47 protein-coding genes, 1 tRNA gene and 1 pseudogene (1 of these 49 running past the window's edge) are annotated in these 57,082 nt (G+C 73.8%); 27 read left to right on the top strand and 22 right to left on the bottom strand.

All coding sequences use genetic code 11. The features are described from left to right. Nucleotides 1-214, bottom strand: the 5' end (the start) of a protein-coding gene (locus AB0H53_RS09655) for a GntR family transcriptional regulator (protein ID WP_362109329.1). The gene continues 536 nt to the left of window position 1, outside the view; the window shows 214 of its 750 coding nt (coding positions 1-214); the start codon lies at nt 212-214; its stop codon lies beyond the left edge, outside the window. Between the two features lie 12 nt (nt 215-226). Continuing rightward, entirely contained in the window at nt 227-1,552 is a 1,326-nt protein-coding gene (hmgA, locus tag AB0H53_RS09650; RefSeq protein ID WP_362109327.1) for a homogentisate 1,2-dioxygenase, read from the bottom strand. 382 nt (nt 1,553-1,934) lie between these two features. On the opposite strand from hmgA, the gene AB0H53_RS09645 reads away from it, so the two are divergent. The 11 genes from AB0H53_RS09645 (at nt 1,935) to AB0H53_RS09595 (ending at nt 20,017) form a co-directional block, all read left to right on the top strand. Next, on the top strand, nt 1,935-4,136 hold the full coding sequence (locus AB0H53_RS09645; protein WP_362109325.1) for a molybdopterin oxidoreductase family protein: 2,202 nt from the start codon (nt 1,935-1,937) through the stop codon (nt 4,134-4,136). A gap of 130 nt (nt 4,137-4,266) precedes the next feature. Then, on the top strand, nt 4,267-5,646 hold the full coding sequence (locus AB0H53_RS09640; RefSeq protein WP_362109323.1) for a citrate:proton symporter: 1,380 nt from the start codon (nt 4,267-4,269) through the stop codon (nt 5,644-5,646). 512 nt (nt 5,647-6,158) lie between these two features. Further along, nucleotides 6,159-7,697, top strand: a complete 1,539-nt coding sequence (locus AB0H53_RS09635) for an AbfB domain-containing protein (RefSeq protein ID WP_362109321.1) — start codon at nt 6,159-6,161, stop codon at nt 7,695-7,697. A gap of 41 nt (nt 7,698-7,738) precedes the next feature. Continuing rightward, nucleotides 7,739-8,293: an RICIN domain-containing protein gene (locus AB0H53_RS09630; protein WP_362109319.1), complete on the top strand. Its 555-nt coding sequence runs from the start codon at nt 7,739-7,741 to the stop codon at nt 8,291-8,293. Nucleotides 8,294-8,576: 283 nt separating this feature from the next. Beyond that, complete coding sequence (locus AB0H53_RS09625) at nt 8,577-9,680, top strand: hypothetical protein (protein ID WP_362109317.1); 1,104 nt, start codon at nt 8,577-8,579, stop codon at nt 9,678-9,680. A 134-nt stretch (nt 9,681-9,814) separates the two neighbouring features. Next, complete coding sequence (locus tag AB0H53_RS09620; protein ID WP_362109315.1) at nt 9,815-14,131, top strand: polymorphic toxin-type HINT domain-containing protein; 4,317 nt, start codon at nt 9,815-9,817, stop codon at nt 14,129-14,131. After that, nucleotides 14,132-14,671: a hypothetical protein gene (locus AB0H53_RS09615; protein ID WP_362109313.1), complete on the top strand. Its 540-nt coding sequence runs from the start codon at nt 14,132-14,134 to the stop codon at nt 14,669-14,671. Between the two features lie 233 nt (nt 14,672-14,904). Continuing rightward, on the top strand, nt 14,905-15,408 hold the full coding sequence (locus AB0H53_RS09610) for a DUF3574 domain-containing protein (protein WP_362109312.1): 504 nt from the start codon (nt 14,905-14,907) through the stop codon (nt 15,406-15,408). 98 nt (nt 15,409-15,506) lie between these two features. Then, nucleotides 15,507-16,907, top strand: a complete 1,401-nt coding sequence (locus AB0H53_RS09605; RefSeq protein ID WP_362109310.1) for an aldehyde dehydrogenase family protein — start codon at nt 15,507-15,509, stop codon at nt 16,905-16,907. Nucleotides 16,908-16,924: 17 nt separating this feature from the next. After that, nucleotides 16,925-18,004, top strand: a complete 1,080-nt coding sequence (locus AB0H53_RS09600) for a zinc-binding dehydrogenase (protein ID WP_362109308.1) — start codon at nt 16,925-16,927, stop codon at nt 18,002-18,004. 639 nt (nt 18,005-18,643) lie between these two features. After that, nucleotides 18,644-20,017: an MFS transporter gene (locus AB0H53_RS09595; protein ID WP_362109306.1), complete on the top strand. Its 1,374-nt coding sequence runs from the start codon at nt 18,644-18,646 to the stop codon at nt 20,015-20,017. A 111-nt stretch (nt 20,018-20,128) separates the two neighbouring features. Here AB0H53_RS09595 and AB0H53_RS09590 read toward each other — a convergent pair whose 3' ends face one another. Beyond that, complete coding sequence (locus AB0H53_RS09590; RefSeq protein WP_362109304.1) at nt 20,129-20,809, bottom strand: TetR/AcrR family transcriptional regulator; 681 nt, start codon at nt 20,807-20,809, stop codon at nt 20,129-20,131. Nucleotides 20,810-20,869: 60 nt separating this feature from the next. Here AB0H53_RS09590 and AB0H53_RS09585 point away from each other — a divergent pair, with 60 nt between their 5' ends. From AB0H53_RS09585 to AB0H53_RS09575, 3 genes are all read left to right on the top strand, one after another. Next, complete coding sequence (locus tag AB0H53_RS09585; protein ID WP_362109302.1) at nt 20,870-22,021, top strand: acyl-CoA dehydrogenase family protein; 1,152 nt, start codon at nt 20,870-20,872, stop codon at nt 22,019-22,021. A 58-nt stretch (nt 22,022-22,079) separates the two neighbouring features. Further along, complete coding sequence (locus AB0H53_RS09580; protein WP_362109300.1) at nt 22,080-22,367, top strand: YiaA/YiaB family inner membrane protein; 288 nt, start codon at nt 22,080-22,082, stop codon at nt 22,365-22,367. Between the two features lie 70 nt (nt 22,368-22,437). Continuing rightward, a complete protein-coding gene (locus AB0H53_RS09575) occupies nt 22,438-23,082 on the top strand; it encodes a TetR/AcrR family transcriptional regulator (protein ID WP_362109298.1) in 645 nt (214 codons plus the stop codon). Here the strand turns inward: AB0H53_RS09575 and AB0H53_RS09570 are convergent. Next, nucleotides 23,070-23,531: a MaoC family dehydratase gene (locus AB0H53_RS09570; RefSeq protein WP_362109296.1), complete on the bottom strand. Its 462-nt coding sequence runs from the start codon at nt 23,529-23,531 to the stop codon at nt 23,070-23,072. The genes AB0H53_RS09575 and AB0H53_RS09570 overlap by 13 nt on opposite strands. Nucleotides 23,532-23,667: 136 nt before the next feature. Between AB0H53_RS09570 and soxR the strand changes: the two genes are divergently transcribed. Beyond that, on the top strand, nt 23,668-24,192 hold the full coding sequence (gene soxR, locus AB0H53_RS09565; protein ID WP_362109294.1) for a redox-sensitive transcriptional activator SoxR: 525 nt from the start codon (nt 23,668-23,670) through the stop codon (nt 24,190-24,192). A gap of 159 nt (nt 24,193-24,351) precedes the next feature. Here the strand turns inward: soxR and AB0H53_RS09560 are convergent, their stop codons facing one another. From AB0H53_RS09560 to AB0H53_RS09545, 4 genes are all read right to left on the bottom strand, one after another. Next, nucleotides 24,352-24,747: a DUF2267 domain-containing protein gene (locus AB0H53_RS09560; RefSeq protein ID WP_362109292.1), complete on the bottom strand. Its 396-nt coding sequence runs from the start codon at nt 24,745-24,747 to the stop codon at nt 24,352-24,354. Between the two features lie 111 nt (nt 24,748-24,858). Continuing rightward, entirely contained in the window at nt 24,859-25,284 is a 426-nt protein-coding gene (locus AB0H53_RS09555) for an Hsp20/alpha crystallin family protein (protein WP_362109290.1), read from the bottom strand. Between the two features lie 128 nt (nt 25,285-25,412). Further along, on the bottom strand, nt 25,413-26,144 hold the full coding sequence (locus tag AB0H53_RS09550; RefSeq protein WP_362109288.1) for a 3-keto-5-aminohexanoate cleavage protein: 732 nt from the start codon (nt 26,142-26,144) through the stop codon (nt 25,413-25,415). Nucleotides 26,145-26,148: 4 nt separating this feature from the next. Further along, nucleotides 26,149-26,760, bottom strand: coding sequence for a hypothetical protein (locus AB0H53_RS09545; RefSeq protein WP_362109286.1), 612 nt, complete (start codon nt 26,758-26,760; stop codon nt 26,149-26,151). A 224-nt stretch (nt 26,761-26,984) separates the two neighbouring features. On the opposite strand from AB0H53_RS09545, the gene AB0H53_RS09540 reads away from it, so the two are divergent. Beyond that, nucleotides 26,985-29,789, top strand: a complete 2,805-nt coding sequence (locus tag AB0H53_RS09540; RefSeq protein WP_362109284.1) for a penicillin acylase family protein — start codon at nt 26,985-26,987, stop codon at nt 29,787-29,789. A 61-nt stretch (nt 29,790-29,850) separates the two neighbouring features. Here the strand turns inward: AB0H53_RS09540 and AB0H53_RS09535 are convergent, their stop codons facing one another. From AB0H53_RS09535 to AB0H53_RS09525, 3 genes are all read right to left on the bottom strand, one after another. Further along, nucleotides 29,851-31,146 carry a serine-threonine protein kinase gene (locus tag AB0H53_RS09535; RefSeq protein WP_362109282.1) on the bottom strand — a complete coding sequence of 432 codons (1,296 nt, stop codon included), beginning with the start codon at nt 31,144-31,146 and terminating at the stop codon, nt 29,851-29,853. Between the two features lie 78 nt (nt 31,147-31,224). Further along, nucleotides 31,225-32,556, bottom strand: a complete 1,332-nt coding sequence (locus AB0H53_RS09530) for an erythromycin esterase family protein (RefSeq protein WP_362109280.1) — start codon at nt 32,554-32,556, stop codon at nt 31,225-31,227. A 130-nt stretch (nt 32,557-32,686) separates the two neighbouring features. After that, complete coding sequence (locus AB0H53_RS09525) at nt 32,687-33,973, bottom strand: DUF1343 domain-containing protein (RefSeq protein WP_362109278.1); 1,287 nt, start codon at nt 33,971-33,973, stop codon at nt 32,687-32,689. Between the two features lie 171 nt (nt 33,974-34,144). Between AB0H53_RS09525 and AB0H53_RS09520 the strand changes: the two genes are divergently transcribed. From AB0H53_RS09520 to AB0H53_RS09510, 3 genes are read left to right on the top strand one after another with little or no spacing between them, the layout of a single operon-like run. Then, the gene (locus AB0H53_RS09520; protein ID WP_362109276.1) at nt 34,145-34,909 is read left to right on the top strand and encodes an SDR family oxidoreductase; all 765 of its coding nucleotides are present in this window, start codon (nt 34,145-34,147) and stop codon (nt 34,907-34,909) included. After that, nucleotides 34,906-36,579: an AMP-binding protein gene (locus tag AB0H53_RS09515; protein WP_362109274.1), complete on the top strand. Its 1,674-nt coding sequence runs from the start codon at nt 34,906-34,908 to the stop codon at nt 36,577-36,579. Before AB0H53_RS09520 ends, AB0H53_RS09515 begins: the two co-directional genes overlap by 4 nt. A gap of 31 nt (nt 36,580-36,610) precedes the next feature. Continuing rightward, nucleotides 36,611-37,204, top strand: coding sequence for a TetR/AcrR family transcriptional regulator (locus tag AB0H53_RS09510; protein WP_362109272.1), 594 nt, complete (start codon nt 36,611-36,613; stop codon nt 37,202-37,204). Between the two features lie 11 nt (nt 37,205-37,215). On the opposite strand, the gene AB0H53_RS09505 is transcribed toward AB0H53_RS09510, so the two are convergent. Together AB0H53_RS09505 and AB0H53_RS09500 are read right to left on the bottom strand one after the other, a co-directional pair. Further along, nucleotides 37,216-38,430: an acyl-CoA dehydrogenase family protein gene (locus AB0H53_RS09505; protein ID WP_362109270.1), complete on the bottom strand. Its 1,215-nt coding sequence runs from the start codon at nt 38,428-38,430 to the stop codon at nt 37,216-37,218. A 9-nt stretch (nt 38,431-38,439) separates the two neighbouring features. Next, a complete protein-coding gene (locus AB0H53_RS09500) occupies nt 38,440-39,462 on the bottom strand; it encodes a phosphotransferase family protein (RefSeq protein ID WP_362109268.1) in 1,023 nt (340 codons plus the stop codon). A 177-nt stretch (nt 39,463-39,639) separates the two neighbouring features. On the opposite strand from AB0H53_RS09500, the gene AB0H53_RS09495 reads away from it, so the two are divergent. After that, on the top strand, nt 39,640-40,575 hold the full coding sequence (locus AB0H53_RS09495) for an NADP-dependent oxidoreductase (protein WP_362109266.1): 936 nt from the start codon (nt 39,640-39,642) through the stop codon (nt 40,573-40,575). 11 nt (nt 40,576-40,586) lie between these two features. Here the strand turns inward: AB0H53_RS09495 and AB0H53_RS09490 are convergent, their stop codons facing one another. From AB0H53_RS09490 to AB0H53_RS09480, 3 genes are all read right to left on the bottom strand, one after another. Further along, the gene (locus AB0H53_RS09490) at nt 40,587-40,904 is read right to left on the bottom strand and encodes a DUF202 domain-containing protein (protein WP_362109264.1); all 318 of its coding nucleotides are present in this window, start codon (nt 40,902-40,904) and stop codon (nt 40,587-40,589) included. Next, entirely contained in the window at nt 40,904-41,296 is a 393-nt protein-coding gene (locus AB0H53_RS09485; RefSeq protein WP_362109262.1) for a DUF202 domain-containing protein, read from the bottom strand. Before AB0H53_RS09485 ends, AB0H53_RS09490 begins: the two co-directional genes overlap by 1 nt. Before the next feature lie 173 nt (nt 41,297-41,469). Beyond that, complete coding sequence (locus AB0H53_RS09480; RefSeq protein WP_362109260.1) at nt 41,470-41,985, bottom strand: NUDIX domain-containing protein; 516 nt, start codon at nt 41,983-41,985, stop codon at nt 41,470-41,472. A 98-nt stretch (nt 41,986-42,083) separates the two neighbouring features. On the opposite strand from AB0H53_RS09480, the gene AB0H53_RS09475 reads away from it, so the two are divergent. After that, nucleotides 42,084-43,739 carry an FAD-binding dehydrogenase gene (locus AB0H53_RS09475; RefSeq protein WP_362109258.1) on the top strand — a complete coding sequence of 552 codons (1,656 nt, stop codon included), beginning with the start codon at nt 42,084-42,086 and terminating at the stop codon, nt 43,737-43,739. A gap of 132 nt (nt 43,740-43,871) precedes the next feature. Here the strand turns inward: AB0H53_RS09475 and AB0H53_RS09470 are convergent, their stop codons facing one another. After that, complete coding sequence (locus AB0H53_RS09470; protein ID WP_362109458.1) at nt 43,872-45,248, bottom strand: gluconate:H+ symporter; 1,377 nt, start codon at nt 45,246-45,248, stop codon at nt 43,872-43,874. 23 nt (nt 45,249-45,271) lie between these two features. Then, nucleotides 45,272-45,793 carry a gluconokinase gene (locus AB0H53_RS09465; RefSeq protein ID WP_362109256.1) on the bottom strand — a complete coding sequence of 174 codons (522 nt, stop codon included), beginning with the start codon at nt 45,791-45,793 and terminating at the stop codon, nt 45,272-45,274. A 175-nt stretch (nt 45,794-45,968) separates the two neighbouring features. On the opposite strand from AB0H53_RS09465, the gene AB0H53_RS09460 reads away from it, so the two are divergent. The 4 genes from AB0H53_RS09460 (at nt 45,969) to AB0H53_RS09445 (ending at nt 50,201) form a co-directional block, all read left to right on the top strand. Then, nucleotides 45,969-46,670, top strand: a complete 702-nt coding sequence (locus tag AB0H53_RS09460) for an FCD domain-containing protein (RefSeq protein WP_362109254.1) — start codon at nt 45,969-45,971, stop codon at nt 46,668-46,670. A 169-nt stretch (nt 46,671-46,839) separates the two neighbouring features. Further along, nucleotides 46,840-48,306, top strand: coding sequence for an amino acid permease (locus tag AB0H53_RS09455; protein ID WP_362109252.1), 1,467 nt, complete (start codon nt 46,840-46,842; stop codon nt 48,304-48,306). A 180-nt stretch (nt 48,307-48,486) separates the two neighbouring features. Then, nucleotides 48,487-49,572: an S-(hydroxymethyl)mycothiol dehydrogenase gene (locus tag AB0H53_RS09450; RefSeq protein WP_362109250.1), complete on the top strand. Its 1,086-nt coding sequence runs from the start codon at nt 48,487-48,489 to the stop codon at nt 49,570-49,572. Continuing rightward, the gene (locus tag AB0H53_RS09445) at nt 49,569-50,201 is read left to right on the top strand and encodes an MBL fold metallo-hydrolase (protein ID WP_362109248.1); all 633 of its coding nucleotides are present in this window, start codon (nt 49,569-49,571) and stop codon (nt 50,199-50,201) included. Before AB0H53_RS09450 ends, AB0H53_RS09445 begins: the two co-directional genes overlap by 4 nt. Here the strand turns inward: AB0H53_RS09445 and AB0H53_RS09440 are convergent. After that, the gene (locus AB0H53_RS09440; RefSeq protein WP_362109246.1) at nt 50,185-51,114 is read right to left on the bottom strand and encodes a pseudouridine synthase; all 930 of its coding nucleotides are present in this window, start codon (nt 51,112-51,114) and stop codon (nt 50,185-50,187) included. The genes AB0H53_RS09445 and AB0H53_RS09440 overlap by 17 nt on opposite strands. Continuing rightward, on the bottom strand, nt 51,111-52,577 hold the full coding sequence (gene xylB / locus AB0H53_RS09435) for a xylulokinase (protein WP_362109244.1): 1,467 nt from the start codon (nt 52,575-52,577) through the stop codon (nt 51,111-51,113). Before xylB ends, AB0H53_RS09440 begins: the two co-directional genes overlap by 4 nt. 84 nt (nt 52,578-52,661) lie before the next feature. Between xylB and xylA the strand changes: the two are divergent. Further along, nucleotides 52,662-53,831: pseudogene (gene xylA, locus AB0H53_RS09430) on the top strand (xylose isomerase). Nucleotides 53,832-54,019: 188 nt separating this feature from the next. On the opposite strand, the gene AB0H53_RS09425 reads toward xylA, so the two are convergent. Together AB0H53_RS09425 and AB0H53_RS09420 are read right to left on the bottom strand one after the other, a co-directional pair. Further along, nucleotides 54,020-55,267 carry an ROK family protein gene (locus AB0H53_RS09425; protein ID WP_362109242.1) on the bottom strand — a complete coding sequence of 416 codons (1,248 nt, stop codon included), beginning with the start codon at nt 55,265-55,267 and terminating at the stop codon, nt 54,020-54,022. A gap of 78 nt (nt 55,268-55,345) precedes the next feature. Then, nucleotides 55,346-55,430 (bottom strand) — tRNA-Leu (locus AB0H53_RS09420). 162 nt (nt 55,431-55,592) lie between these two features. Here AB0H53_RS09420 and AB0H53_RS09415 point away from each other — a divergent pair. Beyond that, nucleotides 55,593-56,924, top strand: a complete 1,332-nt coding sequence (locus AB0H53_RS09415) for a M20/M25/M40 family metallo-hydrolase (protein ID WP_362109240.1) — start codon at nt 55,593-55,595, stop codon at nt 56,922-56,924. Nucleotides 56,925-57,082 lie beyond the last annotated feature (158 nt).

Raw genomic sequence — 57,082 nt, 5'->3', positions numbered from 1 at the left:
GGCTGATCAGGCCCTCCGCCTCCAGCTCCTTCAGCGCCTGGCGCATGGTCAGCACACTGACGCCGTAGTGCGCGGCGAGCTGCTCCTCGGTGGGCAGGCGCAGTGAGGCGTCCGGCGCGCGGCCCAGTATCGAGGCGCGCAGGGACTGCGAGACCTGGTACCACAGCGGGAGCTTGCGGTTCAGCACCAGGGAGTCGGGGGCGAAGGCGGTCACCGTGTCTCCGTACTAGGGCCGGAAGTGGCGCTCAAGACCCTGCCACACGTCGTCGTAGCCCCGCTGGAGCTGGTCGGCGCCGGCCGCCTGGGGGGTGAGCGTCACGGGCCAGCGCGTCTCGAACATGAAGGCGAGCCCGTCGTCGATCTTCTGTGGTTTCAGCTCGGCGGCGCTCGCCCGGTCGAAGGTCTCCCGGTCGGGGCCGTGCGCGGACATCATGTTGTGCAGCGAACCGCCGCCCGGCACGAAACCCTCCGCCTTGGCGTCGTACGCGCCCTCGATCAGGCCCATGTACTCGCTCATCACATTGCGGTGGAAGTAGGGCGGGCGGAAGGTGTCCTCGCCGACCAGCCAGCGCGGTGCGAAGACGACGAAGTCGACGCCCGCGAGGCCGGGCGTGTCGGACGGCGAGGTGAGGACGGTGAAGATCGACGGGTCGGGGTGGTCGTAGCTGATGGTCCCCATCACGTTGAAGGTCCGCAGGTCGTAGACGTACGGCACGTAGTTGCCGTGCCAGGCCAGGACATCCAGCGGGGAGTGGCCGTAGGTGGCGGTCCACAGGTTCCCGCAGTACTTGTTGACCACCTCCACCGGACCCTCGGCGTCCTCGTAGGCGGCCAGGGGCGCCCGGAAGTCCCGCGCGTTGGCGAGGCCGTTGGCGCCGATCGGACCGAGGTCGGGAAGCTGGAACGGCTGGCCGTAGTTCTCGCACACGTAACCGCGTGCCGTCCCGTCGAGCAGCTCCACCCGGAAGCGCACCCCGCGCGGGATCAGCGCCACCTCGCCGGGGCGGGCGGCGAGCAGGCCCAGCTCGGTGCGGAGCAGCAGCCCGCCGTGCTCGGGGACGATCAGCAGCTCGCCGTCGGCGTCGCTGAAGACCCGCTCCATGGCGGCGTTGGCGTGGTAGAGGTGCACGGCCATGCCGGTGCGCTGGGTGACGTCACCGTTGCCGCCCAGGGTCCACAGGCCGGCCAGCCAGTCCGTGCCCGGCGCCGGGTCCGGCAGCGGGTTCCAGCGCAGCCGGTTGGGGTCGGGCACGGTCTCGGTGAACGGCGCGGTACGGACGCCGCCGTTGCCGGTGCGGGTGAAGCGCGGATGCGCGGCGGACGGGCGGATCCGGTAGAGCCACGAGCGCCGGTTGTGCGCGCGCGGCTCGGTGAACGCGCTGCCGCTGAGCTGCTCGGCGTACAGGCCGAGCGGGGCGCGCTGGGGTGAGTTCCGGCCGAGCGGGAGCGCGCCGGGCACCGCCTCGGAGCTGTGCTCGTTGCCGAAACCGGTGGAGTACGCCAGTGCCTCCGCCGTCTTCCTCGCCTCTTCGGTGGTGCTGCCTCTGGTCATCGCCCGCTCCTGCCGCTCAAAGGAATCCTATGCAAGACCGTAGGATTCCGCGCCCGCCCCGTCAACGGGGGCACGGCTTCGACGGACGCGCCACCCGAGGGGTTCCGGGCCCGGCGGGCCGCTCCGGGCGCCCGCCGTATGGCGCCAGGCGGGATGGCCGGGCACCCTCCCGCCCGGGCCCGCCGCCGCCCGGTGCGGCCGGCCGGGGGGCGCGGGCGGGCGGCAGGCTCCTCGGCCCCCGGGCCGGTTCCTCGGGCGTCGAACCCCGGGGTCGGCACCTCGGGCGTCGGCCCCGTCCGCGCCGGAGCCTCGCCAGCGTGCGTACCGGTCGGTATGCTCGGCCTGCCCGAGCCGCCACCGCCGCCGCCCCCGGGAGGCCACCATGCCCACCGCCCCGCGCATCTGCCCGCTCTGCGAAGCCACCTGCGGGCTGACCCTCACCGTGGACGGCACCCGGGTCACCGGCGCCCGCGGCGACCGGGACGACGTCTTCAGCCGGGGGTTCATCTGCCCCAAAGGAGCCTCCTTCGGCGAGGTCGACGCCGACCCGGACCGGCTGCGGACGCCGCTCGTCCGCAAGGACGGCGTCCTCCAGGAGGCCACCTGGGAGGAGGCGTTCGCCCTCGTGGCCCGCCGCCTGCCGCCGCTCGTCGCCGAGCACGGGCCGAACGCCGTCGGGGTCGTCCTCGGCAACCCCAACGTGCACACCATGGCCGGCGCCCTCTACCCGCCCGTCCTGCTCGGCGCGCTGCGCACCCGCAACCTGTTCACCGCCTCCACCCTCGACCAGATGCCCAAGCACGTCTCCAGCGGGCTGCTCTTCGGCGACCCGTTCGCCATACCCGTGCCCGACCTGGACCGCACCGCCCACCTGCTGATGATCGGTGCCAACCCGCTGGAGTCCAACGGCAGCCTGTGCACCGCCCCGGACTTCCCCGGCCGGCTCAAGGCGCTGCGCGGGCGCGGCGGCACCCTCACCGTCGTCGACCCGCGCCGCACCCGAACCGCTCGCCTGGCCGACCGGCACGTGGCCGTCCGCCCGGGCACCGACGCGCTCCTGCTCGCCGCCCTGGCGCAGGTGCTCTTCGCCGAGGACCTCACCGACCTCGGGGCACTGGCCGGCCAGGTCGAGGGCGTCGAGGAGGTCGGGACGGCGCTCGCCGGGTTCACCCCCGAGGCCGTCGCCGCCGCCTGCGACGTGGACGCCGGCACCATCCGGGCCATGGCCCGCGAGCTCGCGGCGGCGCCCACCGCCGCCGTGTACGGGCGGATCGGCGGCAGCGCCGTCGCGTACGGCACCCTCACCAACTGGCTGGTCGACGTCCTCAACGTCCTCACCGGCAACCTCGACCGCCCCGGCGGCGCCCTGTTCCCGCTCTCCGCCACCGCCCCCGCGCCCCGCCCGGCGGGCCCCGGCAAGGGCTTCGCCCTCGGCCGCTGGACCAGCCGCGTCTCCGGCCACCCCGAGGTCAAGGGCGAACTGCCCATGGCCGCGCTGGCGGAGGAGATCGACACCCCGGGCGAGGGCCGGGTGCGCGCGCTGGTCTCCATCGCCGCCAACCCCGTGCTCTCCGCACCCGACGGCGACCGCCTCGACCGCGCCCTGGCCTCCCTGGACTTCATGGTCTGCGTCGACCCGTACGTCAACGAGACCTCCCGGCACGCCGATGTGGTCCTGCCCCCGCCGCCGCCCGCCCAGAGCGCCCACTTCGACTTCGCGCTCAACGGCCTGGCGGTGCACAACCAGGTCCGCTTCAGTCCCCCCGCCGTCCCCCTGGAGGCGGGACGGATGGACGAGTGCGAGATCCACGCCCGGCTGATCCTCGCCGTGGGGCAGGGGATGGACGGTGCCGCGCCGGACGCGGTCGACGCCATGGTCATCGAACGGACCCTCGCCAAGGCCGTCACCGAGCCGCACTCGCCCGTACACGGCCGAGACCCCCAGGAGTACGCGGCGGGCCTCACCGGCCGCACCGGGGCCGAACGGCGCCTGGACCTGATGCTGCGGCTGGGCCCCTACGGACTCACCCTGGACGAGCTGCGGGCCCGGCCGCACGGCATCGACCTCGGCCCGCTCACGTCCCGCCTCCCGGGCCTGCTGAAGACCCGCAGCGGCCGCGTCGAGCTCCTGCCCGCCCCCATCGCGGGCGACCTGCCCCGGCTGCGCCGCGCCCTCGACGAGCGGCCCGGTGACCGCCTCGTCCTGGTCGGCCGCCGCCATCTGCGCTCCAACAACAGCTGGTTGCACAACATCACCGCGCTGCGGGGCGGCAGCAACACCTGCACCCTCCACATCCACCCCGACGACGCGGCCCGCCTGGGACTGGCGGACGGCGCCCTCGCCCGTGTCCGGGGCGAGGGCGGTGAGCTGGAGGCCCCGGTGGAGGTCACCGACACGGTACGCAGGGGAGTGGTGAGCCTCCCGCACGGCTGGGGACACGACCGCCCCGGCACCCGCACGGCCGTGGCCGTCACCGGCCCCGGAGTCAACGTCAACCAGCTCCTCGACGGAACCCGGCTCGACCCGCTGTCCGGCAACGCCGTGCTCAACGGCTTCCCCGTCGAGCTGGCACCGTCCGCCTGACCCCTTCCTGAGCAGGGCTTTTGCTCGTATTGCTCACGCGCTGACACCTTGCTGACCGCCGAACGGGACACCTAACGTCATCCGGACCGCCGCCCCGGTGGAGTTCAAGGGTGAACGTTAGGTGTCCTCCATGCTGACAGTCCTCGGCTTCGCCATGATCGCGACCTTCCTGGTCCTGATCATGATGAAGAAGATGTCGCCCATCGCGGCGCTCGTACTGATCCCCGCGCTCTTCTGCGTCCTCGTCGGACAGGGCGCACGACTGGGCGACTACGTCCTCGAAGGCGTCGGCAACCTCGCGCCCACCGCCGCGATGCTGATGTTCGCCATCGTCTACTTCGGCGTGATGATCGACGTCGGCCTCTTCGACCCGGTCGTCCGGGCCATCCTGCGCTTCTGCAAGGCCGACCCGCTGCGGGTGGTCGTCGGTACGGCGGTGCTCGCCGCGATCGTCTCGCTGGACGGCGACGGCTCGACCACCTTCATGATCACCGTCTCGGCGATGTACCCGCTCTACAAGCGCCTGAAGATGAGCACGGTGGTGCTGACCGGTGTCGCCGCCACCGCCAACGGCGTGATGAACACCCTGCCGTGGGGCGGCCCCACCGCCCGCGCGGCCACCGCGCTCAAGCTCGACGCCGGCGACATCTTCGTCCCGATGATCCCGGCGCTCGGCGCCGGCCTCGTCTTCGTCCTCGCCCTGGCGTACGTGCTCGGGCGCCGGGAGCGCGGGCGCGTCGGCCACCTCACCCTGGACGAGGCCCAGGAACCGCGGAGCGAGACCGTCCTGGTCGCGGCGGGCGGCGGTGGCGAGGAGCGCCCCGCGGCCGCCGGCCACGGCGCCACGGCGCCCGGCGGCGACCAGGGCTTCCAGGTCCTGGACCCCGACCGCCCCACCCTCCGGCCCCGGCTGTACTGGTTCAACGCCGCCCTGACGCTGGCCCTGCTCACCGCCATGATCATGGAGGTGCTGCCCATCCCGGTGCTCTTCCTGATCGGGGCCGCCCTCGCCCTCACGGTCAACTTCCCCCGCGTGGCCGACCAGAAGGCCCGGATCGCCGCCCACGCCGACAACGTCCTCAACGTCACCGGCATGGTCTTCGCCGCCGCCGTCTTCACCGGTGTCCTCACCGGCACCGGCATGGTCGCGCACATGGCCGACTGGCTGGTGGACGCCATCCCCGAGGCGATGGGCCCGCACATGGCGCTCGTCACCGGCCTGCTGAGCCTGCCGCTCACCTACTTCATGTCCAACGACGGCTTCTACTTCGGCGTCCTGCCGGTCCTCGCCGAGGCCGGCGCCGCGCACGGCGTCCCGCCGCTGGAGATCGCCCGCGCCTCGCTCGCCGGCCAGGCCCTGCACATGTCCAGCCCGCTGGTGCCGGCCGTGTACGTCCTGGTCGGCATGGCCAAGGTGGAGTTCGGCGACCACACCCGGTTCACGGTGAAGTGGGCGGCGCTCACCTCGCTGGTCGTGCTGGGCACCGGCGTACTCCTCGGCATCGTCTGACACGCCGGTCGTGACCGCTGTACCCGGTCGCCACCTCCGCCTCGTGCTCGGCGCCCAGCCGATCGTCGCCCGCCGTACGGTCCGGCCCCGACCGGACGGCGGCTCCGGCCCTTCGCCACCGGCGCCTCGCCCGGCCGGTGCGCGGTTCACCTGACCGGCCTCGGCCGGAGGGCTCCGGGCCGCTCCCGGGGAGGCGCGCCGGGCGTCCCGGCCGCGGCGGCCGGACCCGCCGGTCCGGCGCCGGCCCGGGCGGCGCGGGCACCCCGACCTGGCCCGGCCGGTGCCGGACACGCGCGGGGCGGAGGGCGCACCGGCCGGCTGACCAGGGCGGACGCGCGAAACGCCCGATCCGGACGGAACGTGCGCTTCCGATTTGACTCTTATTCAGTGATCTTTGAGACTTCGCCTCGACCACCCCGCACACATCGTGTCTTTCGTGTGGGGACGCTAGAGGGGGAACTGAAAACAGAATGCACACCAGTCACACAACCTCCGCACATCTGCGGAGGGCCTTGACGCGTGGAATCGTCACCGCCACCGCGCTGGCCGCCGTCACCGCGGTCGCGGCCCCGGTCGTCGCCGTCGCCGCGCCGTCCGACGCGGTCGCCCTGGCGTCCGGTATCGCCACCACCGACGCCCAGCGGGTCGACGCGGCGGCCGTCGTCCGTCTCGACCCGAGCCCCGAGGTGCTGCTGCTCAGCGACCATGACTTCATCCACGCGCTGTGGCAGAAGGCCAGGGACGCCGGCGAGGCCCTGGACGCGGTACGCACGGCCGCCGAGGACGCCATGGTCAGCAGCGCCGCCGAGGACCACGCGCGCTTCGTCACCACGGGCGTCCACGAGGCGTACGCGATCGACAAGCAGCGGGAGAAGGACCGGGCCGACGCCGACCGGGCCGGCCGGCTGGCCAAGTCCCAGGCACTGATCGCGGTGGGCATCCCGAACAGCCCGGACCTGCTCGCGCTCAGCGACGACAACTTCATCCGCGCGGTCATGAAGCACACCGCCGCCGGACCCGAGGTCCGGGCCGCCGCCGCGAGCGCGCTGGCCGGTGACTCCGCCGCCTGGCAGGAGTTCATCACCAACGGCGTCCGTGAGGCCCACCGGCGCGACGTGGCCAACGAGCTCAAGGAGCTGGAGGAGAGCAACCGCGAGGAGGCCGAGCGCCGCAGGGAGCTCGCCGCCCGCACGAACGCCGCGGCGCTGTTCCGCGTCACGCCCTCCGAGGCCATGCTCGGCCTGAGCGACGACAACTTCATCCGCGAGCTGCTGCGCATGACCACCGCCGACGCCCAGGGCACCGAGCTCCACGCCGCGGCGCAGCGAGCGGTGCTCAGCCCGGCCCCGGCGGACTGGAAGCAGTTCATCCACACCGGGGCCGAGCAGGCCTACAAGCTCGACGACGAGGCCCGCCGCAAGAAGATCGCCGACGCCAACCGCAGGCTCGCGCTGAAGAGCCAGGCCGCCGCCGAGAAGACCGGCGTCAATCCACAGCTGGTCGCCGCGGCGAAGAAGGCCCTGGCCGGCACCGACGCGGACGTGGCCCTGTTCCTCAAGGAGGAGAGCCAGTACCAGGCGAAGCGGCAGTCCCTCCAGCCCGTCAACTCCAAGCTGGCGGGCTGGTACATCCGCCAGTCGAGCGTGGACGGCGGAGAGGGCTTCGTGACCCCGGTCAGCCCCAAGGGCAAGCCGGCCGACCGTGCCGACGCCACCTGGGTCGTCACCCCCGCCCTCGCCGGCCAGCCCGGCTGCTACTCCTTCGAGTCGGTCCGCAAGCGGGGCCACTACCTGATGGAGAAGGAGTTCCGGGTACGGGCGGCCGCCGACGACGGCAGTACCAAGTTCCGGAAGAGCGCGAGCTGGTGCGCCCGCAAGGGGCTCGCCGGTTCCGGGGTGTCCTTCGAGTCGCTGAGCCTGCCGGGGCGCTGGCTGCGGCAGTACACGGGCGACCTCTACGCGGCCGACAAGAGCGGCAAGAACCGCTTCGACGCCGCCAAGGACTTCGCCCAGGACGCCACCTGGAAGGTCTCCTTCCCCCTGGCGCCCTGACCGCCCCCGCCGAGCTCACCCCTGAACAGAACGGAACAACGATGTCTCGGACCATCCGGGCCGCGCTCACCATCGCCGCGAGCGTCGCCGCGATCTCCGGCGGCACGACCGCCGCACACGCCGCCGGGGCCGGCCCGTCGGCCGCCACCGCCGCGCCGTCCGTCGCGCAGTTGCAGGCCGCGCACAGCGGTCAGTGCCTGACCATCCCCAAGGCCAGCCTCCGCAACGGCGTCAACGCGGTGCAGTCGAAGTGCGTCGACGGCGAGGACTCCCAGCTCTTCGACCTGGTCCCGGCCGGCGGCGCGACCTTCGAGGTACGGCCCAGGCACAGCGGCAAGTGCCTCGACGTGACCAGCAGCGCCACCACCCCCGGTGCCGAGGTGCAGCAGTGGTGGTGCGTCGGCGGACCGCAGCAGCGCTGGCAGGTGATCCTCGTCGACGTACCCAAGAAGCTGTACGAACTGCGCCCCACGCACACCAAGGACCGTTGCCTGGACATCAAGAGCGCCAGCCTCACCGACGGCGCGGCCGCACAGCAGTACACCTGCAACAGCACTCCGGCCCAGCGGTGGCGCCTCCAGGCGCCCACGGCCTGACAACCCCGCCCGAACCGTCGGACCGATCGCCCCACGCGGTGGTCGGCCCGACGCCGCCGGGGCACGGGCGGCGGGCCCGTGCACCCGGCGCGGGGCAAACCACACGCCGTGGGCGGTGGCCCGGACACCGACCACTCCGGGACGACCGCGTGCCGCTGGCACCGCGCACGCGCCACGGCGTGATCGCACACAGCTCTTCTCACCGGACAGGCCGCGCGCGGCCGCGCTGGGCGCGGCCCCGCGCGCTCTGTCCGCCGTTTCTTTTTCCCAGGGGGGACAAGCAGTGAGTCGTCAATGGTGGGTCGCACACGTCCTGGCAGCCGGCGTACTGGCCGGCGGGGGCGTTCTCGCGGGAGGGGCACCGGCGTGGGCCGGCGCTCCGGTGCCGGCCGAGGTCCCGGCCGGCCGGCCGGCCGATCAGCTCTCCGGCACGAGGGCGGCGGCGGCCGAGGACGCCCGCAGGCGTGTCACGATCCTGGCGAAGACGCACCCGGCCGCCGAGGTGCGCGTGTCGGCGTGGAACGCGCTGCGCCACTCGCGCGGGGACGAGGCGGTCGCCGAGTGGCTGGCACCGGGCGGCGGTTTCGACTACGCCAAGCAGCGCGCCCGCGACGCCCGTTCCCGCAACAAGGCGTTCTGCGAACGGGTGCTCCGCACCCACACCGAGGAGTTCTCCCCCGAGGTGCGGGTGGCGGCCGGCCGCGCCCTGAAGGGCACGGCCGCCGACCAGGCCGCGTTCGTCACGTCCGGATACGCCGAGGCCCAGCGCCGCGACCGGCTGGCCAGGGAGACGGCCGCCCGGCACGAGCAGGGTGACACCGCCGGGGCCCGGGACTTCGTACGCACCGTCGCGGAGCACGACCCGGGCGAACAGGTACGGGTAGCCGCCCGGTGGGCGCTGCGGGCCGGCGCCGGCGAGGCGGACGTCGCGGAGTTCTTCGGCTACGGCTGGCTGAACGGCGCCTCCCTGGACCTGGAGAGCCACCGCACCCGCAACGCCGACGCCGAGACGCTGCGGCACCACGCCCTGTCCCGCCTGATCGGGGAGGCTGTCGCGGCCGAACAGGCGCTGAGGGGCGCGACCGACGCGGCGCAGGCCAGGGCCGAGGCCGAGCGGGCCTGGAAGGCGGTGGCCGACCACGCCGGTGCCGCGCGCACGGCGTGGCTGGCCGAGCAGGCCGCCGCGACGGCGCAGGCGGAGAACTGGAAGCACATCGCCGAAACCGCCGGGCAGAGCGCGGACAGCCTCTGGAAGCACATGGCCGAGCCCGCCGGGGCCCAGCACGAGACCTGGGCCACGGAGCGGGCCGGAGCGGCCGAAGCGGCCATGTTCTGGCAGGACATGGCCGACCGGGCGCGGGACGGCGAGAACCGGGCGCGGGGCTGACCACCCCGCGCTCGCTCCCGCTCCGCCCATGGACGGCGGGGCGGGCATCTTTGTTCGATCGACTGGGGGGATTTCCCGTGATGGGTGTATTCCGGCCAAGGGCCGGACGACAACGTGGTGATGTGGCCGGACGAGTGGGGAAGGCAGTGTCCACGGCGCTGGCCCTGGCCGTTCTGAGCGGTGTGACGGGGGGAACCGCCGCCGCGACACCGGTTCGGGCGAGCGGGTTCGCCCAGGCGCTGTCGGAGCTGGACCGGGCGGCGGCCGCACTGCCGAAACCGGCCACCGCGGCGACGGCCGCCCCGCGCTCGGAGCTGGACCGGCTCAGCGCGGAGCAGGACCGGCAACTGGTGGAGGACTTCGCGGAGTTCGACGAGGAGGACGAGGTCCGCGAGGCCGCGAAGAAGGCCCTGGCGAGCAGCGACCCGAACGCGCTGCGGGAGTTCCTGGAACGCGGCGAGGCCGAGGCCCGCCAGCGCGCCAAGGACCGGAAGAACGACACCGACGTCAAGAACCGCCGGCAGATCGAGGCGATGCGCGGCACCGGTGGCCCGTACTTCAACGCCGAGGTCGAGCGGGTCCTCAAGGGAAGTCCCAAGGACCGGGACGACTTCCTGGCCTTCGGCGCCGACATAGCCCGGCAGCGGGACAAGGGCACCGAGCAGAACGCCCAGAAGCGTGCCGAGGAGAACCGCAAGCGGGTCGAGATGCTCGCCGGCATCGGCGGCCCCGAGGTGAAGAGGGCAGCCCAGGCCGCGCTGGCGACCAACGACGACGCCGCGATCGAGCAGTTCCTGGAGAAGGGCTACCAGGAGGCCGCGGGCAAGGACGCCGCCGACCAGGCGGCCCACGAGAAGGCCCAGCGGGAAGCCCTGGAGGCCGTCGAGAGGCTGCGGGACCTGGCCAGGAAGGCCGCTCGCGCGGCCGAGGCCCGTACCAAGCTGATCGCCGTCCACGGGGACGCGGTCAAGGCGCTGAAGAACGCGGCCAACGCGATGTCCTCGGCCGCCGCCGCCTCCCGTGAGGCCGACCGGATGCTGGCGGCCGACCGGGCCGGCAAGCGCCTGTCGTCCTACGAGCAGGTCAAGGCCGAGGTGGCCAGGCAGGTCGGCTACGCCGACCAGGCCGCCAAGCAGGCCCAGGTCGCGGCGGCACAGGCCAAGGTGCAGGCCGATGTGCTGGTGGAGACCGGCCTGACCCACGGCGCGCAGTGGGCGGAGGTCGCCTCGGGCATCGCGGCGTCGGCGGAGGCGGCGGTCAAGGCCACCCAGACCGCCCAGCACGCCGTTGCCGCCACCGCGGCCGACGCCGCGGGCCTGAACGCCAAGAACCAGGCGGAGCTGCACGAGCAGCAGGCGAAGAAGTGGCGCGCCAACGCCGAGGAGCACGCCAGGGCGGGCGCCAAGCTCGCCGAGGCCGCCGCCAGGCAGGCCAGGATCGCCGCGGACGCGGCGGCCAGGACCAAGCAGGCCCGTATCGAGGCCGAGAAGGCCGAGCAGGAGGCCTGGGAGCACGCCAGGAAGACCCGCGAGGCCCGTGTCGAGGCCCAGCGGCAGGCCAGGATCGCCGCGGAGCAGCGCCAGATCGCCGAGCGCGAACGCGACCTGGCCGCCCAGGCGCGGGCCAGGGCCGAGCGCGAGCGGGACGTCGCCGCCGCGGCACGGGCACGCGCGGAGGCCGAGGCCCGCACCGCGTCGGCGGCCCGGGCGCAGGCCCAGGCGGCCGCGGCCACCGCGGCCTCGGCACGCGCGCGTGCCGCGGAGCACGAGGGCGTCGCCGCCAAGGCCGACGACAACGCCCGCGGCGAGGAGACCAGGGCCCGCGAGGCCCGGAACAGGGCGTTCGCGGCCGAGCGGGCGCACAACGCCAAGGAGGCGCGTGCCAGGGCGACCGAGGCGATCGCCGCCTCGGCGCGCGGCACCATCGAGGCCGGTGAGGCCAGGGCCGCGGCGGACGCGGCCCGGACGGACGCCAACACCGCCGGCACGGCGGCGGGAGCGGCCCGCGCCGCCGCCGACACGGCCGGCGGCGCGGCGGTGCGCGCGCGCTCCGCGGCCACCGAGGCCGCCGGAGCGGCTGCCCGGGCACGGGCCGCGGCGGCGGAGGCCACCATGCACGCCGCGCGGGCCAACGCCGCGGCCAACAAGGCCGAGGCGGCCGCGGCCGCCGCGAACGCGGCGGCGAACAAGGCCGAGTCCGAGGCCGCCGCCACCCACGCGGCGGCACAGCGCGCCAACGCCAAGGCCGCCGAGGCCACCGCCCAGGAGGCCCGCGCGGGCATCGCCGCCCATGAGTCGGCCCGGCTGGCCGGACTGGCCGCGATGGCCGCCAACAACGCCCTCCAGGCGGCCAACCGCACCAAGGACGAGGCCGACGGGGCGGCGCGTGAGGCCGCCATGGCGAGGATCCAGGCCACCATCGCGGTGCAGGCTTCCGCGGCGGCCCGGGCCACCGCGGCCGGTATCGCCGACCCGGCCAACACGGCCATCGCGCTGACCGCCCCCTTCTCCGGCAAGGACGTCGACGCCGACTTCGCCGCCGCGGTCGCCGCCGCCGCCCAGGAGATGGGCGACCAGCAGGTCGCCGCGGCCGAGGCCAGGGCCGCCGAGGCGGTCAAGGCCGCCGAGGCCGCCGAGGCCGCCGCCAAGCGCGCCGCAGCCCAGGTGGCACCGGCGTTCAAGGCCGCGGCCGACGCGGCCCGCTCCTCCGCCGACGCGGCCCGTTCCGCCGCGGCGGCCCTGAAGTCCGCCGCCCAGGCGGCGGAGGACGGCGCCAAGGCCCGGGCCGCGGCCGCGCGGGCCGACCAGGCCGACGCGCAGGCCCAGGCCGACGCCGGCCTCGCCCGCCAGGCCGCCGACCAGGCATACGCGGACGCCTCGGCGGCCCGCCGGGCCGCCAACCAGGCGGAGGCCGAGGCCTCCCGCGCCCGCGGCGCCGCCGCCCAGGCCGACAACCACGCCGTCGCCGCCAACAGCGCCGCGAACCTCGCCGAGCAGGAGGCGAGCGTCGCCCGGGGCGCGGCGGCCCAGGCGGAGAAGGACGCGGCCGACGCCGGCAAGCTCGCCGACTCCGCCGAGAGCCACGCCAAGTCGGCGGAGACGGCGGCCAAGAACGCCAACAAGTACGCCCACGAGGCGGACGAGGCGGCGAAGAAGGCCGAGGAGTACCAGCGCGAGCAGGATCGCAAGCGCCGCGCCGAAGCGGCCGAGCAGGCCGGCAAGAGCGGCGGGCCGGAGCTGACCTGGCAGGAGGAGCAGGCGCTCGAAGAGATCGGGATGACGCCCGAGGAGTACGAGAAGGCGCGTCGGCTCGCGGACAAGGACATCCTCGACTTCCTGCTCGAGAACGGCGGTCAGATCCTTGTCGACCTCCTCTTCGAGGACATCAAGAAGTGCTTCGTCGAAGGTGACGTCGAGAGCTGCTTCTGGGCGGCCATCGGCGCCCTCCCCTGGGGCAAGGCCCTCACCGTCATCAAGAAGATGCCGGACATCACCAAGGCCATCACCCGCATCGTCGGCGGCATCGACGACTTCCTCGACAACTCCGCCGCGGCGAAGAAGCTGATCGCCAAGGGCCAGGAAGCCCTGGAGAAGTTCCGCAGGACTCCTGTGGTGTGCACGCTGGAGGACAACAGCTTCACCCCGCGGACCCCGGTGCTCATGGCCGACGGCACCCGCAAGCCGATCGAGGACGTCCGGATCGGACAGCGGGTCCTGGCGACCGATCCCGGCACCGGGACGACCGCGGCACGGACCGTCACCGACGTGATCATCGGCTCGGGGCGCAAGCACCTGAACGAGATCACCGTCGACACGGACGGCGCGGCCGGGAACGCCACGGGCAAGGTCACCGCCACCGGTGGGCACCCGTTCTGGGTGGAGAGCCGGCACAGCTGGCTGGACGCCATGGACCTCAGGGCGGGCGACCTGCTGCGCACCCCTGGGGGCGAACTGCGGGAGGTCGTGGGCAACCGCGCCTGGAGCGGGACGTACCGGGTGCACAACCTCACCGTCGCGGACATCCACACGTACTACGTCGCCGCCGGGCCGGCGGCCGTCCTGGTGCACAACGCCAAGAAGGACAAGGCGTGCAGTCTGCAGATCCGCCGGGTGGCCGTGGTGGCCCCGGACTGGGTGCAGAAGGGCGCGCACGTCAACCTGATGGACGACATGGAAGTCCTGATCCGCCCGGACGGAAAGGGAGGCATCATGGGCCTGCCGTTCCGCTCCTCGAAGGGCTACTCCACGCAGAAGCAGGTCGACGCCGTCATCGAGAGGCTCAAGACGAACCCCAAGCTGCGCGCGGACATGCTGAGGGTCACCAGGGACGCCAAGGAGAAGTACGAGTACAGCGTCAAGGCCAAGAAGGAGGGCCGGAAGCCGGAGTGGAACTTCCAGGAGGACCGGACCGAAGAGCTGAAGGCCCTGATCGAGGCATTGGAGAACATGTAGATGTCCCATCTGGATTTCTACGCCCGGGTCGCCGTCCACGGTGACGTGCTGGGAGTGGGCATCGGGGCCCAGCCCGCCGAATGGGAGGCGGCGCTCGGCGCCGCCTACCTGGACAACAGGTCGCAGGGCGTCATCGGCCGGGACTACGGGCTCGTGGAACTCGTCTTCCAGGAGGACGGGGGGGCGTGGCCGTGCCTGGGCATCGGCCTGGAGGTGCACCGGCTGACCCATGACGCGGCCGCCGTCGTGCCGCAGCCGCTCGTGGACGCGTACGGCGCGTTCACGCACCGGGTGGCCTTCGACGAGCTCAGTGCCCTGATCACGGGCATGGGGCACTCGGTCGAGCCGGACGACGACGCGTCGACCACCGACGACGTCCAGCGCTACCGGGTGTCCGGGACGGGCACGAGGATCTTCGTCATCGCCGACATCGATCCGTACGGGTACGGCGACGTCGACCCGGAGGACCCCACCGAGCAGCAGGTCGGCGACGTCTGGTCGATCAGCGTCTCGCCGGCCTGGTGGTCGATGAAGAACTGACGCGGCGGCGCGTCCGCGTCACTCGCGACGGGGCACGGCGGGCCCTCCCACGAGTGCCCGCCGTGCCCTTTCCGCACCCCACGGGCCCCCTGGGTCTCACGGGCATCGAACCGCGGGTGCCCCGCCCGCCGCCGGTTCCGGCCGAAAGCCGGTGTTCCGCCCGGCCGCCCCCCCCAAGGGGCTGCCAGAGTGATCGGTGCCGCGCTCCCCGTACCCGAAAGGCGGCCCCGCGCATGTCCACCATCCCCACGGTGTCCACCCCCGCCCGTTCCCGCCCCCGCCCCGGGGCCCGCCTCCGGGTCGCCCTCGCGGCGGCCGCCGTGCTGCTGGGGGCCGGCGCGCCCGCCGCGTACGCGACCCTGGGCGACGAACGGCCGGCGACCGCCGCCGTGGCCCCGGCGCGGGGCGCGTCGTACGTGGAGACCCGGCTGCTGTTCGGGACGGAACGGCCCGGCGGCGGCCCGGACGTCACCGACCGGCAGTTCACGGCGTTCATCGACCGGGAGGTCACGCCGCGCTTCCCCGAAGGGCTCACCGTCCAGGAGGGGCGCGGGCAGTGGCGGGACGCGAGCGGGCGGATCCAGCGGGAGCGCTCGTACGAACTGGTCCTGCTGTACCCCGCCCCGGAGGCGCGGGCGCGTGACGCGCACGTCGAGCGGGTCCGGGAGGCCTACGTGAAGGCGTTCGGCCAGGAGTCCGTGGCCAGACTGGACGAGCGGACCCGGGTGGACTTCTGATACGACGGTCACTCCGCGAGACCCTGGCGCCGGAAAACTACCGCCGCTAGTTTGGGGCGGACGACCGAGCCGTGTCACCAGGCCCGAAGGAGAAGCGGATGCAGGTCCAGGCCCACAACGGGATGTACATCGACGGCGCGTGGCGACCCGCCGCCGGCAGCGGCACCATCGCGGTGGTGAACCCGGCCGACGAGCGGGTCATCGCCCATGTCCCGGCCGGTACGGCGGAGGACGTGGACGCGGCGGTACGCGCCGCCCGGGCGGCGTTCCCGGCCTGGGCGGCCACCCCGCCCGGGGAGCGGAGCGCCCTGCTCGCGGCCCTCCGCGACGCGCTGGCGGCCCGCGAGGAGGAGATCGCCGAAACGGTCACCGCGGAGCTGGGCGCCCCGCCGCAGCTTGCCCGGGCCGTGCACGCCGGGCTGCCGGTGGCGGTCGCCGGGTCGTACGCCGAGCTGGCCGGCAGCCACCGCTTCGAGGAGCGGATCGGCAACTCCACCGTCCTGCTGGAACCGGTCGGCGTGGTCGGTGCCATCACGCCGTGGAACTATCCGCTGCACCAGATCGTCGCCAAGGTGGCCCCGGCCCTGGCCGCGGGCTGCACGGTCGTGCTCAAGCCCGCCGAGGACACCCCGCTGACCGCGCAGCTCTTCGCCGGGGCCGCGCACGAGGCGGGTCTGCCGGCCGGGGTGTTCAACCTGGTCACCGGGCTCGGCCCGGTCGCCGGGCAGGCCCTGGCCGAGCACGAGGGGGTGGACCTGGTCTCCTTCACCGGCTCCACCGCCGTCGGCAGGCGCGTCGGCGCCATCGCCGGCGCCGCCGTCAAGCGCGTCGCCCTGGAGCTCGGCGGGAAGTCCGCCAATGTCATCCTGCCGAGCGCCGACCTCGCCAGGGCGGTCGGCGCCGGCGTCGCCAACGTCATGTCCAACTCCGGCCAGACGTGCAGTGCCTGGACCCGGATGCTGGTCCACCGCGACCAGTACGACGAGGCCGTCGAGCTGGCGGCGCGCGCCGTCGCCAAGTACGTGCCCGGCGACCGGCTCGGCCCGCTCGTCAACGCCGAGCAGCGCGACCGGGTGCGCGGTTACATCGAGAAGGGCGTCGCGGAAGGCGCCCGGCTCGTGGCGGGCGGGCCGGACGCCCCCCTCGACAAGGGCTACTTCGTCAGGCCGACGGTCTTCGCGGACGTCACGCCGGACATGGCCATCGCCCAGGAGGAGATCTTCGGGCCCGTCCTGTCGGTCCTGCGGTACGAGGACGAGGAGGACGCCCTGCGGATCGCCAACGGCACCGTCTACGGTCTCGGCGGCGCGGTGTGGGCCGGCGACGACGCCGAGGCGGTCGCTTTCGCCCGCCGTATGGACACCGGCCAGGTCGACATCAACGGCGGCCGGTTCAACCCGCTGGCCCCCTTCGGCGGCTACAAGCAGTCGGGCGTCGGGCGCGAGCTCGGCGCGCACGGCCTCGCCGAGTACCTCCACACCAAGTCCCTCCAGTTCTGAGCCGGGAGAATCCGACCGTGGTCCGCGCCGCCGTACTTCCCGCCGTGGGGTCTCCGCTGGAGATCACCCGTATCCGCCTCCCCGAGCCGGGCCCCGGCCAGGTGCGGGTCCGCCTCGCCGCCGCCGGGGTCTGCCACTCCGACCTCTCGCTGAGCAACGGCACCATGCGGGTGCCGGTGCCCGCCGTCCTGGGTCACGAGGGCGCCGGCACCGTGCTCGCCGTCGGTGCGGGGGTCGGCCATGTCGCCCCCGGCGACGGTGTCGTCCTGAACTGGGCGCCCTCCTGCGGCTCCTGCCACCACTGCTCGATCGGCGAGGTGTGGCTCTGCGCCGACGCCCTCACCGGCGCGGCCGGTGTGCACGCCCTCACCGAGGACGGCACCGAGCTCCACCCTGGCCTGAACGTGGCCGCGTTCGCGGAGGAGACCGTCGTCGCCGCCAACTGCGTGCTGCCCGTCCCGGACGGCGTCCCGCTCACCGACGCCGCCCTGCTGGGCTGCGCGGTCCTCACCGGCTGGGGGGCGGTCCACCACTCCGCCCGGGTCCGCGAGGGCGAGTCGGTCGTGGTGTTCGGCGTCGGCGGCGTCGGCCTGGCCACCCTCCAGGCCGCCCGGATCGCGGGAGCGGGCCCGGTGATCGCCGTGGACGTGTCGCCCGAGAAGGAGGCCCTGGCCCGCCGGGCCGGCGCCACCGAGTACCTCGTCGCCTCGGACACCACCGCCAAGGAGATCCGCCGGCTCACCGGCGGCCACGGCGCCGATGTGGCCGTCGAGTGCGTCGGCCGGGCCGCCACCATCCGTACCGCCTGGGACTCCACCCGGCGCGGCGGGCGCACCACGGTCGTCGGCATCGGGGGCAAGGACCAGCAGGTGACGTTCAACGCCCTGGAGATCTTCCACTGGGGCCGTACGCTCTCCGGCTGCGTCTACGGCAACTCCAACCCGGCCGAGGACCTGCCGGTGCTGGCGGAGCACATCCGGGCGGGCCGCCTGGACCTGGACGCCCTGGTCACCGAGCGGATCGCGCTGGAGGGCATCCCCGCCGCCTTCGACAACATGATCGCGGGCAAGGGGGGCCGCGCGCTGGTCGTCTTCTGACCGGAGGCGGCCCAGGCCGCGGGAGCCGGCCCCGGCTACGGCTCTGGCCGCGGCTCGGGCCCGGGCCCGCGTGGGCGGGAGTCCTGAAGCGGGCCACCAGGACCCGATCCGGTCCCGACGCCGGGGCCACAGGCCGGGTCCGACCCCCTGGCCCGGCCGGCCCCCTGAGCCTGGTCCGGAGCCCGGTTCAGGGCCCCGGCCCAACGCCGGGCCGGCAACCCGGCCCGCAGCCCCGGCCCAACGCCGGGCCGACCACCCCGGCCTGGTCCGGAGCCCGGCGCCCATGCCCGGTTCCCGGCTCAGGGACCACGCCCGGTTCCCGGCCCGGGCCGCCGGTCCGAGCGCCGGGCATGGGCCGCCGTGTCCGGGCCGTCCGGCCGTCCACGTCCGGTCCCCGCGTTCCGCCGTCCCGCGCCGCTTCGCTCCGCCCCGGTCGTCACCGGGTGCGTACGGACCCCGGCCGCCCCCGCGCGGCCGGGGTCACCGTGCTGTCCGCAGCGGTGCCGAGCGCGTCGCGCGGCGGCCGGAAACTGTTGCCGTACAACCCGTTGACCGCCATACCAGCCGGTCGGTACGGTCCCGGTCAATCAAGGCGCCGCCCCCCTCTCGTCCCCGCACCCGTATCGGAGTGTGCACCGCATGGACACGGCACCCCCTTCCTCCGCCTCCCCGGCCTCCGCGGACCCGCCCGGCCCCGTCCCGTCCCTCGACGCCCGCCGCCGGCGCAAGGTGGCCACCGCGGCCGCGCTCGCGTCCGCCGTCGAGTGGTACGACTACTTCGTCTTCGGCATCGCCGCCGCCCTGGTCCTGGGCGATCTCTACTTCCCCTCGGGCAGCGCGTCGGCGGGTGTCCTCGCGGCCTTCGCCACCTTCGCCGTCGGCTTCCTCGCCCGCCCGGTCGGCGGGATCATCGCCGGACAGCTCGGCGACAAGCGGGGCCGCAAGCCCATGCTGGTCCTCGCGCTGGCCCTGATGGGCCTCGCCACCGCCGGCATCGGCCTGCTGCCCACGTACGAGACGATCGGCGTGGCCGCGCCGCTGCTGCTCGTCACCTTCCGGGTCCTGCAGGGCATCGCCGTGGGCGCCCAGTGGGGCGGCGCGATGCTGATGGCCACCGAGTACGCCCCCGAGGGGAAGCGGGGCCTGTACGGCAGCCTGGTGCAACTCGGCGTCCCCATCGGCGTGGTGACCGCCAACACGGTCTTCCTGGCCGCCGGCGCGTTCACCGACGACGCGTCGTTCGCCGCCTGGGGATGGCGGGTGCCGTTCTTCGTGGGCTTCCTGGTCCTCGCCCTGGCCTGGTACATCCACACCCGGGTCGAGGAGACCCCGGAGTTCAAGGCCGCCGAACGGCAGTTGGCCGAGGAGGAGCGGAGCAGGCCCCGCTCGCCGCTGCGCGCCGTCCTGCGCGGCCATCTCGGCACGGTGTTCCTCGCCGGCGGGTCCTTCGCCGTGAACACCGCCACCTTCTACATCATCATCACCGGCGTCCTGGACTACGCCACCCGGGAGTTGGGCATGGAGCGCAGCGCGGTCCTCACCGTCTCCCTCTGCGTCAGCCTCACCCAGCTCGTCCTCATCCCCGTCTCGGCGGCCCTGTCCGACCGCGTCGGGAGGCTGCGCGTCTACGCGCTGGGCGCGGCCGGACTGCTGATCTGGGCGGTGCCGATGTTCCTGCTCATCGACACCGGGTCGCTGCTGTGGCTGGCCGCCGGGACCTTTGTCACCAGTTGCTTCCTCAGCATCATGTACGGGCCCCAGGCTGCGCTGTTCGCCGAGCTGTTCACCCCGGAGATGCGCTACACCGGTGCCTCCCTCGGCTACCAGATTGCCGCCGTGTTCGGCGGTGGCCTGGCGCCGTTCATGATGGTGCTGCTGCTGGAGGCCACGGGCACCTCCATGGCCGTCTCCGGCTACCTCATGGTGCTCGCGGTGATCGCGCTGGTGTCCATCAGGATCCTGTCCGCTCGGGCCGCGCGGGCGAAGGCGGCCGAGGAGACCGGCGCCCGGTGACCCCGTCCGTGCTCCCGGTCACCGGACCGGCCACCGGACCCGGACCGTCCCGCGGCCGGGAGCGCGACACCGCGTGACCCGGTACCCGCCCGGGGTCCGGCTGCCGCCGTCCTAGCCTTCGGTGCGCGCCGGGCCCTCCCGGCCGCCGGCGGTGCCCCGGACCGCCCCGTACTGGACGGCCAGGCCGTCGAGCAGGGCCCGCAGGCCGGTTTCGAAGGCGCCCTCGTCCACCTTCTGCTGCCGCTCGGCCAGCAGGTGCGCCTGCCCCAGGTGGGGGTAGTCGGCCGGGTCGTACGCCGCCTCGTCGTCCACGAAGCCCCGCGCGAAGGAGCCGAGGGCCGAGCCGGTGATGAAGTACCGCATCAACGCCCCGATGGAGGTCGCCTGGGCGGGTGGCCAGCCCGCCCGGACCATCGCGCCGAACACCGCGTCGGCCACCCGCAGCCCGGCCGGGCGGCGGCCGGGGCCCCGGGCGAGCACCGGGACGATGTTGGGGTGGGCGGTGAGGGCGGTGCGGTAGGAGACGGCCCAGTCGTGCAGCGCGGTGCGCCAGTCACGCCCGTCGTCCGGCTCGAACATCGACAGGTCCACCCGGGCGCTGACGGAGTCGGCCACCGCCTCCAGGATCTCGTCCTTGGTGCGGAAGTGGTTGTACAGGGAGGGCCCGCTGACGCCCAGTTCGGCGGCGAGTCGGCGGGTCGAGACGGCGTCGAGCCCCTCGCTGTCCACGAGCGCGCCCGCCGCGGCGACGATGCGTTCTCGGCTGAGGAGGGGCTTGCGCGGTCGGGCCATGGCGCACATAGTAGGGCTGCCAGCCATTAACTAGCAGTGGTAGTTAAAAGTGGGGTGCCCGTGAACCTGGAGCTGAGCGAGGAGCAGGCGGCCGTCCGTCGGCTCGCCGAGGACTTCGTCCGGCGTGAGATCGCCCCCCACGCGGTGACCTGGGACCGCGCCGAGAGCGTGGACCGGTCGATCGTGAAGAAGCTGGGCGACGTGGGCTTCCTCGGTCTCACCGTCCCCGAGGAGTACGGCGGCTCGGGCGGCGACCACCTCGCGTACTGCCTGGTCACCGAGGAACTCGGGCGCGGCGACTCCTCCGTGCGCGGCATCGTCTCGGTCTCGCTCGGCCTGGTCGCCAAGACCGTCGCCGCCTGGGGCACCGAGGAGCAGAAGCGGCAGTGGCTGCCCCGCCTCACCGCGGGGGACGCGCTCGGCTGCTTCGGGCTCACCGAACCGGGCACCGGCTCCGACGCCGGGAACCTCACCACCCGCGCGGTGCGCGACGGCGCCGACTGGGTCCTCAGCGGCACCAAGATGTTCATCACCAACGGCACCTGGGCGGATGTGGTGCTGCTGTTCGCCCGCACCAACGAGCGCCCCGGCCACCGCGGCGTCTCCGCCTTCCTGGTGCCGGCCGACAGCCCCGGGCTGACCCGCCGCACCGTCCACGGCAAGCTGGGGCTGCGCGGCCAGGCCACCGCCGAACTCGTCCTGGAGGGTGTACGGGTGCCGGCCGGCGCCCTGCTGGGCCCGGAGGGCAAGGGGTTCTCCATCGCCATGTCCGCCCTCGCCAAGGGTCGTATGTCGGTCGCGGCGGGCTGCGTCGGCATCGCGCAGGCCGCGCTGGACGCGGCCGTGCGGTACGCGGGGGAGCGGGAGCAGTTCGGCAAGCCCATCGCCTCCTACCAGCTCGTCCAGGAGCTGATCAGCGACATCGCCGTGGACGTGGACGCGGCGCGCCTGCTGACCTGGCGGGTCGCCGACCTGGTGGACCGGGGGGAGGACTTCGCCACCGCGGCGTCCAAGGCGAAGCTCTTCGCCTCCGAGGCCGCCGTGCGCGCCGCCAACAACGCCCTCCAGGTCTTCGGCGGCTACGGCTACATCGACGAGTACCCGGTCGGCAAGCTGCTGCGCGACGCCCGGGTGATGACCCTGTACGAGGGCACCAGCCAGATCCAGAAACTGATCATCGGCCGCGCCCTGACGGGTGTCTCCGCCTTCTGAGTACGGCCTGAGTACCGGCACGGATGTGGCCCGCGCCACATCCGCGCATGCTCCTGGCATGAACGACACACCGGTCAAGCAGCAGAACACCGCCGCCTACTACGGTCAGGCCGTCGCCTCGTTCGCCGTGGCCCTCGGCGCGGTCGCCGTCGGGATCCTCGCCATGGAGGCCGACGTGTGGGTGCGCGCCTTCCTCGGCGTCGGCGTCCTCTACCTCACCACCTCCGCCTTCACCCTCGCCAAGGTGGTCCGGGACCGGCAGGAGGCCGGGCAGATCGTCACCCGGGTCGACCAGGCCCGGCTGGAGAAGCTGCTGGCCGAGCACGACCCGTTCCAGAAGCTGTGAGCGGGCCTCTAAGCGCTTGCTCACCGTCGGGGTATGGTGTTCGTCCTGTGGGAACCGGAAGGGGCGAACGATGAGTACGGCGAAGGGGACGGAGGAGGCGGCCGGCGGCGAGGACGTCGCCTGGGGCGAGGTCACCCCCGAGGCCGCCAGGCGGCTGCTCGTCGCCGCCGTCGAGGCCTTCGCCGAGCGCGGCTACCACGCCACCACGACCCGCGACATCGCCGGCCGCGCCGGGATGAGCCCGGCCGCGCTCTACATCCACTACAGGACGAAGGAAGAGCTCCTCCACCGGATCAGCCGGATCGGCCACGACAAGGCCCTGGACATCCTCCGGGCCGCCGCCGACGGCCCGGGCAGCGCCGCCGACCGGCTCTCCGACGCCGTGCGGTCCTTCGTCCGCTGGCACGCCGAACGGCACACCACCGCGCGCGTGGTCCAGTACGAGCTGGACGCCCTGAGCGCCGAGCACCGGGCCGAGATCGTGGAGCTGCGCCGCCGGAGTGACGCCACCGTGCGCCGCGTCATCAACGACGGGGTCGAGGCGGGTGAGTTCGACGTCCCGGACGTCCCGGGGACCACGCTGGCGGTACTGTCCCTCTGCATCGACGTGGCCCGCTGGTTCAGCACGGAAGGACGCCGGACGCCCGACGAGGTCGGCGCGCTGTACGCCGACCTCGTGCTGCGCATGGTGGGTGCGGGCGCTCAGAAGAAGTAGCGGGACACCGACTCGGCGACGCACACCGGCTTGTCGCCACCCTCCCGCTCCACCGTGACCAGGGCGGTGACCTGCACACCGCCGCCCGCGTCCCGGACGTCCTGGAGCACGGCGGTCGCCCGCAGCCGCGAGCCGACCGGGACGGGGGAGGGGAAGCGGACCTTGTTGGTCCCGTAGTTGATCCCCATCTTCACGTTCTCGACGCGCAGGACCTGCGGTACGAGGACGGGCAGCAGCGACAGGGTCAGGTACCCGTGCGCGATGGTGGTCCCGAACGGCCCGGCGGCGGCGCGCTCCGGGTCCACGTGGATCCACTGGTGGTCGCCGGTCGCCTCGGCGAACAGGTCGATCCGCTGCTGTGCGACCTCCAGCCAGTCGCTGTGGCCCAGCTGCTCGCCGACCCCGGCGCGCAGCTCGTCGGCGGAGGTGAAGACCCTCGGCTCTGCCATTCCTGCTCCCTGCTCCCTGGTCCGTCTCTGTCGTCCGTCGGCGCGGTTTCTAAGCGCTTGCTCAGCATGGTTGGGCAGGCTGCTCCTGTCAACGGACGGGTCCGGGCCGGCGGAGGCGGCCACTAGGGTTGCCGGAGTGCCCCAGATTCCGGAGAAGATCCACGAACTCACCGTCGGCCAGCTGTCCGCGCGCAGTGGCGCGGCCGTCTCCGCCCTGCACTTCTACGAATCCAAGGGACTGATCACCAGTCGCCGTACCAGCGGCAACCAGCGCCGCTACAGCAGGGACACACTGCGCCGTGTCGCCTTCGTGCGGGCCGCCCAGCGGGTCGGCATCCCGCTCGCCACCATCGGCGCGGCCCTGGCCGAACTGCCCGAGGGGCGCACGCCCAACCGGGAGGACTGGGCGCGGCTCTCGGCGGCGTGGCGGTCGCTGCTGGACGAGCGCATCAGGCAACTGGGCCGGCTGCGCGACCACTTGACCGACTGCATCGGCTGCGGCTGCCTGTCGATGGAGACCTGTGTGCTCTCCAACCCGGACGACGTCTTCGGGCGGAGCATGACCGGTTCGCGCCTGATGGCCGAACGCCGCCGCCGGGGGGTGGACGCCCCGACGGAGCCGGACGCGTCACCGGCGCCCGGCGCGCCCGGGGCGGGCTGAGGCGTCTGGAGCGGCAGGGGCGCCTGGAGCCGCGCGGAGGCGGCCGGCCCGGGGCCTCGGGGGCGGGCCGGGCCGTTGGGCCGGGCCGGCGGGCCGGACGGGGCGGGCGGGCCGGTCGCACGGTGCGGGCCGGGCCGGCCCGCACCGGAGGACGGCCGGTCAGACCGCGCCGGGGTGGCCGAACAGCAGGTCGTACCCCGGCGGGAGCTGGAGCAGCACGCGGCGCATCAGGTCCTCGCCCGCCGCGTCCGCCGCGACGCTGAGCACGGCGCCCACGTCCCACTTGGCGGTCTCCTCGGTGGCCCCGTCGATCCAGGCGGCCGTGGCGCGGACGAAGCGCTCGGGCCCCAGGGGCTCGGCGGCGGGCAGCGGGTTGAGCAGCACCAGGGCGCACGTCTCCGGGAGCCGGGCGGCCAGCTCCGCCCTCTCGGTGCCCACCAGGTGCGCCCCCAGAAGGGCGAGGACGACGCGGGCGGCCCGGTCGGCCTCCCGCGGCGAGGGGTATTCGCCGCGTTCCTGTACCGCGGTGAGGAAGGTGTCCCACTGCATGCGCATCGCTGCTTTCTCCCTCGGCCTCTGGGTGGAAGCGAAAAGGGGGGTGGGCCGGGCGGGGCCGGGGACGTGCCCGCCCCGCCCGCGGGGCGCGGTCCGGCGCGGGGCCGTGGATCAGCCGCTGATCTGCCTGCGCTCGCCCGCGCCGCTGATGGAGATCTTGCGCGGCTTGGCCTGCTCGGCCACCGGGATCCGCAGCGTCAGGACACCGGCGTCGTACGAGGCGTCGATGCGTTCGGTGTCCAGGGTCTCGCCGAGGAACAACTGGCGGCTGAAGGAACCGGCCGGCCGCTCGGCGATCACCACCTCGACCTCGTCACCGGAGACCGGACGGCGTTCCGCCTTGACGGTGAGCACATTGCGCTCCACGTCCAGGTCGATGCTCCCGGGATCCACGCCGGGCAGGTCGAGCTGGACGACGAAGGCGTCCCCGTCGCGGAAGGCGTCCATGGGCATCGCGGTGGGATGGGCGGCGGTGCCCATCAGCCGCTCGGTGAGCCGGTCCAGCTCACGGAAGGGGTCGGTACGCATCAGCATCATCGGTCCCTCCTCTGCTCTGTCGCGGATGTTGCTGACCGTTCCGCTTATCTATATAGCTCGACGCCAGGAAACTTGACAAGAGGAGACTCAAGGAGTTTTCCGGTCCTCTCGTCCCGCCACGTTTTCGCTCACCGGGCGCCCAGCTCACGAGCCCGGGCGACCAGCTCGGCGTTCGACGCCGCGGGCCGCCCGTCCGGGAGGGTCAGGGTGTCCTCCAGCCCCACCCTGGTGTCCAGGCCCCGCCGCGCCGCCAGCCGCAGCACGGGCCAGGCGCCGCCGTCCTCGCCGTGCAGCAGCACCGGCACCCCGGACGCCCCTCGCGCCTCCAGGGCCTCGGCCACCTCGGCCAGCAGGGCGCTCGCGGTGGCCGGAGCCGTACCGGCGTCCGGGTCCGTCACCTCGGCCAGCACGCGCAGCAGCCCGGGCGCCAGCCGGGACACCCGCAGCGACCGCGCCCCGGTCGTGCCCGACCAGACACCGGCCTCCACGCCGACCCCGCGCTCCAGCAGCGCCGCCGCGACCTCCTCGGCGCCCGGCTCGTGCCAGTTCACCGAGGCGTAGTCGGGCAGGACCGTCCAGGAGCGCACCTGTGCCACCCGCCGGGCCGGGTCCGGCTCGGCCCACGCGCCGGTGGTCACCCCGACCGGGACGCCCACCGCCTCCCGTATCGCGGTGAGCGCGGCCGCCACCGCGCGCGGCGACAGGGTGTCGGCCCCGCACGGTGTCTTGGGGTGCGCGTGCACCTCGGCGGCGCCCGCCGCGACGGCGCCGGCCGCCGCCTCGGCCATCGCGCCGGGCGACAGCGGCACGGCCGCGGAATCCCCCGCAGTGCGGGACCCGTTCAGACAGACCTGGAGCATCGCCTCACGCCACCGACGCCAGCTCCCGGTGCGACGCCCTCTTGGCCGCGTCCAGTGCCTCGGCCGAGAGCACGGGCTGCGGTACCAGGACACCGCAATCCATACACACCGGTCCGAACCACGGTTCACGGGACAGGTCCGACCGCCACACCACCGCGTCGCCCGCGCACACCGGGCAGTCGTCGCCCGGCACCGATTCCAGGGCGGTGATGAGCCGGCGCAGCACCTGGGCGAGCGGTAGCCCGGGATGCAGTGACGGGTCGTCACACCGCAGGACGCCGTTACCGCCCCAGGTGCGGCGGTGCCAGTCGTCGATGAACCCGGGCCGTCGCAGCCCGTCGTGCTTCTCGCGCCTGCGGCGCTCGGCGAACCCCCTCTCGTACGCGAGCCATACCGCCCGCGCCTCCTCCAACTCGTCGAGCGCGGCCACGAGCCGCGCAGGATCGGGATCCCGGTCCTGGGGCCCGAACCTGTGCCTGGTGCACAGGTGGTCCCAGGTGGCCCGGTGCCCATAAGGGGCGAACCGTTCCAGGCACTTGCGCAACGACCAGCGCCGCAGCGCCGGATCGCACCTCGGATCACGTACCTGTCTGGCGAGACTCCGGAAACCGGCCATCTCCTGTCACCTCCGTCGCGGGTACTTCGGCGTCGAGGAATGGACGTACGGGTGCCCGGTTCGGCTCCATCGAAAAACGGGAGAGCCCGATTCACCCGTACAAGTGACGTGAAATCTCCGTGCGGCGGGCAGTGTGGCGATTCGGCGGAGGTGACGCACCCTCACTTACGGACCGGGGGGTACGCCAGTAACGTCCCGCGCATCGGCCTCTTCGAGGAGCTGCCATGGGACGACGTACCGGAAGACTCAGAATCGCCACCGCCGCCGTGCTCGCCCTGGCCGCCGGGGCCCTGGCGCCCCGGCCGCCGGCGGCAGCCGCCGAGGCTCCGCCGCCCGCGCCGGTGTCCGTGCCCGCCTCCGTGCCCGACCACTGCGCGGGAGGGTGCGCGGACATCCTGCCGCCCGGCCAGAACGGCAACGCCACCCTCGCCGAGATCCTGGCCCACCGCGCGCTCGGCACCCGTCCGGCGCACAGCTCCGACCAACTCGCCCGGTACGACGCCCTCGTCCACGGCTACGGCGGACTCACCGACGACACGCTCACCGACTTCTTCAACGACGCCTCCTTCGGCGTCCCCGAGGGGCAGGCCGCGTCCGTCGACCGGCCCCGCGAGGACGTCACCATCACCCGCGACAGGAAGACCGGCGTCCCGCACATCAAGGGCACCACCCGGTACGGCACCGAGTTCGGCGCCGGATACGCCGCCGGGCAGGACCGGCTGTGGATGATGGACCTCTTCCGGCACATCGGCCGCGGCCGCCTCACCTCCTTCGCGGGCGGCGCCCTCGCCAACCAGGGCCTGGAGCAGCAGTTCTTCTCCCAGGCGCCCTACACCGAGGCCGACTACGAGACGCAGATCGCCGCCATCAGGGACAACCACGGCGAACGCGGCCGGCTCGCCATGGCCGACGCCCAGGCGTACGTCGACGGCATCAACGCCTACCGCGCCCGGGCCAAGAACGGCCGCTACTTCCCCGGCGAGTACGTCCTCACCGGCCACGTCGACGCCCTCACCAACGCCGGGGAGATCAAGCCCTTCACCCTCACCGACCTGATCGCCATCGCCTCCGTCGTCGGCGGCCAGTTCGGCGGCGGAGGCGGCGGCGAGGTGCCGGCCGCGCTCTCCCTGCTGGCCGCCCAGCGGCAGTACGGCGTCGTCGAGGGCACCAGGGTGTGGGAGTCCTTCCGGCAGCGCGACGACGCCGAGGCCGTGCTCACCGTCCACGACGGCACCTCCTTCCCCTACGCCGGGAAACCCGCCGTCCCGCGCGGCACCGCCCTGCCCGACCCCGGCTCGGTGAGGCCCGAATCCCTGGTCCACGACCGCACCGGCTCGGCCGGCACCGGGGCCAAGAGCCCCGTACCCGTACCCGAGCGCCTCAGGCCCGCCCAGGGCATGTACGACGACGGCGTCGTCGCCCCCGGCTCCCTGACCGCCCGCAAGGGCATGTCCAACGCCCTGCTCGTCTCCGGGGCGCACACCGCGAGCGGCCACCCCGTCGCCGTCTTCGGCCCCCAGACCGGGTACTTCGCGCCCCAGCTCCTGATGCTCCAGGAACTCCAGGGCCCCGGCATCTCCGCGCGCGGCGTCGCCTTCGCGGGCGTCGGGATGTACGTCCAGATGGGCCGGGGGCAGGACTACGCCTGGTCCGCCACCTCCGCCGCCCAGGACATCACCGACACCTACGCCGTCGAACTGTGCCAGGACGACGTCCACTACCTCCACCGGGGCGTGTGCACCCCGATGGAGAAGCTGGAGCGCCGCAACGCCTGGCAGCCCACCGTCGCCGACTCCACCGCCGCCGGCTCCTACCGGCTCCAGGTCTGGCGCACCGCCTACGGACTGGTCACGCACCGCGCGACGGTCGGCGGCAAGCCCGTCGCGTACACCTCGCTGCGGACCACCTACCGCCACGAGGCCGACTCCATCATCGGCTTCCAGCTGCTCAACGACCCCTCCTACGTCCGGGACGCCGCCACCTTCCAGCAGGCCGTCCACCACATCGGCTACGCCTTCAACTGGTTCTACGCGGACGCCCGGGAGACGGCGTACTACAACAGCGGCCTCAACCCGGTGCGGGCGGCCGGCGTCGACCCGGCGCTGCCCGTGGCCGCCGAGCCGGCGTACGAGTGGCGGGACTTCGACCCGGCGCGCAACACCGCCGCGTACACGCCCTTCGCCCAGCACCCCCGCTCCATCGGGCAGGACTACTACGTCTCCTGGAACAACCGGCAGGCCAGGGGCTACCACACCGCCGCCTTCGGCTTCGGCGCCGTCCACCGCGGTGACCTGCTCGACCGGAGGGTGCGGGAGCTGGTGCGGCAGGGCGGGGTCACCCGGGCCTCCCTGACCCGCGCCATGGCCGAGGCGGGAGTGACGGACCTGCGCGGCGAGCAGCTCCTGCCCGAACTCCTCGCGGTGGTCCGCAGCGCCCCGGTCACCGACCCGGCGCTGTCCACCGCCGTCCAGCGGCTGGAGGCCTGGCGGGCCGCCGGCGCCCAGCGCAAGGAGACGGCACCGGGCACACGCGCCTACGGCCACGCGGACGCCGTACGGATCATGGACGCCTGGTGGCCGCTGCTGGTCGAGGCGGAGTTCCGCCCGGGCCTTGGCGAGGAGCTGTACGGGGCGCTGAAGGCGAACCTGGCGGTCGACGAGTCGCCCGGCGCGCTGCACGGCCCGACGGGCGCGCACGGCGGCTCCGCCTTCCAGTACGGCTGGTGGGGCTTCACCGACAAGGACCTGCGCCAGGTCCTCGGCCGGCCCGTGGAAAGTCCCCTGGCGAAGCCCTACTGCGGCGGTGGAGAGCTGGGCGCCTGCCGTGACGTCCTGCTCGCCACCCTGCGCCGGGCCGCCGCCGAGCCCGCCACCGAGGTCTACCCCGGTGACGACAGTTGCGCTCCCGGCCACCAGTGGTGCGCGGACGCCGTGATCCACCGGGCCATGGGCGGTATCACCCACCCGGCGGTCGACTGGCAGAACCGTCCCACCTACCAGCAGGTCGTCGAGTTCGCCTCGCACCGGTGAGTCCGCCACCGGTCCGGCCGGGCCGGACCCCCCCGGGTCCCGGCCCGGCCGGACCGGCGCCTCAGGCCAGCCCGGCGGCGGTGAGCACCACCCGCGCCAGCTCCGGGTGACAGATGTCGCTGTGGGCCCCGGCCGGCGGCCCGCCACGGCGCACCACCGGGGAGGCGTCGACGTTGACGCACCCCGAGCGCGGCAGCGCGCCGGACAGCGCGGCGTCCAGGGTCAGGGCCGGCGTGCCGTCCACGGCCTGTATGCCGCCGTACCCGACGGCTCCCCAGCGCCGGCCCGGTCCGGCCGCGCTCGTCGCGTCACCGGCCAGGCGGGACGCCAGCGGGTAGATGACCCCCAGGGCGGTGTCGTGGTGTGAGTGGCAGGCGACGACCGGGCCGTCGACGCGGCGGTGCAGCCCGCCCAGCGCGCCGCCGCCCCGCAGCGGGCGCGGCAGCCGCGTGGCGAACGCGTAGTGCGAGAACGCCCCTTGGAGCAGGGTCACCGACTTCACGTTGCCCACGCCCTCGGGCAGGCCGCGCAGGGCGAACGCCACCAGCCGCGCCCCCTGGCTGTGCCCGGCCAGGTGGACCCGTACGCCGGGCGAGGACCGGGCCAGGTGCCCGAGCACCGGGCCAAGCCCCCGCTCGCCCACCACGCCGGAGCGCCGCTTCATCGCCCAGTACGCGGCCTGGCGCAGCACTTCCCTGGCGCCCTTCCACAGCCGCCGCGGCCCACCGCCCGCGGACAGCGACCGGTCACCGAGCGCCTCGGTGAACCGGGCGCACACCGTGAGGGTGTCCTCGTCCAGGAACGCCGGGGCGGACGTGGCGGGTTCCGCCGTCGCCTCCAGGTCCGCCGCGAAGCCGCTGGGCGGCGCCTCCACCAACCGCCGCACCAGCAGCCCGAACTCCTCGAACGCCGCCCGGTCCTCCGGCTGCTCCGCCAGCAGCACGGCCAGCCGTTCCACGGCCGCCCCGTGCCCGGGGAACACCACCAGCAGCCCCCGCCGGGTCTCCCCGTCCAGGCCCGCCGCCCCGGCCGGCGCCGCGCCCCCGGGGTCCGCCCCGGCCACCGCGGCCCGGCCGGGGAAGTCGGGGACCGGCTCGTCGGCGAACCTCATCGCGGGCCAGACGACCCCCGCGTATCCGACCCGCGCCCCGGGCGCCCGGCCCAGCGCTCCGGGAAACGGCGCGAAGAACCGCGAGTACAGCCGGGTGGCCACCGAGCGGGAGCTGTTCCACCCGTGGGCGAACACCACCAGGTCCGTGACGTCCAGTCGCGCCAGCGCGTCGCGCTGCGCGGCGTCCACATCGCCGTCCGCGTCGAAGGTGATCTCCTGGTACGGCCTCACACTCATTCCGCTCATGCCCGTCCCTCCGCTCCGAGGTGCGCCGACCGCACAGCATCCCGCCGGAGGGGAGGGACGGAAAGGCCCCGGGAAGGGTCAGAGCAGGCGGGCCGCGGTGATCCGGTGCAGATGGATCAGCACGTCGTAGGACGCGCCCAGCCGGGCCGGGGCGTCGGCGAGGTCCCAGGGCCAGGCCGTGCCTATGGACAGGGTCGGCCGCGGCCGGTCCAGCCACGCCCGGGCGGCACCGGGGGCGGTACGCAGGTCGAGGCAGTAGTCCCGGGCCGCGACCCGCTCCAACGTGTGCTCGTTGGTGCCCGGCGGCCTCGCGCCGAGCGTGAACCGGCGGATCGGCTCACGCGGGTCGCGCGCGTCGTGCGCGTTGAACGAACCCCGCCCGAAGGTGAGACCGACGCTCACATAGCCGTTGCCCAGCAGGTCGCGCAGGAAGGCGCCCTGGAGCCGGGGGTACGCGGCGGGCACGCTGGACTCGTAGCCGACGTGGCCGTTGTGGGCGGAGAGCAGCATCCGGTGCCCCGTCCACCGCTGCCACCACACCGTGTTCTCGGCCATCGCGCGGTCGCGGTGGAGCATCGCGGCGGCGGCCCCCTCACCGGTCAGGTCGAAGCCGTACTCGGTGCCCACCTGGGCGATGTTGCGGGCGTGCTGGAGCACCCAGGCGTGCTCGCGGGGGTCGGGGCCCGGGCGCTGCCGCGCCAGCAGCGCCAGCGCCTCGTTGACGTCGGCGGCCATCCGGCGCCGCTCCGCCAGTGGCTTGGCCAGGTAGGCGGCCATGGTCCCGGCCACGCTCCCGCTCGGCCGGGAGGCGCGGTACAGCTCCCGCACCCTCGGCAGCAGGCGCGGGTGGTGCCGCGCGGTGTACCCGGTGACCGCGTCGAACAGGACCGGTCCGGCGTAGCCCACGTCGTTGCCCATGAACTGCACCGGGTGGTGCGGGTGGCGGACGTTGTGCCGCCGCATCCAGGTGATCAGGTCGAGGTACTCGCGGGTGTTCCAGAAGCGGTAGGAGTGCTGGAACTCCTCCCGCATGATCCGCCGCGGGTCCCCCTCGCCGCGCAGCACGTAGTCGTTGAGGCGCAGGCCGGTGCTCCAGGGCGCTTCCAGCGCGAAGGTGGTGAAACCCCTGGTCGCGACCAGGCGGCGGAAGAGCCGGGCCTTGAGGGCGAAGAACTCGTGCGAACCGTGGGTGGCCTCGCCCACGCCCACCACCGTCGCCGAGCCGGTCATGTGCTCCAGCGCCCGCAGGTCGTCGAGCGGCCGGGCGACCCGGGCCAGCTCCCGTACCGGCGGCCCGCCGGCGCGCTCCCGGTCCCCGTGCGCCGCGGCGGGCGTCACGGACCCGGCGCACAGGGCGACCAGCAGGAGGAACAACAGCGTGCGGCAATGCCGCGGGTGATTCGCTTCCATGGCACCAGGCTCCCGGCGGGGCGGGGGCCGGGACCATCCGGCCGGCCCCACCATCCGTACTGGTGCCAGCCCCCGGGCCGGCCCGGCCCGCGCGCCCGGCGCCACCCCGGCGGGCCGGCCGGACCCGGGGTCAGCGGTAGAGGAGGTAGCCGCGCCGCACGGCCCGGAACGCCCTCAGGTCCGCCTGCCAGGCACCCACCACCTCGTCCGTCCCGGCACCCGCGTCGATCAGGGTGCGCACCCGGGCCGAGCCGGTCAGTTTGTCGATCCAGCGGTCCGCCCGCCACGCGAAGCCGCTCCAGCTCCGCTTCGCCGTCACCAGCAGCCCGATGCCGGTCCGCACCGGGTCGAACGCCGCACGGTCGTGCACGTGCACCTGGACCCCACCCACGGTCCTGCCCTGGAACTTGGAGAACACCGGCGCGAAGTACGCCTCCCGGAAGCCGGCCCCGGGCAGTTCCAGCGCGTTCGCCGCCTCGGCCCACCGCCGGTCGATGCCCTCCGCGCCCAGCAGCTCGAACGGCCGGGTGGTGCCCCGCCCCTCCGACAGGTTCGTCCCCTCGAACAGGCAGGTCCCCGGGTACACCAGCGCCGTCGCGGGCGTCGGCATGTTGGGGCTCGGCGGTACCCACGGCAGACCCGTGGCGTCGAAGAAGTCCGTTCGCCGCCATCCCGACATCCGTACCGTGGCCAGCTCCACCGGCCGGGCGAGGAATTCCCCGTTGAACAGCCGCGCCAGCTCGGCGACCGTCATCCCGTGCGCCTGCGCGATGGGCTCGCGCCCCACGAACGTGGCGAACGCCCGGTCCAGCACCGGTCCCAGAGCGGCCCGGCCGGTCACCGGGTTGGGCCGGTCCAGCACCACGAAACGCTTGCCCGACAGCGCGGCGGCCACCATGCAGTCGTACAGGGTCCAGATGTAGGTGTAGAAGCGGGCGCCGACGTCCTGGATGTCGAACACCACCGTCTCGACGCCCGACGCGGTGAAGACGTCCGCCAGCGCCTGCCCGCTCTTCAGGTACGTGTCGTAGACCGGCAGTCCGGTGGCCGGGTCGTCGTACCGCCCCTCCGAGCCGCCCGCCTGCGCCGTTCCCCGGAAGCCGTGCTCCGGGCCGAACACCGCCACCAGGTCCACCCGGTCGTCGGCGTGCATCACGTCGACGATGTGGCGCACGCCCCCGTCCCCGCTCGGGCGGGCGGCGCCCCCGCCGGTCACCCCGGTCGGGTTGGTCACCACCCCGACCCGCTGTCCGGCCAGCTCCGCGTACCCGCCGGCCGCCAGCCGGTCGAACCCGGTCCGCACCCGCCCGCCGCCGGCCCGCGCGCCGGCCGCCGCACGGGCCGGCCCGGCCCCCGCGGCCATCCCGGCCCCCGCCGCGCCCCCGGCGACCAGCAGACCTCGTCTGGACACGTCCATCCGCGCACCTCCGTGTTCGCCCGCGCACCTCCGCACCCGCCTGGCCCCGCACGCTAGCGCGCCCGCGCGACGCAGGGAACGAGGCGGGCGCCGCGGCCTTCCCCGGCGACATACCGACCGGTTAGTCTGCCGGGGATGTTTCCGGGTGGTGCCAAGGAGAGGCGGGTCTCGATGAGCGCGGTGCGGGGTGCGGGTGTGGTCGTCACCGGAGCGGGCGGCGGAATCGGAGCGGCACTCGCCCGCCGGTTCGCCGCCCAGGGGGCGAGGGTCGTCGTCAACGACATCGACCCCGGCCGCGCCGGGGCCGTCGCCGACGAGATCGGGGCCACCGCCGTCCCCGGCGACGCCTCCGCCGTCGTGGCCGAGGCCCGCGAGGCGCTCGGCGGCACCGTCGACGTGTACTGCGCCAACGCCGGGCTCGCCTCGCCCGGCGACGCCTTCGCCGGTGAGGAGGTCTGGGCCGCCGCCTGGGACGTCAATGTGATGGCCCACGTCCGGGCGGCCGGCGCCCTGCTGCCCGACTGGCTGGAGCGCGGCGCCGGCCGGTTCGTCTCGACCGTCTCGGCGGCCGGGCTGCTCACCATGGTCGGCGCCGCGCCCTACAGCGTGACCAAGCACGGCGCGTACGCCTTCGCCGAATGGCTCTCCCTCACCTACCGCCACCGCGGCCTCAAGGTCCACGCCATCTGCCCGCAGGGCGTCCGTACGGACATGCTCACCGCGGCGGGCTCCGCCGGCGAACTCGTCCTCGCCCCCACCGCGATCGAGCCCGAGGACGTCGCCGACGCGCTCTTCGAGGGCATCGAGGCCGACCGCTTCCTGATCCTGCCGCACCCCGAGGTGGCCGGCTTCTACCGGGCCCGCGCGAGCGACCCGGAGCGCTGGCTGAACAATATGAGCCACATCCAGCAGAAGTGGGAGGGCACCGGGAAGTGACCCCGACGACCTCGATCTACGCCGCCAGGCCCTGGCTCGCCCAGCTCAGCGACGCCCAGCGGGCGCCCGTCGACCCGCCCCCCACCCTGGTGCACGCCCTCCGGGCGGCCGTGGCCCGCGCCCCCGGCCGCACCGCCCTGGGCTACTTCGACGGCCGGCTCAGCTACCGCGAGACCGACGCCCTCTCCGACTCGGTGGCCGGCCACCTCGCCGCCCGGGGCGTCGAGCGCGGCGACCGGGTCGCCGTCATGCTGCAGAACACCCCGCACTTCGTCCTCGCGCTGCTCGGAGCCTGGAAGGCCGGGGCGAGCGTGGTCCCGCTCAACCCCATGTACAAGTCGGCGGAGGTGGCGCACGCCCTGAAGGACTCCGGGGCGCGGGTGCTGGTCTGCGCCGACCGGGCCTGGGAGGCGTACCTGCGCCGGACCGCGGCGGACTGCTCCGTGCGCGTCGTGCTCACCGCCTGCGAGAAGGACCTGCAGACGCGTGACGACCCGCGCGTCCTCGGCTTCGAGCGGCTGCCCGTACCCGCCGGCGCCGAGGACCTGGTCGCCGTCGCCCGGGCCGGGCACCCCGCCCCGGAGGACCGCGAGCCCGCCGCCGACGACGTGGCCCTGATCAGCTACACCTCCGGCACCAGCGGTACGCCCAAGGGCGCCATGAACCTGCACCGCGGGATCATGTACAACGCCGAACGCCAGCGGGCCGGCCACCCCGTTCCCGAGGGAGCCGCCTACTTCGCCCTCGCGCCGCTCTTCCACATCACCGGCATGGTCTGCGAGCTCGCCGCCTGCGTAGCCAACGCGGGCACCCTGGTCCTGGCGTACCGCTTCGAGGCGGGAGTCGTGCTCGACGCGTTCACCGAGTACCGCCCCGCGTACACCGTCGGGCCCTCCACCGCCTTCATGGCCCTGGCCGCCCACCCCGCCGCCACCCCGGACCACTTCGCGTCCTTCCAGGTGATCTCCTCCGGTGGCGCTCCCGTGCCCCCGGCCCTGGTGGAGAGGTTCCGCGCGCGCTTCGGCCCCTACATCCACAACGGCTACGGCCTGACCGAGTGCACGGCCCCCTGCGCCTCGGTACCGCCCGGGAAGGAGGCCCCGGTCGACCCCGCCTCCGGCACCCTCTCGGTCGGCGTCCCCGGGCCCGGGACCGTGGTCCGGGTGCTGGACGAGTCGGGTCGGGAGGTGCCCTTCGGCGAACAGGGCGAGATCGCCGTACGCGGCCCCCAGGTCGTCCCCGGCTACCTCGGCCTGCCCGAGGCCACCGCGCGCGCCTTCCCCGACGGGGAGCTGCGCACCGGCGACATCGGCTTCATGGACGAGGACGGCTGGCTCTACGTGGTCGACCGCAAGAAGGACATGATCAACGCCTCCGGCTTCAAGGTCTGGCCGCGCGAGGTGGAGGACGTGCTGTACACCCACCCCGACGTCCGCGAGGCGGCCGTCGTGGGCGTCCCCGACCCCTACCGGGGCGAGACGGTCAAGGCGTACGTCAGCCTGCGCCCGGGCGCGTCGGCCGGGCCGGCCGAGCTGTCGGCGTACTGCGAGCAGCGGCTCGCGGCGTACAAATATCCCCGGGACGTCGAGGTCCTGCCGGAGCTGCCCAAGACCACGAGTGGGAAGATCCTCCGGCGGGAACTGCGTTGTCCCGACCAGGACCGGAAGTGAACCAGTGAGTACCCGAGAGAGGTGGCGGCACATGGCCAGGACGACGGACGGGAGCGGCATCCCCGTCCCCCAGAGGCTGCTGGCCGCCGCCACCCGGCTCTTCGCCGAGCGGGGTTACGACCGCACCTCCGTCCAGGAGATCGTCGAGGCGGCCGGTGTCACCAAGGGCGCGCTGTACCACTACTTCGGGTCCAAGGAGGACCTGCTGCACGAGGTCTACTCGCGCGTGCTGCGCCTCCAGCAGGAGCGGCTCGACGCCTTCGCCGGCGCCGACGCGCCCGTCGAGCGGCGGCTGCGCGACGCCGCCGCCGACGTGGTCGTCACCACCATCGACAACCTGGACGACGCGTCCATCTTCTTCCGCTCCATGCACCACCTGAGCCCGGAGACCAACAAGCAGGTCCGGGCCGAACGGCGCCGCTACCACGAGCGCTTCCGGGCGCTGATCGAGGAGGGCCAGCGCAGCGGCGTCTTCTCCCCGGCCACCCCGGCGGACCTGGTGGTGGACTACCACTTCGGTTCCGTGCACCACCTGTCCACCTGGTACCGCCCGGACGGCCCGCTGAGCCCGCAGCAGGTCGCCGACCACCTGGCCGACCTGTTGCTGCGGGCGCTGCGGCCGTAGTACGGGGCTCGTCAGAGGTACTTCTTCAGCTCACGCCGCGCCAGCGAGCGCTGGTGCACCTCGTCGGGGCCGTCGGCCAGCCGCAGGGTCCGTGCCGCCGCCCACAGTTCGGCCAGCGGGAAGTCCTGGCTGACACCGCCCGCGCCGTGCAGCTGGACCGCCTTGTCGAGGATGCCGACCACCGCTCGGGGAGTGGCGATCTTGATCGCCTGGATCTCGGTGTGCGCGCCCCGGTTGCCGACGGTGTCCATCAGCCAGGCGGTCTTGAGCACCAGCAGCCGCAGTTGCTCGACGGTCACCCGGGCGTCCGCGATCCACCCCTGCACCTGCCCCTGGGCGGCCAGCGGCTTGCCGAAGGCCGTACGGGACACGGCCCGGCGGCACATCAGCTCGATCGCCCGCTCGGCCATGCCGATCAGCCGCATGCAGTGGTGGATGCGGCCGGGGCCGAGGCGGGCCTGGGCGATGGCGAACCCGCCGCCCTCCTCGCCGATCAGGTTCGCCGCCGGGACGCGGACGTCCTCGAAGACGACCTCGGCGTGGCCGCCGTGGTAGTGGTCCTCGTACCCGTACACCGTCATCGCGCGCCGGACGTCGACGCCCGGCGTGTCCCGGGGGACCAGGATCATCGACTGCTGGCGGCGGATGTCCTCGCCGTCCGGGTCGGTCTTGCCCATCACGATGAAGATGGCGCAATCCGGGTTCATCGCACCGGAGATGTACCACTTGCGGCCGTTGATGACGTATGCGTCACCGTCCCGCCGGATGCGGGTCTCGATGTTCGTCGCGTCCGACGAGGCGACCTCCGGCTCGGTCATCGCGAACGCGGACCGGATCTCCCCGGCGAGCAGCGGCCGCAGCCACCGCTCCTGCTGCCGCTCGTCACCGAACTGCGCCAGCACCTCCATGTTCCCGGTGTCCGGGGCGGCGCAGTTCAGGGCGGTCGGCGCGAGCTGGGGGGAGCGGCCGGTGATCTCGGCGAGCGGGGCGTACTGGAGGTTGGTCAGCCCGGCCCCGTGCTCCTCGTCGGGGAGGAAGAGGTTCCACAGGCCCTGCGCGCGCGCCTCGGCCTTGAGCTCCTCCACCACGGCCGGGGTGTCCCACGGGGAGGCGAGCTTCGCCCGCTGCTCCTCGGCGACCGTCTCGGCCGGGTACACGAACTCGTCCATGAAGGCGAGGAGCCTGGCCCGCAGTTCCTCGGTGCGCGCGTCGAATGCGAAGTCCATGGGTGTCGCTCAGCCTTCCTGAAGGGTGGTGAGACCGTGCTCGATGAAGACGGGCACGAGGTCGCCGATCCGGTCGAAGCCGGCACCGACGGTCTGCCCGAGGGTGTAGCGGTAGTGGATGCCCTCCAGGATCACGGCGAGCTTGAACCAGGCGAACGCCGTGTACCAGGAGATGGCCGAGGTGTTCCGCCCGGAGCGGGCGGCGTACCGCTCGACCAGCTCGGCCGGCGCCGGGTGCCCCGGGGCGCCGGCGGTGGTGCTGACGGGGGAGTCGGGCAGCGCCAGCCGGGTGCTGTACATCACCAGCAGGCCCAGGTCGGTGAGCGGGTCGCCGAGCGTGGACATCTCCCAGTCCAGCACGGCCTCGATGCCGTCGTCCGCGCCGACCAGGACGTTGTCGAGGCGGTAGTCGCCGTGGACCACGGTGGGGGCGGGAGAGGCCGGCAGGCCCCGGCCGAGGCCGGCGTGCAGCTCGTCGATGCCGGGCAGGTCCCGGCTGCGGGAGGCGTCCAGTTGCTTGCCCCAGCGCCGCAGTTGGCGGTCCAGGAAGCCCTCCGGCCGCCCGAAGTCGGCCAGGCCCACCGCCGCGGGGTCCACGGCGTGCAGGTCGACGAGCGTGTCCACCAGGCCCAGCACCACGGCGCGGGTGCGCTCCGGGCCCAGCGGGGCGAGCTGCTCGGCGGTGCGGTACGGCGTTCCGGGGGCGAACTCCATGACGTAGAACGGCGCGCCGAGCACCGACTCGTCCTCGCACAGCAGCAGCGGCTCGGGGACCGGGACCGGCGTCGGGTGCAGGGCGCTGATGACCCGGTGTTCGCGCCGCATGTCGTGGGCGGTGGCCAGGACGTGGCCCAGCGGCGGGCGGCGCACCACCCACCGGCCGGTGCCGTCGGTGACGACGTAGGTGAGGTTGGACCGGCCGCCCTCGACGAGCCGGGCACTGAGCGGGCCGCCCACCAGACCGGGCCGTTCGCGGTCCAGGTGGCCGAGCAACCGCTCGGGGTCGAGACCTGGCGGCGGGGTTGAGCTCATCGTTCGCACCTCCGGGGGCGAGTCTGGGCGGGTGTGGCCGTACCGAGCATGATGCCGACCAGTCGGTATGTCGTCCAGTACGTGACGTGAACCGGTGACTGCGAGATCGCCCGCCGAGCCGCCCCGGCGGGCCGCCGCCGGGTTGCGCGCGCGCCGGTGCGGCCGGAGGGTCGGACCATGAAGGCCATCAGCTACCGCCACTACGGCGGCCCCGAGGTCCTGGAGTTCGGCGAGCTGCCCGACCCGAAGGTGGGACCGGACGACGTGCTGGTCAAGGTGCGGGCCGCCGCCGTCAACCCCGTCGACTGGAAGTGCCAGGCCGGCTACCTGGACCCCCTCCTGGACACCGTCTTCCCGGTCATCCCCGGCTGGGACGTCTCCGGTGTCGTCGTCCAGCCCGGGGTGGGCGCGCCGGAGTTCGCCGTCGGGGACGAGGTCATGGGGTACGTGCGCGAGGACGTGCTGTGCCACGGGACCTTCGCCGAGTACGTCGCGGCGCCCGTGCGCACCCTGGCCCGCAAGCCGCCCGGGCTGAGCTTCGAGGAGGCGGCGGGCCTGCCGCTGGTCGGGCTGACCGCCTATCAGGTGCTGACCCGGGCGCTGCGGGTGCGCGCCGGGCAGACGGTGCTGGTCCACGCGGCGGCGGGCGGCGTCGGCTCGATGGCCGTCCAGATCGCCCGGCACCTGGGCGCCCGGGTCATCGGGGCCGTGCGGGAGTCGGGCCAGGACCGCGTCCGGGAGCTGGGCGCCGAGCCGGTGCGCTACGACCAGGGCCTCGCCGCCCAGGTCCGGGCCCTGGCGCCGGGAGGTGTGGACGCCGCCTTCGACACGGTCGGCGGCCAGGTACTCAAGGACACGCCCGGCCTGCTGGCCCCCGAGGGGCGGCTGGCCTCCGTCGCGGACGGCGAGGTGCTCGGCATGGGCGGCCAGTACTGCTGGGTGCGCCCCGACGCGGCCGACCTGACCGCCCTCGCCGGCCTCGCCGAGCAGGGCGTGGTGACGGTACAGGTGGCCGGCACCTTCCCGCTGGAACGCGCCGCCGACGCCCAGCGGGCCAATATGGCGGGCGGCGTCCAGGGCAAGATCGTCGTCACCGTCGACCCCGCCGGCTGAGCCGCCGGCCCTCAGACCACCACGCCCACCGCGAACGCCGCGAGCGCCACCGTGCACAGGGCCGCCGCGGCGGCCCCGCGAGCTGTCAGGGCGCGGGGGCGGGCGCTGTCCAGGGCCCGCATCCGGCGGTGGGCCACGCCCAGGAACCCCAGCCAGACCAGCAGTGACAGGCCCGTGCCCACCAGTCCCGGGGCCGTGACGTCGTGGTGCACCGCCTGCCTGGCGGCCAGGACCGCCGCCACGGTCGCCGACAGCGTCGTACGGCGCCAGGCGAGCCGCGTCCGCTCCGGCTGCAGCCCCGGGTCCCGGGCGCCCACCGCGCCCGCCATCAGCCCCGCCACCCCAGCAGGACGCCCACCACCATGGCCACCGCCACCAGACCCACCAGCAGGCTCAGCAGCGCCGGGAAGCGGCTGACCGGCAGGTCCTCCCCGCGGCGCATGGCCCGCTCGCACCGTGTCCAGTGGTTCACCGCCCGCAGCGCGCACAGCGCCCCGGCGGCCAGCAGCGCGAGCGCCATCCCGACCCGCACGCCCCACCGCAGGCCGGGCAGGAACTGGTCGACGGCGAAACCTCCGCCGACGAGGGCCAGCCCGGTGCGGAGCCAGGCGAGGAAGGTGCGCTCATTGGCGAGGGAGAACCGGTAGTCGGGCGTGTCGCCCTCGTCCCGGATCCGCTGCGGCGCGAACCACAGTCGAACGCTTCGTGCAAAGTCGCTCACCTGTTCACCCTACGGGAGGGTCCGGAGCCTCACATTCCGCGGTTCGGCGCCCGGCCCTCCAGGCCCCCACGTCCGGCATCCCGGCGCCCGGCGTCCGAGGCCCCACCCGCGCGGCCCGGCTTCCCGGCGCCCCACGCGCGCCGCCACCGCCGGGCGGCGGCCCGCCCGCGCCCTCACCCCGCCCGGTGCGCCCGCAGCCGTTCGTAGGCGGCCAGCCCGTCCGGCACCCACGGCCACTCGGCCAGCCGGGCCTCCAGCTCGGCCTCCGGCAGGAAGGTGTGCCAGGCGACCTCCTCCGGCTGCGGCCGTACCGGCAGCTCGCACCGCACCTCGTAGACGGCCGACCACCACGACCGGGCGCCGTCGCCGGAGGCGTACAGGAAGGTGAACAGCGGGACGGGGCGCGGCAGCCCGCGCACGCCCAGCTCCTCCTCCGCCTCCCGCAGCGCCGCCCCGTCGTAGCTCTCGCCCGCTCCGACGACGCCGCCGACGAACATGTCGTACAGCGAGGGGAACACCAGCTTCCGCGCGGTGCGCCGGTGCACGAAGATCCGGTCGTCGGCGTCCCTGGCCAGGACGAACACACAGCGGTGGCGCAGACCCCGCGCGTACACCTCGCCGCGTGGTGCCCGGCCCACCACCCGGTCGTGCTCGTCGACGACGTCCAGGATCTCCTCAGCGGCGCTCATGCGGCCATGAAAGCACGGGCGGAACCGGCCCAGCCGTTGACGTGTTACCGCCGCGTACCGACGATCGGAGCCACCACCTCCCCAGAAGGACGGAAGCCATGGCGTACGACGCTGATGTGATCGTGATCGGGGCGGGCCTCGCGGGTCTGGTCGCCACCGCGGAGCTCGCCGACGCCGGCCGCAGCGTCATCCTGCTCGACCAGGAGCCGGAGCAGTCCATCGGCGGCCAGGCCCACTGGTCCTTCGGCGGCCTGTTCTTCGTCGACTCGCCCGAGCAGCGCCGGATGCGGATCAGGGACAGCCACGCCCTGGCCCTCCAGGACTGGCTCGGCACAGCGGGGTTCGACCGCCCCGAGGACCACTGGCCGCGCGAGTGGGCCGAGGCGTACGTCGACTTCGCGGCGGGTGAGAAGCGCGGCTGGCTGCACCGGCAGGGGGTCAGGTTCTTCCCGGTGGTCGGCTGGGCGGAGCGCGGCGGCTACGGCGCGAGCGGCCACGGCAACTCGGTGCCCCGCTTCCACATCACCTGGGGCACCGGGCCCGGTCTGGTGGCCCCGTTCGAGCGGCGGGTGCGCGCGGGGGTCGCGCGCGGCCTGGTGCGGCTGATGTTCCGCCACCGGGTGACCGGCCTCGGCCGTACCGGCGGCACGGTCGACACCGTCAGCGGCGAGGTCCTGGAGCCGTCCGCCGCCGCACGCGGCAGCGCGAGCAGCCGGGAGATCACCGGGGCGTTCGAGTACCGGGCCCAGGCGGTGATCGTCACCTCCGGCGGCATCGGCGGCAACCACGACCTCGTCCGCGCCCAGTGGCCCGACCGGCTCGGCACCCCGCCCGACAGGATGCTCTCCGGCGTGCCCGCCCACGTCGACGGACTGATGCTCGGCATCACCGAGTCCGCCGGCGGCCACCACATCAACCGCGACCGGATGTGGCACTACACCGAGGGCGTCCAGAACTGGAACCCCGTCTGGGCCCGGCACGGCATCCGCATCCTGCCCGGCCCGTCCTCGCTCTGGCTGGACGCGCGCGGCCGGCGGCTGCCCGTGCCGCTCTTCCCCGGCTTCGACACCCTCGGCACGCTGGAGCACATCATGCGCTCCGGCCACGGCCACACCTGGTTCGTCCTCAACCGGCGCGTCATCGGCAAGGAGTTCACCCTCTCCGGCTCCGAACAGAACCCGGACCTGACCGGCAGATCGGTGCGCGGTGTGTTCGACCGGGCCCGCGCGGACGTCCCCGGACCGGTGCGGGCGTTCATGGACCACGGCGCCGACTTCGTCGTGGAGAAGGACCTGGCGTCGCTGGTACGGGGGATGAACGCGCTCACCGGCCAACCGCTGATCGACGAAACGGAGCTGCGCCGCGAAGTCGTCGCCCGTGACCGGGAGATCGCCAACCCCTTCACCAAGGACGCCCAGGTCACCGCGATCCGGGGAGCCCGCAGGTACCTGGGCGACCGCCTGATCCGCACCACCGCCCCGCACCGCATCCTCGACCCCGGGGCGGGCCCGCTGATCGCCGTACGGCTGCACGTCCTCACCCGCAAGTCCCTCGGCGGCCTGGAGACCGACCTGTCCTCCCGGGTGCTCACCGCCGGCGGTGAGCCGCTGCCCGGGGTGTACGCGGCGGGCGAGGCGGCCGGCTTCGGCGGCGGGGGAGTGCACGGCTACCGCTCCCTGGAGGGCACCTTCCTCGGCGGCTGCCTCTTCTCGGGCCGGGCGGCGGGCCGGGCGGCGGCCAAGGCGGTCGGCTGACCCGCACGGGCCCGGCGGCTCCCCTGCGGGCCGGCGGCTCCCGCGCCGGCCGGGCGGCCCGTACCGTGCGGCACGCCGGCGGCGCCGGGCAGTCGCCGGCGCCGCGTCACCGGGCCCCGCCGCACGCGTGCGCTACAACACCAGCGACAGCAGCAGGACGAAGGCGATCCCCACGACCGAGATGAGGGTCTCCATCACCGACCAGGTCTTGACCGTCTGGCCGACGCTCATCCCGAAGTACTCCTTCACCAGCCAGAACCCGGCGTCGTTCACATGGCTGAAGAAGAGGGAGCCGGCCCCGATCGCCAGCACCAGCAGGGCGGTGTGAGCGGTCGTCATGTCCGCCGCCAGCGGGGCCACCAGCCCGGCCGCCGAGATGGTGGCCACCGTCGCCGAGCCGGTCGCCAGCCGGATGGCCACGGCGATCAGCCAGGCCAGCAGCAGCGCCGGTATCGCCCAGTCCTCCGAGAAGTCCAGGATCATCCGGCCCACCCCCACGTCGATGAGGGTCTGCTTGAAGCCACCGCCCGCGCCGACGATCAGCAGCACGCCCGCGATCGGGGCGAGCGAGGTCTCCACCACGGTGGAGATCCGCTCCTTGGTGAAGCCCGCCGCCCGGCCCAGTGTGAAGAGGCCCGTGATCACCGCGGCCAGCAGGGCGATCAGCGGCGAGCCGATGACGTCGGTGACCCGCTGGAGGTGGCTGCCGGGGTCGTCGACGACGATGTCCACCAGCGCCTTGACCAGCATCAGGACCACCGGCAGCAGCACCGTCGCCACGGTGATCCCGAAACCGGGCCGGCGCCGGAGGTCTTCGGAGGGACGCTGGGGGATCATGCGCTCGGGCGCCGGGATGTCCACCCACCGGGCCGCGTACCGCGAGAACAGCGGCCCGGCGACGATCACGGTGGGGACCGCCACGAGGACACCCAGCGCGAGCGTGACGCCCAGGTCGGCGCCGAGCGCGTCGACGGCGACCAGCGGGCCGGGGTGCGGCGGGATGAGCCCGTGCATCACCGACAGGCCGGCCAGCGCCGGCACCCCTATCCGCATCAGCGAGTGGCCGCCGCGCTCGGCGACCAGCAGCACCACCGGGATCAGCAGCACGATGCCGACCTCGAAGAAGAGCGGCAGCCCGATGACGGAGGCGATCAGCACCATCGCCCACGGCATGGCCCGGCCGCTCGCCCTCGCCAGGATCGTGTCGACGATCTGGTCGGCGCCGCCCGAGTCGGCGAGCAGCTTGCCGAGGATGGCGCCGAGCGCGATGAGCACGCCCACCCCGGCGACGGTGGAGCCCAGGCCCTTGGTGAACGACTCGATGGCCTTGTCGAGGGGGGCGCCCGCCAGGGCTCCGAGCCCCAGCGAGCCGATGGTCAGCGCCAGGAAGGCGTGGAGCCGGAACCGGGTGATGAGCAGGACGATGGCGGCGATGCCCGCCAGGACGGCGATGCCGAGCTGTGCGTTGCCCGCCGAAGTGATCGGTTCGGTGGCGTCCGCCGCCAGCATCTCGACGCTGAGATTCAGACTGGTCACAGGGTTCCTCGGGTAGCGAGCCGGCGCAGCGCGGCGACGGCCCGGTCGGCGATTTCCTCGGGGCCGCCGGACACGTCGACGGCGACACCCGTCTCGTCGTCCTCCAGCGGCTGGAGCGTGGCGAACTGCGAGTCCAGCAGCGCGGTGGGCATGAAGTGCCCGGTGCGGGCGGCCATCCGCTCCTCGATCAGGCCCCGCTCGCCGGTCAGGTGCAGGAACACCGCGCCGGGCGCGGCCGACCGCAGCCGGTCCCGGTAGGCCCGCTTGAGCGCCGAACTGCTCACCACTCCGCCCCGCCCCGCGCGCCCGTGCGCCCACCGGCCGATCGCGTCCAGCCAGGGCCACCGGTCGTCGTCGTCCAGCGGGACACCGGCCGACATCTTGGCGATGTTCGCCGCCGGGTGGAAGTCGTCGCCCTCGGCGTAGGGGACGCCGAGGCGTTCGGCGACCAGCGGACCGATGGTGGTCTTGCCGGTTCCCGCCACGCCCATCACGACGACGACCGGTGGCTGCTGCATGGGTGGGTGCCTCGCTGTCCTCTTCGACATCGCTTCCGGACGCGGTCCGTCGCCGGACTCCGTCGCCGGACACTGAAACCCATTGGGTACGACGTATTCAAGACCCTGTGACATAAAAGTCATACTTAATTGCCGGGTTGTCGTCCGGTCCGTCCCGCCCGCTTAGGCTTTGCCCATGACGACTCAGGCCCGGGGGCTCCATACGCGTGTGCTGGACACCCTGGGCCTCGCCATCACCGCCGGTGAGTACCGCCCCGGCAGCGTGCTGCGCACCGACGAGCTGGCCCAGCGCTTCGAGGTCTCCCGCACCGTCGTCCGCGAGGTGGTCCGCGTCCTGGAGTCGATGCGCCTGGTCGAGTCGCGCCGCCGTGTCGGGCTGACCGTGCGCGCCACCGAGGAGTGGAACGTGTACGACCCCCGGGTCATCCGGTGGCGGCTGGCCGGTTCCGACCGCCCCCGCCAGCTCCGGTCGCTCACCGTGCTGCGCTCCGCCGTCGAGCCGGTCGCCGCCGGCCTGGCCGCCGCGCACGCCACCCCCGAGCAGTGCCGGGCGCTCACCGAGCACGCCCTGGGCATGGTCGCCACGTCGCGGGGCGGGCAGCTCGACGCGTACCTCGTCCACGACATCGCCTTCCACCGCGTGGTGCTCAACGCCTCGGGCAACGAGATGTTCGCCCGGCTCGGGGACGTCGTCGCGGAGGTGCTCACCGGCCGCACCCACCACCAGGTGATGTTCGACGACCCCGACCCGGCCGCCGTCACGCTCCACGTCCAGGTCGCCGAGGCCGTACGGGAGCGGGACGCGGAGCGTGCCCGGGAGCTCACCCGGCAGATCGCCGAGGGGGCCCTGCACGAGCTCGATGTCCTCGTTCCTTAACCAGCCGGTAACCTCTGAAACACCTCAGACCCACCCGTACGTGACATACACCACAGCCAAAACGGCGACTTTGGCCTGACTATGTCCCCTGGCCTGAATGTCACGGTGACCATCCTCATCACCGGCGTACGGCTGATACCGCACGATCCCTCACGAAGGCGACCTCCAGATGAGTGACCGCACCCTGCCTGCGGCCGACACCCTGAGCCCCGGTTCCCCGGCGGCGAAGGGCACCCCCCACATCGACGCCGGTGACGCCGGATACAGCAAGGACCTCAAGTCCCGGCACGTCAACATGATCGCCATCGGCGGCGCGATAGGCACCGGCCTGTTCCTCGGCGCCGGCGGCCGGCTGGCGGGCGCGGGGCCCTCCCTGGCCATCGCGTACGCCGTCTGCGGCGTCTTCGCCTTCTTCGTCGTCCGGGCCCTCGGTGAGCTGGTGCTCTACCGCCCGTCCTCCGGCGCCTTCGTCTCCTACGCCCGTGAGTTCATGGGCGAGAAGGGCGCCTACACGGCCGGCTGGCTGTACTTCCTCAACTGGTCGACCACCGCCGTGGCCGACATCACCGCGGCCGCGGTCTTCGCGCACTACTGGTCGCTGTTCAGCGACGTCCCGCAGTGGGTGCTCGCCATGATCGCCCTCGCCGTCGTCCTGACCGCGAACCTGATCTCGGTGAAGTACTTCGGCGAGATGGAGTTCTGGTTCGCGATCATCAAGGTCGCCGCGCTGGTGATCTTCATGTGCGTCGGTATCTTCCTGGTCGTCACCCAGCACGAGGTCGGCGGCCACACCCCGGGCCTGGCCACCATCACCGACAGCGGCGGCGTGTTCCCGCTCGGCATGTTCCCGATGCTGATGGTCGTCCAGGGCGTCGTCTTCGCGTACGCCTCCGTCGAGCTGGTCGGCGTCGCCGCCGGTGAGACCGAGAACCCCGAGAAGATCATGCCGAAGGCGATCAACTCCATCATGTGGCGCGTGGGCCTGTTCTACGTCGGTTCGGTCGTCCTGCTCTCGCTGCTGCTGCCGTACACCTCGTTCTCCGGCGGCCAGAGCCCCTTCGTCACCGTCTTCGACAAGCTCGGCATCCCGGGCACGGCCAACATCATGAACCTGGTCGTCCTCACCGCCGCGCTGTCCAGCCTGAACTCGGGCCTGTACTCCACCGGCCGGATCCTGCGCTCGATGGCCATGTCCGGCTCGGCCCCGAAGTTCACCGCACGTATGAACAAGGGCCAGGTCCCCTACGGCGGCATCCTGCTGACCGCCGGCTTCGGTGTCCTGGGCGTCGGCCTCAACTACGTCATGCCCGGCGAGGCCTTCGAGATCGTCCTCAACTTCGCCTCCATCGGCATCCTCGGCACCTGGGCCATGATCATGCTCTGCTCGCTGCTGTTCTGGTGGCGCGCGAAGGAGGGCAGGGTCGAGCGGCCGTCCTACCGACTGCCCTGGGCGCCGTACACTCAGATCGTGACGCTGGTGTTCCTCGCCTCCGTCGTGGTCCTGATGTGGATCGGCGGCGGCGTGGGGCGGACCACGGTCGCCTGCCTGCCGCTGATCGCGGCCATGCTGGTCGGCGGCTGGTTCATGGTCCGCAAGCGGGTGCTGGCACTCGCGAACGGCCAGCCGCGGGACTGATCGCCCGCTCCCTGACGTACGAAGCCCCCGCCGACCGACCGGCGGGGGCTTCGTGCCGTGCGGAGCCGCCACCGGCGGAGGCGACGATTCCGCCACTTCCGGCCGGAACCGTCGCACCGGCGGGCCGCCCGGGCACGGAATAGTGGTGCCGACAGTGGTCCGATGAAGGGAAGGCGCACGATGACACAGCAGGTCCAAGGGGTCGTCGCCCCGGGGAAGAACCAGCCCGTGCGGGTCGAGACGATCACGATCCCGGACCCCGGCCCGGGGGAGGCCGTGGTGAAGATCCAGGCCTGCGGGGTCTGCCACACCGACCTGCACTACAAGCAGGGCGGGATCAACGACGACTTCCCGTTCCTGCTCGGCCACGAGGCCGCCGGCGTGGTCGAGTCGGTCGGCGACAACGTCACCGACGTGGCCCCCGGCGACTTCGTCGTCCTCAACTGGCGGGCCGTGTGCGGCCGGTGCCGGGCCTGCCGGCGCGGCAGGCCCTGGTACTGCTTCGACACCCACAACGCCGAGCGGAAGATGACGCTCAGCGACGGCACCGAGCTCTCGCCGGCCCTCGGCATCGGCGCGTTCGCCGAGAAGACGCTGGTCGCCGCCGGTCAGTGCACCAAGGTCGACCCGGCCGTCTCCCCGGCCGTCGCCGGTCTGCTGGGCTGCGGTGTGATGGCCGGCATCGGCGCCGCCATCAACACCGGACAGGTCGGCCGGGGCGACACGGTCGCCGTCATCGGGTGCGGCGGCGTCGGTGACGCGGCGATCGTCGGCGCGCGGCTGGCGGGCGCCGCCAGGATCGTCGCCGTCGACATCGACGACCGGAAACTGGACACCGCCCGGTCCATGGGCGCCACCCACACCGTCAACTCGCGCTCCACCGACCCGGTCGAGGCGATCCGCGAGCTCACCGGCGGCTTCGGCGCGGACGTCGTCATCGAGGCGGTCGGCCGCCCGGAGACCTACCGGCAGGCCTTCTACGCCCGCGACCTGGCCGGCACGGTGGTCCTCGTCGGCGTCCCCACCCCCGAGATGAGGCTGGAACTGCCGCTGCTGGACGTCTTCGGGCGCGGCGGCGCGCTGAAGTCGTCCTGGTACGGCGACTGCCTGCCCTCCCGTGACTTCCCGATGCTCATCGACCTGCACCAGCAGGGCCGCATCGACCTGGCAGCCTTCGTCACCGAGACGATCGGCCTGGGCGACATCGAGAAGGCCTTCGCCCGCATGAGCGAGGGCGACGTTCTGCGATCGGTGGTGGTCCTGTGACGGCCGCCCGCGTCGACCACCTGGTCACCTCCGGCACCTTCTCGCTGGACGGCGGCACCTGGGACGTCGACAACAACGTTTGGATCGTGGGCGACGGCTCGGAGGCGATCGTGATCGACGCCGCCCACGACGCCGAGGCCATCCTGGCCGCGCTGGACGGCCGCACCCTGCGGGCCGTGGTCTGCACGCACGCCCACGACGACCACATCGGCGCCGCCCCCGCGCTCGCCGCCGCCACCGGCGCGCGCGTCCTGCTGCACCCCGACGACCTGCCGCTGTGGAAGCGGACACACCCGGACCACCACCCGGACGGCGAGCTCACCGACGGCCAGACCCTCACCATCGCCGGCGCGGACCTCACCGTGCTGCACACCCCAGGCCACGCGCCGGGGGCGGTCTGCCTCTACGCGCCGGACCTGGGCACCGTCTTCACCGGTGACACCCTCTTCGCCGGCGGTCCCGGGGCCACCGGCCGGTCCTTCTCGGACTTCCCCACCATCATCGACTCGATCCGCGACCGGCTGCTGACCCTGCCGCCGGACACGGTGGTCCGCACCGGACACGGCGCGACCACCACGATCGGCGCGGAGGCACCGCACCTGGAGGAGTGGCTCAGGCGAGGTCACTGAGCCGCAGCCGGCTCTCGAACCGCACCGGGGAGCCCGTCACGGGGTCGGTGAACTCCAGCGCCCGCGCCAGCAACTGCAACGGACGTGTGTAGTCCTCCGGCCCCTCCTCCCGAACCACCGGGTAGAGCGGGTCGTGCAGGATCGGCACCCCCAGGCCGGCCATGTGGACCCGCAGCTGATGGGTCCGGCCGGTGTCCGGCACCAGCCGGTACCGGCCCAGGCCGCCCCGGTGCTCCAGCAGTTCGACCCGGCTGACGCTGTTGGGCTCCCCGGGCTCCTCGTACGCCGCCGGCACCCCGTGCTCCTTCACGATCCGGCTGCGCACGGTCACGGGCAGGTCGAGCCCGGGCCGGTGGGCGGCCACCGCCTCGTACTCCTTGCGCACCCGCCGGTCGCGGAACAGCGTCTGGTAGGCGCCCCGGTCCCCGGGCCGTACGACGAACAGCGCGAGCCCCGCCGTCAGCCGGTCCAGCCGGTGCGCCGGCTGGAGCAGCGGCAGTCCCAGGCCGCGCCGCAGCCGTGCCAGCGCCGTCTCGGTGACATGCCGCCCGCGCGGCGTGGTCGCCAGGAAGTGCGGTTTGTCGGCCACCACGATCCGCTCGTCCCGGTACACCACCCCCACCTCGAACGGCACCCGCTCCTCGGCCGGGAAGTCCCGGTGGAACCACAGGTACCGGCCCGCCGTGTACGGCTCGTCGGCGCCGACGGCCGCGCCGTCCGCCCCGACGAACCGGCCCTCCGCGAACATCGCGTCGACCCGCTCGGCGCCGATGGCCCCCGCGTACCGCCCGACCAGATGGTCCCGGACGGTGCCCCACGCCCGGTCCGGATCGGCGGGCAGCCGCAGCCGGACCGGGTCCACACCGGCGCGCTGCGGCAGGGGGGCCGCCGGGGCCTTCGTTCTGCGTCTCACCGCCCCACGGTAGCCCCGCCCCGGGGCGGCCCGGCCAGCGAGGCCACCGAGGGCAGGACGGCGGCGATCCGGTCCCAGGCGGCCCGGTCCCGCTCGACCGGGGCGAGCGTCTCGCCCTCACCGGCCCGCCAGGCCGTGGCCACGGCCACCGGGTCGTCGCCGGTGGCCGCGCCCACCGCCAGCGCGGCGGCCCCCAGGGCGACCAGCTCGGTGGCCCGGGGCAGGACCAGCGGTCGCCCGGAGAGCCGGCGGACCGTCTCCACCCAGGTACGGCCCCTGGCGCCGCCGCCGATCAGCCGCAGCGGTGCCGAGGGCGCGACGGAGGGCAGCGCGTCGAGCGCGCGCAGCACGGTGAACGCCGCGCCCTCGTAGGCCGCGCCGAGCAGCTGCCGCGGTGTGGTGGTGTGCCGCAGCCCGGTGAGCAGTCCGGTGGCGCCCGGCAGGTCGGGGGTCCGTTCGCCGTCGAGGTACGGCAGGAGGACGGTGTCCCCGCCGGGCACCGCGTCCTCGCGGTCCAGGCCCAGCAGAGCGGCCACCCTGTCGACGGCGAGCGTGCAGTTGAGGGTGCACCCGAGTGGCAGGTACGTACCGTCGGTGGCGGCGAAGCCGGCGAGCGCGGCCGTGGCCGGCCGGGTCGCGGTGGCGGTGAACACCGTACCCGAGGTGCCCAGCGAGACCACCGGATGGTCCAGGAGCCCGGCCGCGCCCAGGCCCAGCCCGACGGCGGCGGCCATGTTGTCGCCGGTGCCCGCGGCGACCGCGACGCCTTCCGGCAGGCCCAGTTCCCGGGCCGCCGCGGTGGTCAGCGTCCCGACGCGGGTGGCCCCGGTCGGTGCCACGGCCGGGAGGCGGGCGGCGTCCAGCCCCAGCAGGTCGAGCAGCTCGGGGTCGTAGGCGCCGGTCGCGGTGTTGTACCAGCACGTGCCGGACGCGTCGCCGGGGTCGGTCGCGGCCGTCCCGCCGAGCCGCTCGGTGAGGAAGTCGTGGGGGAGGCGCACGGCCGCGGCGGCCTCGGCGGTACGCGGCTCGTGCTCCCGCAGCCACTGCCATGTGGTGGCCGTCATGGACGCCACCGGTACGGAACCGGTGCGGACGAGCCAGCCTTCGGCGCCGAGCCTGCCGGTCAGGGCGGCCGCCTGGGGCGCGGAGCGGGTGTCGTTCCACAGCAGGGCGGGACGCAGCGGGCGCCCGGCGGCGTCCAGGACGACCAGGCCGTGCTGCTGGCCGGCGACGGCGATGCCGGTGACCGCGCGGGCGTCGAACCCCTCCAGGGCCCGGGCGACGGCCCCGGCGAGCGCCCGCCACCACTGCTCGGGGTCGCTCTCCCGCGCCCCGCCCTCGCCGCTCACCGTGTGGGCGGCCCGGCCGGTGGCCAGGACCTGTCCGGTGGCGGCGTCCACCAGGACCGCCTTGGTGGACTGGGTGGAGCTGTCCACGCCGATCACGGCCGGGGACGACTGCATCTCGGTACCTCTCAGCTCTCTTGGCGAAGGGCCGTCCGTAGCGTATTAGTAATGTGAAAAAACAAATAGACCTGGAGGCCCGGCATGTCGGAACGCTTCATCCCCGCTCCCGAAGACAGGTTCACGTTCGGCCTGTGGACCGTGGGCTGGCAGGGCACCGACCCCTTCGGCACCGCGACCCGCCCCGCCCTCGACCCCGTCGAATCGGTCGAGCGCCTGGCCGGCCTCGGCGCGTACGGCGTGACGTTCCACGACGACGACCTGATCCCCTTCGGCTCCTCCGACTCCGAGCGCGAGGCGGCGGTCAAGCGGTTCCGCGACGCCCTGGACCGCACCGGCATGAAGGTGCCGATGGCCACCACCAACCTCTTCACCCACCCGGTCTTCAAGGACGGAGCCTTCACCGCCAACGACCGCGACGTCCGCCGCTACGCGCTGCGCAAGACGATCCGCAACATCGACCTGGCCGTCGAGCTCGGGGCCACCGTGTACGTGGCGTGGGGCGGCCGGGAGGGCGCGGAGTCGGGCGCCGCCAAGGACGTACGCGCCGCGCTCGACCGGATGAAGGAGGCGTTCGACCTCCTCGGCCAGTACGTCACCGAGCAGGGCCACGACCTGCGCTTCGCCATCGAGCCCAAGCCCAACGAGCCGCGCGGCGACATCCTGCTGCCCACGATCGGCCACGCCCTCGCCTTCATCGAGCGCCTGGAACGCCCCGAGCTGGTCGGCGTCAACCCGGAGGTCGGCCACGAACACATGGCCGGCCTCAACTTCCCGCACGGCATCGCGCAGGCCCTGTGGGCCGGCAAGCTCTTCCACATCGACCTCAACGGCCAGTCCGGCATCAAGTACGACTAGGACTTCCGCTTCGGCGCGGGCGACCTGAGGCAGGCCTTCTGGCTTGTCGACCTGCTGGAGAACGCCGGCTACGAGGGGCCGCGCCACTTCGACTTCAAGCCCCTGCGCACGGACGGCTTCGACGGCGTGTGGGAGTCCGCGAAGAACTGCATGCGCAACTATCTGATCCTCAAGGAGCGCGCCGCGGCCTTCCGCGCCGACCCCGAGGTCCAGGAGGCCCTGACCGCCTCCCGCCTCCCCGACCTCGCCCGCCCCACGGCCGCGGACGGCCTGACGTCCCTGCTGGCCGACACCTCGGCCTACGAGAACTTCGACGTCGCCGCCGCCGCGTCCCGCTCGATGGCCTTCGAACGCCTCGACCAGCTCGCGCTGGACCACCTCCTGGCCACCCGCTGACCCGTCCGGCCAGCCCGTCCGGCGCAGGGGGAGGATCGGCGGCGAGCGACGGTCATGAGACCGGGCGGTCGCCCCGCCGACCGCGAGGGCACCCGCCCCGACCCGGCCAAGCGCCGCACGGCACCCGCCCCGGCCGGGGCCACCCGGCAGGAACCGACCCGGTCACGCGCCGCGCGGGCACCGGCAGGTCACCGGGGCGCGCGTACCGTGTGGCCCGCCGGGTCGGCGATCACGTCCCGCACCACCACCGCCGCCGCGCCCCGCGCCGCGTCACCCGAGGACGAGGAGGCACGCAACCGCCCGCTCCCCTCCGGCCACAGCCCCGACACGACCCGCAGGGTCAGCTCCCGGTCCGCCGCCGGACCCAGCCACGGCATCAGCGGCCGGTAGATCCCGCCCAGCACCACCGCCTCCGGGTCCAGCAGGTTCACCGCCCCGGACAGCACCAGCCCCAGCATCCGCCCGGCGCGTTCCAGCGCCGCCACCGTCCGGGCGTCACCGGCGCGGGCGCGCCGTTCCAGCTCCGCCACCCCCGGCATCCCCGCCGTCTCGTCGAGCCCCGCGCCGCGCAGCAGCGCCGCCTGCCCGGCGTACTGCTCCAGGCACCCGCGCGAACCGCAGCGGCACGGCCGGCCCTCCGCGTCGGCCATGGCGTGCCCGATCTCGCCGGCGAACCCGTGCGCCCCGCGCATCAGCTCGCCGTCCACGACGAGGGCGCCGCCCACCCCGATCTCGCCGGTCAGGTACAGGAAGCCGCGCACCCGCTCCGGCCCGGCGCCCACGCCGAACCACAGCTCCGCCAGCGCCGCCGCGTTCGCCTCGTTGTCCGAGCCCACCGCCGGTGCCGGCCGGTCTGGGCGCAGCTCGCCCAGCGCCCGCGCGAAGAGTGTTTCCGCCGCGACCCGGTTCCAGCCGAGGTTCGGGGCCTGGCGCACGGTGCCGCCGGAAACCAGCCCCGGCAGCGCGAGCCGCGCCCCGGCCGGGTGCAGGTCCTGCTCGGCGGCCGACTCGAGCGTCCGCGCCGCGACCCGCGCGGCCCGCTCCAGCACTTCACCGGGTGCCACGCCCCGGTTGTCCACGTGCTCGGTGAGCCGCACCCGGTCGGTGCCGGCCAGGTCGACCACGCAGACGGAGACGTAGTCGACGTTCACCTCGACGCCGAGCCCGGCCGGCCCCGTGCGGGCCACCCGCAGCGCGGTCCCGGGCCGCCCCGCCTGTCCGCTGAACGTCTTGCCCCGCTCGGTGAGGAACCCCCCGGCCAGCAACTGCTCGACCAGCGACGACACCGCCGCCCGCGTCAGCCCCACCCGAGCCGCCACCGCCGCCCGGGTCGCCTCGCCCTCGTCGTGCACGGCCCGCAGCACCAGGCTCAGGTTGTGCCGCCGCACGGTGTCCTTGTCGGCCTTGGGCTCCAGCGGATCGAGAGTGTTCTTCATGGTGCGGCCGAGCCTATGCGACGCCCGGCACACAGAAGCGCGGGCCCGGTCTGCCGACCGAACCCGCGCTTCAAGCTGTGTCCGAGGGGGGACTTGAACCCCCACGCCCGATAAAGGGCACTAGCACCTCAAGCTAGCGCGTCTGCCATTCCGCCACCCGGACTCAGGTGTCTGTCTCGCGGCCCTGGGCCGTTCCGACGTGGAAAACCATAGCAAACAATCGGGGTGCCCGATCACGCCCCCGGTGCGGGCCACCCTTGGGTGCCGGACCGGCGGGGTGGAGGATGAGGGGGACCCCACCAGCAGCGACGCGGGAGGAACCAGCGTGAGCGAGTCGAGCACGGCGCGGACGGCCACCGTCACCGGCGAGGACGAGGTCGTCGACCTCTGCCGCGACCTGATCCGGATGGACACCAGCAACTACGGCGACCACTCGGGCCCGGGGGAGCGCGCGGCCGCCGAGTACGTCGCGGAGAAGCTCGCCGAGGTGGGCCTGGAACCGAGGATCTTCGAGTCCCACAAGGGCCGGGCCTCCACCGTGGCCAGGATCGAGGGCGAGGACCCGTCCCGGCCCGCCCTGCTGATCCACGGCCACACCGACGTGGTCCCCGCGAACGCCGAGGACTGGACCCACCACCCCTTCTCCGGCGAGATCGCCGACGGTTGCGTCTGGGGCCGCGGCGCCGTGGACATGAAGGACATGGACGCGATGACCCTCGCCGTCGTCCGGGACCGGCTGCGCGGCGGGCGCAAGCCCCCGCGCGACATCGTCCTGGCGTTCCTCGCCGACGAGGAGGCGGGCGGCACCTACGGCGCGCGTCACCTGGTCGACAACCACCCGGAGCTCTTCGACGGCGTCACCGAGGCGATCGGCGAGGTCGGTGGCTTCTCCTTCACCGTGAACGAGAACCTGCGCCTGTACCTGGTGGAGACCGCCCAGAAGGGCATGCACTGGATGCGCCTCACCGTCGAGGGCACCGCCGGCCACGGTTCGATGACCAACACCGACAACGCCGTCACCGAACTCTGCGAGGCCGTCGGGCGGCTCGGCCGGCACACCTGGCCGGTGCGGGTCACCAAGACCGTGCGGTCCTTCCTGGACGAGCTGTCCGACGCGCTGGGCACCCCGCTCGACCCGGAGGACATGGACACCACGCTCGCCAAGCTGGGCGGCATCGCCAAGATGATCGGCGCCACCCTGCGCAACTCCGCCGCGCCGACCATGCTCGGCGCCGGCTACAAGGTCAACGTCATCCCGGGGCAGGCCACCGCGCACGTCGACGGCCGGTTCCTGCCGGGGTACGAGGAGGAGTTCCTGGCCGACCTGGACCGGATCCTCGGGCCTCGCGTCACACGCGAGGACGTGCACGGCGACAAGGCGCTGGAGACCACCTTCGACGGGAGGCTGGTGGACGCCATGCAGTCCGCGCTGCGGGCGGAGGACCCGATCGCCCGGGCGGTGCCGTACATGCTCTCCGGCGGCACCGACGCCAAGTCCTTCGACGACCTCGGCATCCGCTGCTTCGGCTTCGCACCGCTCCAGCTGCCGCCCGAGCTCGATTTCGCGGGGATGTTCCACGGGGTGGACGAGCGGGTGCCGGTGGAGGGCCTGAAATTCGGCGTCCGGGTGCTGGACCGGTTCATCGACGCCAGCTGAAACGAGTGAATAGTCGGCTGAAACGACACTCAAATAATCGACCGCGTGTGCACACCAGACCGAAAAGGGTGAACGCGGTCAGCATCACGTAGCCCCGTTACTTCCTCCTCGTTACAGGTGGTGCGGTCCGCGGCTGGGGCCGCATTGCCAACGAGGAG

The organism is Streptomyces sp. NPDC050856 (assembly GCF_040653855.1).
Taxonomy (GTDB): Bacteria; Actinomycetota; Actinomycetes; order Streptomycetales; family Streptomycetaceae; genus Streptomyces.
The sequence above is the reverse complement of the archived record's forward strand: the minus strand, read 5'-3'. Positions and strand labels throughout refer to the sequence as shown.

Coding starts and splice junctions, on each gene's coding strand:
- AB0H53_RS09480 (WP_362109260.1), bottom strand. CDS start 41,985: ATGAGCGCCGCTGAGGAGATCCTGGACGTCGTCGACGAGCACGACCGG.
- AB0H53_RS09520 (WP_362109276.1), top strand. CDS start 34,145: ATGAGCGCGGTGCGGGGTGCGGGTGTGGTCGTCACCGGAGCGGGCGGC.
- AB0H53_RS09490 (WP_362109264.1), bottom strand. CDS start 40,904: ATGGCGGGCGCGGTGGGCGCCCGGGACCCGGGGCTGCAGCCGGAGCGG.
- AB0H53_RS09475 (WP_362109258.1), top strand. CDS start 42,084: ATGGCGTACGACGCTGATGTGATCGTGATCGGGGCGGGCCTCGCGGGT.
- AB0H53_RS09545 (WP_362109286.1), bottom strand. CDS start 26,760: ATGGCCGGTTTCCGGAGTCTCGCCAGACAGGTACGTGATCCGAGGTGC.
- AB0H53_RS09460 (WP_362109254.1), top strand. CDS start 45,969: ATGACGACTCAGGCCCGGGGGCTCCATACGCGTGTGCTGGACACCCTG.
- AB0H53_RS09505 (WP_362109270.1), bottom strand. CDS start 38,430: ATGGACTTCGCATTCGACGCGCGCACCGAGGAACTGCGGGCCAGGCTC.
- AB0H53_RS09640 (WP_362109323.1), top strand. CDS start 4,267: ATGCTGACAGTCCTCGGCTTCGCCATGATCGCGACCTTCCTGGTCCTG.
- AB0H53_RS09595 (WP_362109306.1), top strand. CDS start 18,644: ATGGACACGGCACCCCCTTCCTCCGCCTCCCCGGCCTCCGCGGACCCG.
- AB0H53_RS09465 (WP_362109256.1), bottom strand. CDS start 45,793: ATGCAGCAGCCACCGGTCGTCGTCGTGATGGGCGTGGCGGGAACCGGC.
- AB0H53_RS09495 (WP_362109266.1), top strand. CDS start 39,640: ATGAAGGCCATCAGCTACCGCCACTACGGCGGCCCCGAGGTCCTGGAG.
- AB0H53_RS09570 (WP_362109296.1), bottom strand. CDS start 23,531: ATGGCAGAGCCGAGGGTCTTCACCTCCGCCGACGAGCTGCGCGCCGGG.
- hmgA (WP_362109327.1), bottom strand. CDS start 1,552: ATGACCAGAGGCAGCACCACCGAAGAGGCGAGGAAGACGGCGGAGGCA.
- AB0H53_RS09590 (WP_362109304.1), bottom strand. CDS start 20,809: ATGGCCCGACCGCGCAAGCCCCTCCTCAGCCGAGAACGCATCGTCGCC.
- AB0H53_RS09530 (WP_362109280.1), bottom strand. CDS start 32,556: ATGGAAGCGAATCACCCGCGGCATTGCCGCACGCTGTTGTTCCTCCTG.
- AB0H53_RS09575 (WP_362109298.1), top strand. CDS start 22,438: ATGAGTACGGCGAAGGGGACGGAGGAGGCGGCCGGCGGCGAGGACGTC.
- AB0H53_RS09630 (WP_362109319.1), top strand. CDS start 7,739: ATGTCTCGGACCATCCGGGCCGCGCTCACCATCGCCGCGAGCGTCGCC.
- AB0H53_RS09450 (WP_362109250.1), top strand. CDS start 48,487: ATGACACAGCAGGTCCAAGGGGTCGTCGCCCCGGGGAAGAACCAGCCC.
- AB0H53_RS09645 (WP_362109325.1), top strand. CDS start 1,935: ATGCCCACCGCCCCGCGCATCTGCCCGCTCTGCGAAGCCACCTGCGGG.
- AB0H53_RS09500 (WP_362109268.1), bottom strand. CDS start 39,462: ATGAGCTCAACCCCGCCGCCAGGTCTCGACCCCGAGCGGTTGCTCGGC.
- xylB (WP_362109244.1), bottom strand. CDS start 52,577: ATGCAGTCGTCCCCGGCCGTGATCGGCGTGGACAGCTCCACCCAGTCC.
- AB0H53_RS09525 (WP_362109278.1), bottom strand. CDS start 33,973: ATGGACGTGTCCAGACGAGGTCTGCTGGTCGCCGGGGGCGCGGCGGGG.
- AB0H53_RS09605 (WP_362109310.1), top strand. CDS start 15,507: ATGCAGGTCCAGGCCCACAACGGGATGTACATCGACGGCGCGTGGCGA.
- AB0H53_RS09580 (WP_362109300.1), top strand. CDS start 22,080: ATGAACGACACACCGGTCAAGCAGCAGAACACCGCCGCCTACTACGGT.
- AB0H53_RS09615 (WP_362109313.1), top strand. CDS start 14,132: ATGTCCCATCTGGATTTCTACGCCCGGGTCGCCGTCCACGGTGACGTG.
- AB0H53_RS09610 (WP_362109312.1), top strand. CDS start 14,905: ATGTCCACCATCCCCACGGTGTCCACCCCCGCCCGTTCCCGCCCCCGC.
- AB0H53_RS09550 (WP_362109288.1), bottom strand. CDS start 26,144: ATGCTCCAGGTCTGTCTGAACGGGTCCCGCACTGCGGGGGATTCCGCG.
- AB0H53_RS09540 (WP_362109284.1), top strand. CDS start 26,985: ATGGGACGACGTACCGGAAGACTCAGAATCGCCACCGCCGCCGTGCTC.
- AB0H53_RS09555 (WP_362109290.1), bottom strand. CDS start 25,284: ATGATGCTGATGCGTACCGACCCCTTCCGTGAGCTGGACCGGCTCACC.
- AB0H53_RS09425 (WP_362109242.1), bottom strand. CDS start 55,267: ATGAAGAACACTCTCGATCCGCTGGAGCCCAAGGCCGACAAGGACACC.
- AB0H53_RS09510 (WP_362109272.1), top strand. CDS start 36,611: ATGGCCAGGACGACGGACGGGAGCGGCATCCCCGTCCCCCAGAGGCTG.
- AB0H53_RS09535 (WP_362109282.1), bottom strand. CDS start 31,146: ATGAGCGGAATGAGTGTGAGGCCGTACCAGGAGATCACCTTCGACGCG.
- AB0H53_RS09470 (WP_362109458.1), bottom strand. CDS start 45,248: ATGCTGGCGGCGGACGCCACCGAACCGATCACTTCGGCGGGCAACGCA.
- AB0H53_RS09455 (WP_362109252.1), top strand. CDS start 46,840: ATGAGTGACCGCACCCTGCCTGCGGCCGACACCCTGAGCCCCGGTTCC.
- AB0H53_RS09560 (WP_362109292.1), bottom strand. CDS start 24,747: ATGCGCATGCAGTGGGACACCTTCCTCACCGCGGTACAGGAACGCGGC.